The 57,671-nt window shown below is 55.0% G+C and carries 49 protein-coding genes; 39 read left to right on the top strand and 10 right to left on the bottom strand.

What is annotated here, in order from left to right; translation table 11 throughout:
* The first annotated feature begins 214 nt into the window (after positions 1-214).
* From gyrA to TX23_RS20755, 25 genes are all read left to right on the top strand, one after another.
* Entirely contained in the window at positions 215-2,869 is a 2,655-nt protein-coding gene (gene gyrA / locus TX23_RS20875; protein WP_032892792.1) for a DNA gyrase subunit A, read from the top strand.
* Between the two features lie 183 nt (positions 2,870-3,052).
* Entirely contained in the window at positions 3,053-4,138 is a 1,086-nt protein-coding gene (gene serC / locus TX23_RS20870; protein ID WP_057703828.1) for a 3-phosphoserine/phosphohydroxythreonine transaminase, read from the top strand.
* Positions 4,138-5,232, top strand: coding sequence for a prephenate dehydratase (gene pheA / locus TX23_RS20865; protein ID WP_003172650.1), 1,095 nt, complete (start codon positions 4,138-4,140; stop codon positions 5,230-5,232). The genes serC and pheA overlap by 1 nt, the downstream gene beginning before the upstream one ends.
* 9 nt (positions 5,233-5,241) lie before the next feature.
* Positions 5,242-6,354, top strand: a complete 1,113-nt coding sequence (gene hisC, locus TX23_RS20860; RefSeq protein WP_057703827.1) for a histidinol-phosphate transaminase — start codon at positions 5,242-5,244, stop codon at positions 6,352-6,354.
* Positions 6,355-6,382: 28 nt separating this feature from the next.
* Positions 6,383-8,593 (top strand): bifunctional prephenate dehydrogenase/3-phosphoshikimate 1-carboxyvinyltransferase, encoded by a 2,211-nt coding sequence (locus tag TX23_RS20855; RefSeq protein WP_057703853.1) that lies wholly within the window; start codon positions 6,383-6,385, stop codon positions 8,591-8,593.
* A complete protein-coding gene (gene cmk, locus TX23_RS20850) occupies positions 8,590-9,279 on the top strand; it encodes a (d)CMP kinase (protein WP_005786302.1) in 690 nt (229 codons plus the stop codon). Before TX23_RS20855 ends, cmk begins: the two co-directional genes overlap by 4 nt.
* Before the next feature lie 120 nt (positions 9,280-9,399).
* Positions 9,400-11,085 carry a 30S ribosomal protein S1 gene (gene rpsA, locus TX23_RS20845; RefSeq protein WP_005786304.1) on the top strand — a complete coding sequence of 562 codons (1,686 nt, stop codon included), beginning with the start codon at positions 9,400-9,402 and terminating at the stop codon, positions 11,083-11,085.
* A gap of 160 nt (positions 11,086-11,245) precedes the next feature.
* On the top strand, positions 11,246-11,530 hold the full coding sequence (locus TX23_RS20840) for a hypothetical protein (protein ID WP_005786306.1): 285 nt from the start codon (positions 11,246-11,248) through the stop codon (positions 11,528-11,530).
* Between the two features lie 130 nt (positions 11,531-11,660).
* Positions 11,661-11,957: an integration host factor subunit beta gene (ihfB, locus tag TX23_RS20835; RefSeq protein ID WP_003189779.1), complete on the top strand. Its 297-nt coding sequence runs from the start codon at positions 11,661-11,663 to the stop codon at positions 11,955-11,957.
* A gap of 24 nt (positions 11,958-11,981) precedes the next feature.
* The gene (locus tag TX23_RS20830) at positions 11,982-12,212 is read left to right on the top strand and encodes a lipopolysaccharide assembly protein LapA domain-containing protein (protein WP_057703826.1); all 231 of its coding nucleotides are present in this window, start codon (positions 11,982-11,984) and stop codon (positions 12,210-12,212) included.
* A 337-nt stretch (positions 12,213-12,549) separates the two neighbouring features.
* The gene (locus TX23_RS20825) at positions 12,550-13,923 is read left to right on the top strand and encodes a Wzz/FepE/Etk N-terminal domain-containing protein (RefSeq protein WP_082629668.1); all 1,374 of its coding nucleotides are present in this window, start codon (positions 12,550-12,552) and stop codon (positions 13,921-13,923) included.
* Positions 13,924-14,554: 631 nt separating this feature from the next.
* Positions 14,555-15,094 carry a transcription/translation regulatory transformer protein RfaH gene (gene rfaH / locus TX23_RS27445; protein WP_082629670.1) on the top strand — a complete coding sequence of 180 codons (540 nt, stop codon included), beginning with the start codon at positions 14,555-14,557 and terminating at the stop codon, positions 15,092-15,094.
* Positions 15,095-15,358: 264 nt separating this feature from the next.
* Positions 15,359-16,636: a Vi polysaccharide biosynthesis UDP-N-acetylglucosamine C-6 dehydrogenase TviB gene (tviB, locus tag TX23_RS20815; protein ID WP_057703824.1), complete on the top strand. Its 1,278-nt coding sequence runs from the start codon at positions 15,359-15,361 to the stop codon at positions 16,634-16,636.
* Between the two features lie 69 nt (positions 16,637-16,705).
* The gene (locus TX23_RS20810; protein ID WP_057703823.1) at positions 16,706-17,731 is read left to right on the top strand and encodes an NAD-dependent epimerase/dehydratase family protein; all 1,026 of its coding nucleotides are present in this window, start codon (positions 16,706-16,708) and stop codon (positions 17,729-17,731) included.
* 43 nt (positions 17,732-17,774) lie between these two features.
* On the top strand, positions 17,775-18,197 hold the full coding sequence (locus tag TX23_RS27440) for a sugar 3,4-ketoisomerase (RefSeq protein ID WP_082629667.1): 423 nt from the start codon (positions 17,775-17,777) through the stop codon (positions 18,195-18,197).
* A gap of 159 nt (positions 18,198-18,356) precedes the next feature.
* Positions 18,357-19,487 (top strand): DegT/DnrJ/EryC1/StrS family aminotransferase, encoded by a 1,131-nt coding sequence (locus tag TX23_RS20800; RefSeq protein WP_057703821.1) that lies wholly within the window; start codon positions 18,357-18,359, stop codon positions 19,485-19,487.
* Positions 19,484-20,737 (top strand): O-antigen translocase, encoded by a 1,254-nt coding sequence (locus tag TX23_RS20795; RefSeq protein WP_057703820.1) that lies wholly within the window; start codon positions 19,484-19,486, stop codon positions 20,735-20,737. The genes TX23_RS20800 and TX23_RS20795 overlap by 4 nt, the downstream gene beginning before the upstream one ends.
* A 21-nt stretch (positions 20,738-20,758) precedes the next feature.
* Positions 20,759-21,670 (top strand): glycosyltransferase family 2 protein, encoded by a 912-nt coding sequence (locus TX23_RS20790; protein WP_057703819.1) that lies wholly within the window; start codon positions 20,759-20,761, stop codon positions 21,668-21,670.
* A gap of 95 nt (positions 21,671-21,765) precedes the next feature.
* On the top strand, positions 21,766-22,851 hold the full coding sequence (locus TX23_RS20785) for an O-antigen polymerase (RefSeq protein WP_057703818.1): 1,086 nt from the start codon (positions 21,766-21,768) through the stop codon (positions 22,849-22,851).
* A gap of 83 nt (positions 22,852-22,934) precedes the next feature.
* Positions 22,935-24,014, top strand: a complete 1,080-nt coding sequence (locus TX23_RS20780) for a glycosyltransferase family 4 protein (RefSeq protein WP_057703817.1) — start codon at positions 22,935-22,937, stop codon at positions 24,012-24,014.
* A 105-nt stretch (positions 24,015-24,119) separates the two neighbouring features.
* A complete protein-coding gene (asnB, locus tag TX23_RS20775) occupies positions 24,120-26,072 on the top strand; it encodes an asparagine synthase (glutamine-hydrolyzing) (RefSeq protein WP_057703816.1) in 1,953 nt (650 codons plus the stop codon).
* A gap of 3 nt (positions 26,073-26,075) precedes the next feature.
* Positions 26,076-27,203, top strand: a complete 1,128-nt coding sequence (locus TX23_RS20770; RefSeq protein WP_057703815.1) for a glycosyltransferase family 4 protein — start codon at positions 26,076-26,078, stop codon at positions 27,201-27,203.
* Between the two features lie 101 nt (positions 27,204-27,304).
* Complete coding sequence (locus tag TX23_RS20765) at positions 27,305-27,898, top strand: sugar transferase (protein ID WP_057703814.1); 594 nt, start codon at positions 27,305-27,307, stop codon at positions 27,896-27,898.
* 89 nt (positions 27,899-27,987) lie between these two features.
* Positions 27,988-29,166: a DegT/DnrJ/EryC1/StrS family aminotransferase gene (locus tag TX23_RS20760; protein ID WP_057703813.1), complete on the top strand. Its 1,179-nt coding sequence runs from the start codon at positions 27,988-27,990 to the stop codon at positions 29,164-29,166.
* A gap of 75 nt (positions 29,167-29,241) precedes the next feature.
* A complete protein-coding gene (locus TX23_RS20755) occupies positions 29,242-31,236 on the top strand; it encodes a polysaccharide biosynthesis protein (RefSeq protein ID WP_057703852.1) in 1,995 nt (664 codons plus the stop codon).
* A gap of 69 nt (positions 31,237-31,305) precedes the next feature.
* Here TX23_RS20755 and TX23_RS20750 read toward each other — a convergent pair whose 3' ends face one another.
* The 3 genes from TX23_RS20750 to TX23_RS27435 all read right to left on the bottom strand — a co-directional run bounded on the left by TX23_RS20750 (position 31,306) and on the right by TX23_RS27435 (position 33,947).
* Entirely contained in the window at positions 31,306-32,160 is an 855-nt protein-coding gene (locus tag TX23_RS20750) for a 3-hydroxyacyl-CoA dehydrogenase family protein (RefSeq protein ID WP_057703812.1), read from the bottom strand.
* Positions 32,161-32,181: 21 nt separating this feature from the next.
* Positions 32,182-32,832 (bottom strand): acetyltransferase, encoded by a 651-nt coding sequence (locus tag TX23_RS20745; RefSeq protein WP_057703811.1) that lies wholly within the window; start codon positions 32,830-32,832, stop codon positions 32,182-32,184.
* A 368-nt stretch (positions 32,833-33,200) separates the two neighbouring features.
* The gene (locus TX23_RS27435) at positions 33,201-33,947 is read right to left on the bottom strand and encodes an N-acetyltransferase (protein WP_082629665.1); all 747 of its coding nucleotides are present in this window, start codon (positions 33,945-33,947) and stop codon (positions 33,201-33,203) included.
* A gap of 435 nt (positions 33,948-34,382) precedes the next feature.
* On the opposite strand from TX23_RS27435, the gene TX23_RS20740 reads away from it, so the two are divergent.
* The 4 genes from TX23_RS20740 to TX23_RS20725 all read left to right on the top strand — a co-directional run bounded on the left by TX23_RS20740 (position 34,383) and on the right by TX23_RS20725 (position 38,646).
* Positions 34,383-36,530: an acyltransferase family protein gene (locus TX23_RS20740; RefSeq protein ID WP_082629664.1), complete on the top strand. Its 2,148-nt coding sequence runs from the start codon at positions 34,383-34,385 to the stop codon at positions 36,528-36,530.
* Between the two features lie 135 nt (positions 36,531-36,665).
* Positions 36,666-36,998 (top strand): ComEA family DNA-binding protein, encoded by a 333-nt coding sequence (locus tag TX23_RS20735; protein WP_057703809.1) that lies wholly within the window; start codon positions 36,666-36,668, stop codon positions 36,996-36,998.
* A gap of 140 nt (positions 36,999-37,138) precedes the next feature.
* A complete protein-coding gene (locus TX23_RS20730; RefSeq protein ID WP_057703808.1) occupies positions 37,139-37,783 on the top strand; it encodes a GntR family transcriptional regulator in 645 nt (214 codons plus the stop codon).
* Positions 37,784-37,797: 14 nt separating this feature from the next.
* Positions 37,798-38,646 (top strand): urea carboxylase-associated family protein, encoded by an 849-nt coding sequence (locus TX23_RS20725; RefSeq protein ID WP_057703807.1) that lies wholly within the window; start codon positions 37,798-37,800, stop codon positions 38,644-38,646.
* Between the two features lie 56 nt (positions 38,647-38,702).
* On the opposite strand, the gene TX23_RS27430 is transcribed toward TX23_RS20725, so the two are convergent.
* Positions 38,703-38,870, bottom strand: coding sequence for a DUF2897 family protein (locus TX23_RS27430; protein ID WP_003172675.1), 168 nt, complete (start codon positions 38,868-38,870; stop codon positions 38,703-38,705).
* A 111-nt stretch (positions 38,871-38,981) separates the two neighbouring features.
* Positions 38,982-40,346 carry an ethanolamine permease gene (gene eat, locus TX23_RS20720; RefSeq protein ID WP_057703806.1) on the bottom strand — a complete coding sequence of 455 codons (1,365 nt, stop codon included), beginning with the start codon at positions 40,344-40,346 and terminating at the stop codon, positions 38,982-38,984.
* Between the two features lie 413 nt (positions 40,347-40,759).
* Here eat and kdpF point away from each other — a divergent pair, with 413 nt between their 5' ends.
* The 6 genes from kdpF (at position 40,760) to TX23_RS20690 (ending at position 48,795) form a co-directional block, all read left to right on the top strand.
* Positions 40,760-40,849, top strand: a complete 90-nt coding sequence (gene kdpF / locus TX23_RS20715) for a K(+)-transporting ATPase subunit F (RefSeq protein ID WP_057703805.1) — start codon at positions 40,760-40,762, stop codon at positions 40,847-40,849.
* An 8-nt stretch (positions 40,850-40,857) separates the two neighbouring features.
* Positions 40,858-42,552, top strand: coding sequence for a potassium-transporting ATPase subunit KdpA (gene kdpA / locus TX23_RS20710; RefSeq protein WP_057703804.1), 1,695 nt, complete (start codon positions 40,858-40,860; stop codon positions 42,550-42,552).
* Positions 42,553-42,567: 15 nt separating this feature from the next.
* The gene (gene kdpB, locus TX23_RS20705) at positions 42,568-44,625 is read left to right on the top strand and encodes a potassium-transporting ATPase subunit KdpB (RefSeq protein WP_205886236.1); all 2,058 of its coding nucleotides are present in this window, start codon (positions 42,568-42,570) and stop codon (positions 44,623-44,625) included.
* 27 nt (positions 44,626-44,652) lie between these two features.
* Complete coding sequence (gene kdpC, locus TX23_RS20700; protein WP_057703802.1) at positions 44,653-45,198, top strand: potassium-transporting ATPase subunit KdpC; 546 nt, start codon at positions 44,653-44,655, stop codon at positions 45,196-45,198.
* 127 nt (positions 45,199-45,325) lie between these two features.
* Positions 45,326-47,968: a sensor histidine kinase gene (locus TX23_RS20695; RefSeq protein WP_057703801.1), complete on the top strand. Its 2,643-nt coding sequence runs from the start codon at positions 45,326-45,328 to the stop codon at positions 47,966-47,968.
* A gap of 137 nt (positions 47,969-48,105) precedes the next feature.
* Complete coding sequence (locus TX23_RS20690) at positions 48,106-48,795, top strand: response regulator (protein WP_057703800.1); 690 nt, start codon at positions 48,106-48,108, stop codon at positions 48,793-48,795.
* A 555-nt stretch (positions 48,796-49,350) separates the two neighbouring features.
* Here TX23_RS20690 and TX23_RS20685 read toward each other — a convergent pair.
* The gene (locus tag TX23_RS20685; protein WP_057703799.1) at positions 49,351-50,388 is read right to left on the bottom strand and encodes a patatin-like phospholipase family protein; all 1,038 of its coding nucleotides are present in this window, start codon (positions 50,386-50,388) and stop codon (positions 49,351-49,353) included.
* A gap of 216 nt (positions 50,389-50,604) precedes the next feature.
* Between TX23_RS20685 and TX23_RS20680 the strand changes: the two genes are divergently transcribed.
* The 3 genes from TX23_RS20680 (at position 50,605) to TX23_RS20670 (ending at position 52,576) form a co-directional block, all read left to right on the top strand.
* Complete coding sequence (locus tag TX23_RS20680) at positions 50,605-50,883, top strand: hypothetical protein (protein WP_005786355.1); 279 nt, start codon at positions 50,605-50,607, stop codon at positions 50,881-50,883.
* Between the two features lie 44 nt (positions 50,884-50,927).
* Positions 50,928-51,689, top strand: a complete 762-nt coding sequence (locus TX23_RS20675; protein WP_057703798.1) for a CHAD domain-containing protein — start codon at positions 50,928-50,930, stop codon at positions 51,687-51,689.
* 89 nt (positions 51,690-51,778) lie between these two features.
* Positions 51,779-52,576: an acyl-CoA thioesterase gene (locus TX23_RS20670; protein ID WP_057703797.1), complete on the top strand. Its 798-nt coding sequence runs from the start codon at positions 51,779-51,781 to the stop codon at positions 52,574-52,576.
* A 6-nt stretch (positions 52,577-52,582) separates the two neighbouring features.
* Here the strand turns inward: TX23_RS20670 and TX23_RS20665 are convergent, their stop codons facing one another.
* From TX23_RS20665 to TX23_RS20650, 4 genes are all read right to left on the bottom strand, one after another.
* Positions 52,583-52,945 carry a DUF962 domain-containing protein gene (locus TX23_RS20665; protein WP_057703796.1) on the bottom strand — a complete coding sequence of 121 codons (363 nt, stop codon included), beginning with the start codon at positions 52,943-52,945 and terminating at the stop codon, positions 52,583-52,585.
* A gap of 245 nt (positions 52,946-53,190) precedes the next feature.
* Positions 53,191-53,364 (bottom strand): hypothetical protein, encoded by a 174-nt coding sequence (locus TX23_RS28510; RefSeq protein ID WP_244885971.1) that lies wholly within the window; start codon positions 53,362-53,364, stop codon positions 53,191-53,193.
* 224 nt (positions 53,365-53,588) lie between these two features.
* Complete coding sequence (locus TX23_RS20655) at positions 53,589-55,070, bottom strand: methyl-accepting chemotaxis protein (RefSeq protein ID WP_057703795.1); 1,482 nt, start codon at positions 55,068-55,070, stop codon at positions 53,589-53,591.
* A 96-nt stretch (positions 55,071-55,166) separates the two neighbouring features.
* Positions 55,167-55,973, bottom strand: coding sequence for a TatD family hydrolase (locus TX23_RS20650; RefSeq protein WP_057703794.1), 807 nt, complete (start codon positions 55,971-55,973; stop codon positions 55,167-55,169).
* Positions 55,974-56,209: 236 nt separating this feature from the next.
* Here TX23_RS20650 and TX23_RS20645 point away from each other — a divergent pair, with 236 nt between their 5' ends.
* Positions 56,210-57,631 (top strand): MltF family protein, encoded by a 1,422-nt coding sequence (locus TX23_RS20645; RefSeq protein WP_057703793.1) that lies wholly within the window; start codon positions 56,210-56,212, stop codon positions 57,629-57,631.
* Positions 57,632-57,671: the final 40 nt, after the last annotated feature.

The raw sequence follows: 57,671 nt of genomic DNA, 5'->3' as shown, positions 1-57,671 counted from the left end.
ATGCGCATCAGGGGGATAGGTGCGTGGCGGCGATTGTGATAACATCCGGCGGTTTCCAGGGCTGCCCCGAGGGGTTGCCTATAACGCGCAGATCCGTGTCATAACTCGTTGATTTGTCGTAAGTCGTTGTCAGGCACCGTGCCGGCAGCGGCGAGCTTCGTTCGTCCCGAATGGATGTGACGAGGTTTCACCCGAAAAAGGAATCAGGCTTCTCATGGGCGAACTGGCCAAAGAAATCCTCCCGGTCAATATCGAAGACGAGCTGAAACAGTCCTACCTCGACTACGCGATGAGCGTAATTGTCGGTCGGGCACTGCCTGATGCGCGCGATGGCTTGAAGCCCGTGCACCGGCGTGTGCTGTTCGCGATGAGCGAGCTGGGTAACGACTGGAACAAGCCGTACAAGAAATCTGCCCGTGTTGTCGGTGACGTGATCGGTAAGTATCACCCTCACGGCGACACTGCGGTGTACGACACCATCGTTCGGATGGCGCAGCCGTTTTCCCTGCGCTACCTGCTGGTAGACGGCCAGGGCAACTTCGGTTCGGTCGACGGCGACAACGCCGCGGCCATGCGATACACCGAAGTGCGCATGACCAAGCTGGCGCACGAGCTGCTGGCCGACCTGCACAAAGAAACCGTGGACTGGGTGCCGAACTACGACGGCACTGAAATGATCCCGGCCGTCATGCCCACCAAGATCCCCAACCTGCTGGTCAACGGTTCCAGCGGTATCGCCGTGGGCATGGCCACCAACATTCCGCCGCACAACCTCGGTGAAGTCATCGACGGTTGCCTGGCGCTTATCGACAACCCCGAGCTGACCGTCGATGAGCTGATGCAGTACATCCCCGGCCCGGACTTCCCGACCGCCGCGATCATCAACGGTCGCGCCGGCATCATCGAAGCCTACCGCACCGGTCGCGGACGCATTTACATGCGTGCCCGCTCGATGATCGAAGACATCGACAAGGTCGGTGGCCGCCAGCAGATCGTCATCACCGAACTCCCGTACCAGCTGAACAAGGCACGTCTGATCGAGAAGATCGCCGAGCTGGTTAAAGAGAAGAAGCTGGAAGGCATCACCGAGCTGCGCGACGAGTCCGACAAAGACGGTATGCGCGTAGTAATCGAGCTGCGTCGTGGCGAAGTGCCTGAGGTGATCCTCAACAACCTCTACGCCCAGACCCAGCTGCAAAGCGTGTTTGGTATCAACGTGGTTGCCCTGATCGACGGCCGTCCGCGCATCCTGAACCTCAAGGACCTGCTGGAAGCCTTCGTGCGTCACCGTCGCGAAGTGGTGACCCGCCGTACCGTGTTCGAACTGCGCAAGGCCCGCGAGCGCGGCCATATCCTGGAAGGCCAGGCGGTTGCGTTGTCGAACATCGACCCGGTGATCGCCCTGATCAAGGCCTCGCCAACCCCGTCGGAAGCCAAGGAAGCGTTGATCAGCACGCCTTGGGAATCCAGCGCCGTGGTGGCCATGGTTGAACGTGCCGGTGCCGACTCGTGCCGTCCGGAGACCCTGGACCCGCAATACGGCCTGCGTGAAGGCAAGTACTTCCTGTCGCCGGAGCAGGCCCAGGCCATTCTGGAACTGCGCCTGCACCGCCTGACCGGTCTTGAGCACGAGAAGCTGCTGGCCGAGTACCAGGAGATCCTCAACCAGATCGGCGAGTTGATCCGCATCCTCAGCAGCGCCGTGCGCCTGATGGAAGTGATCCGCGAAGAACTGGAAGTGATCCGTGCCGAATACGGCGACGTGCGCCGCACCGAAATCCTCGATGCACGCCTGGACCTGACCCTGGGTGACATGATCCCGGAAGAAGAGCGCGTGGTGACCATCTCCCACGGTGGCTATGCCAAGACCCAGCCATTGGCTGCGTACCAGGCCCAGCGTCGTGGCGGTAAAGGTAAATCGGCTACCGGCGTGAAGGATGAGGACTACATCGCTCACCTGCTGGTCGCCAACAGCCACACCACGCTGTTGCTGTTCTCCAGCAAGGGCAAGGTGTATTGGCTCAAAACCTACGAGATCCCGGAAGCCTCCCGTGCCGCCCGTGGCCGTCCGTTGGTCAACCTGCTGCCGCTGGACAGTGATGAATACATCACCACCATGCTGCCGGTCGAGGAATACACCGAAGGTCATTTCATCTTCATGGCCACCGCCAAGGGCACCGTGAAGAAGACCCCGCTGGAATCCTTCAGCCGTCAACGCAGCGTGGGCCTGATCGCCCTGGAGCTGGACGAAGGTGACGTACTGATTTCCGCGGCCATTACCGATGGTGAGCGCGAAGTCATGCTGTTCTCCGATGGCGGCAAGGTTACGCGCTTCAAGGAATCCGACGTGCGCGCCATGGGCCGTACCGCCCGCGGTGTGCGCGGTATGCGCCTGCCGGAAGGGCAGAAGCTGATTTCGATGCTGATCCCGGAAGAAGGCAGCCAGATCCTCACCGCTTCCGAGCGTGGCTATGGCAAGCGTACTGCCATCAGCGAGTTCCCGGAGTACAAGCGTGGCGGCCAGGGCGTGATCGCCATGGTCAGCAACGACCGCAACGGCCGTCTGGTCGGCGCGGTGCAGGTGCTCGATGGCGAGGAGATCATGCTGATCTCCGACCAGGGCACCCTGGTGCGTACCCGTGTGGCTGAAGTGTCGAGCCTGGGCCGTAACACCCAGGGCGTGACCCTGATCAAGCTGGCCAAGGACGAGAAGCTGGTTGGTCTGGAGCGTGTGCAGGAGCCATCGGAAGTCGAAGGCGAAGAGCTCGAAGGTGAGGAATTTGAAGGCGAGGTGATCGCAGCTGGCGATGACAACGTTGACGAGCCAACCCTCGACGCTGCCGCAGACGAAGAAGAACCGCAGGAATAAGCGGACACACAGGGGGCGGATGAAGATTCGCCCCCTTGTTGTTTGTCCCGTATGAAACACAGCGCCCTTTGCCTGGACGCGGTCCATGTGGGAGCAGGCAAGCCAGCTCCCACAGATGCCCGCTCCAGAATGAGGGCGTTGCTGACATGATTGCAGCCCCACCAGATCAGAGTGAGATTGGATGTGAGCAAGAGAGCCTATAACTTCTGTGCCGGTCCCGCGGCGCTTCCTGAAGCAGTCCTGCAGCGTGCGCAGGGTGAACTCCTCGACTGGCATGGAAAAGGCCTCTCCGTGATGGAAATGAGCCATCGCAGCGATGAGTTTGTGTCCATCGCCACCAAGGCCGAGCAGGATCTGCGCGACTTGCTGGACATCCCCTCCGACTACAAAGTGTTGTTCCTGCAAGGTGGGGCGAGCCAGCAGTTCGCCCAGATCCCGCTGAACCTGTTGCCTGAAGACGGCACTGCCGACTATATCGACACCGGTATCTGGGGGCAGAAAGCCATTGAAGAAGCTTCGCGCTACGGCCACGTTAATGTGGCGGGTACCGCAAAGCCCTACGATTACTTCGCCATTCCAGGTCAAAACGAGTGGAAACTGACAAAGGACGCGGCCTACGTTCACTACGTCGCGAACGAAACCATTGGTGGCCTGGAGTTTGATTGGGTGCCTGAAGTTGGTGACGTTCCGCTGGTGTGCGACATGTCCTCGGACATCCTCTCGCGCCCGATCGATGTGTCCAAATACGGCATGATCTACGCCGGCGCGCAAAAGAACATCGGCCCGAGCGGCATCCTGGTCAATATCATCCGCGAAGACCTGCTGGGTCGCGCCCGTTCACTGTGCCCGACCATGCTCAACTACAAGGTCGCGGCCGATAACGGCTCGATGTACAACACCCCGCCGGCGTTCGCCTGGTACCTCTCGGGCCTGGTGTTTGAGTGGCTCAAGGAGCAGGGTGGTGTGGCGGCCATGGGCAAGTTGAACGAAGAGAAGAAGCGCACCCTGTACGACTTCATCGACGCCAGCGGCCTGTACAGCAACCCGATCAACCTCACCGATCGCTCGTGGATGAACGTGCCGTTCCGCCTGGCCGATGACCGCCTGGACAAGCCGTTCCTGGCCGGTGCCGACGAGCGCGGCCTGCTGAACCTCAAGGGCCACCGCTCGGTAGGCGGTATGCGCGCCTCCATTTATAACGCTGTCGACATCCACGCCATCAACGCGCTGGTTGCCTACATGGCAGAGTTCGAAAAGGAACACGGCTAATGTCTGAGCAAGAACTCAAAGCCCTGCGCGTACGCATTGACAGCCTGGACGAGAAAGTCCTGGAGCTGATCAGTGAGCGCGCGCGCTGCGCCCAGGAAGTGGCTCGGGTGAAAATGGCGTCCCTGGCCGAAGGCGAAGTGCCGGTGTTCTACCGGCCCGAGCGCGAAGCCCAGGTGCTCAAGCGCGTGATGGAGCGCAACAAGGGCCCGTTGGGCAACGAAGAGATGGCGCGGTTGTTCCGTGAAATCATGTCTTCGTGCCTGGCGCTGGAGCAGCCGCTGAAAGTGGCCTACCTCGGCCCTGAAGGCACCTTCACCCAGGCGGCGGCCATGAAGCACTTCGGCCACGCGGTGATCAGCAAGCCGATGGCTGCTATCGACGAAGTGTTCCGCGAAGTGGCAGCCGGTGCGGTGAATTTTGGCGTGGTGCCGGTGGAAAACTCCACTGAAGGCGCGGTCAACCACACGCTGGACAGCTTTCTTGAGCATGACATGGTGATCTGCGGTGAAGTCGAGCTGCGCATCCACCACCACCTGCTGGTGGGTGAAAACACCAAGACCGATAGCATCAGCCGTATCTACTCCCACGCTCAGTCCCTGGCCCAGTGCCGTAAGTGGCTGGACGCCCATTACCCGAATGTCGAGCGCGTGGCGGTGTCCAGCAACGCCGAAGCGGCCAAGCGGGTCAAGGGCGAGTGGAACTCGGCGGCAATTGCTGGCGATATGGCCGCGGGCCTGTACGGCCTGACGCGCCTGGCCGAGAAAATCGAAGACCGCCCGGACAACTCCACGCGCTTTTTGATGATCGGCAGCCAGGAAGTGCCGCCCACCGGCGACGACAAGACTTCAATTATCGTTTCCATGAGCAACAAACCCGGCGCGCTGCATGAGTTGCTGGTGCCATTTCACGATAACGGGATTGACCTGACGCGCATCGAGACTCGTCCTTCGCGCAGCGGTAAATGGACCTACGTGTTCTTTATCGACTTCATCGGCCATCACCGCGACCCGCTGGTCAAGGGCGTGCTGGAAAAGATCAGTCAGGAAGCCGTGGCACTCAAGGTGCTGGGCTCTTACCCGAAAGCGGTTTTGTGAGGCTTTGACATGAGTGGCAACTTCCTCGCCCTGGCGCAGCCGGGCGTGCAACAACTCTCGCCTTACGTTCCAGGCAAGCCTGTGGACGAGCTGGCCCGTGAGTTGAATCTGGACCCGTCCAAAATCGTTAAGCTGGCGAGTAACGAAAACCCGCTGGGCCCGAGCCCCAAAGTGTTGGCGGCGATTCGTGAAGAGCTTGCCGAGCTTACCCGTTATCCCGACGGCAACGGTTTTGCGCTCAAGTCGCTGCTGGCGGAGAAGTGCCGGGTCGAGCTGAACCAAGTGACCCTGGGCAATGGCTCCAACGACATCCTTGAACTGGTCGGCCGTGCCTACCTGGCGCCTGGTTTGAATGCCGTGTTCAGTGAGCACGCATTTGCGGTCTACCCGATCGTGACTCAGGCTGTGGGGGCTGATGCGCGAGTCATTCCCGCCAAGGATTGGGGGCACGACCTCCCGGCAATGCTGGCGGCGATCGATGCGCACACCCGCGTGGTGTTTATCGCCAACCCGAACAACCCGACCGGCACCTGGTTCGATGAGCAGGCCCTGAACGAATTCCTGCAGGATGTGCCGGAGCATGTGCTGGTTGTGCTGGACGAGGCCTATATCGAGTATGCCGAAGGCAGCGACCTGCCTGATGGTCTGGATTTCCTCGCGGCCTACCCGAACCTGCTGGTGTCGCGTACGTTCTCCAAGGCTTACGGCCTGGCGTCGTTGCGGGTCGGTTATGGCTTGTCCACCCCAGTGGTGGCCGATGTGCTGAACCGCGTGCGCCAACCGTTCAACGTCAACAGCCTGGCCCTGGCGGCCGCCTGTGCGGCGGTGAAGGATGCTCAGTACCTGGAAGAGGGTCGTCGCCTCAACGAAAGCGGCATGTTGCAGTTGCAGGACGGCTTTCGCGAGTTGGGCCTGGGATGGATTCCGTCCAAGGGCAACTTCATCTGCGTCGACCTCGGCCAAGAGGCTGCGCCGGTGTTTCAGGGCTTGCTGCGCGAAGGCGTGATCGTGCGTCCGGTGGCCAACTACGGTATGCCGAACCACCTGCGTATCACCATCGGTTTGCCGGCCGAGAACAGCCGCTTCCTGGAGGCTCTGGCCAAGGTTCTGGCCCGTGGTTGATGTCACTGCATTGCAACCTGCTGTGCCTATGATCGGTCGCCTGGTGGTGGTCGGTCTGGGATTGATCGGTGGTTCCTTCGCCAAGGGCCTGCGTGAAAGCGGGCTGTGTGGCGAAGTGGTGGGTGTCGACCTTGACCCGCAATCGCGCAAGCTGGCGGTGGAATTGGGTGTGGTGGATCGCTGTGAGGCGGACCTGGCAGTCGCTTGTCGGGGCGCGGATGTGATCCAGCTTGCGGTGCCGATCCTGGCCATGGAGAAATTGCTCGCCGTATTGGCCGGCATGGACCTGGGGCAAGCGATCCTCACGGACGTCGGCAGTGCCAAAGGCAACGTGGTGCGCGCGGCGCAATTGGCGTTTGGCGTCATGCCGCCGCGCTTTGTGCCGGGCCATCCGATTGCCGGTTCCGAGCAGAGCGGGGTGGAAGCATCCAATGCGCAGTTGTTCCGTCGGCACAAGGTGATCCTGGCGCCGCTGGCGCAGACTGATCCGGCGGCGTTGGCTGTGGTGGATCGGCTCTGGCGCGAGCTGGGCGCGGATGTGGAGCATATGCAGGTCGAGCGCCACGATGAAGTGTTGGCGGCGACCAGTCATCTTCCCCATCTGCTGGCATTCGGCCTGGTGGATTCGTTGGCCAAACGCAACGAGAACCTTGAGATTTTCCGCTACGCCGCCGGTGGTTTTCGCGACTTTACGCGGATCGCCGGCAGCGATCCGGTTATGTGGCATGACATCTTTCTCGCCAATCGCGAAGCGGTGTTGCGCACCCTCGACACGTTCCGCAGTGACCTCGACGCCTTGCGTGACGCGGTGGATGCGGGTGATGGTCATCAGTTACTGGGTGTGTTCACTCGGGCGCGGGTGGCGCGTGAGCATTTCAGCAAGATCCTGGCGCGCCGGGCCTATATGGAAACCGCAGTGAATGCCGATGAGCTGACTTTTATCGCCAACCCGGGTGGCCGCTTGAGCGGATGCATTCGGGTGCCGGGTGACAAGTCGATCTCCCATCGATCCATCATGTTGGGTTCATTGGCTGATGGCGTCACCGAGGTGGAAGGTTTCCTTGAGGGCGAAGATGCCCTGGCGACCTTGCAGGCGTTTCGCGATATGGGCGTGGTGATTGAAGGCCCACACCATGGGCGAGTGACCATTCATGGGGTTGGCCTGCACGGCTTGAAGGCAGCGCCGGGGCCGATCTACCTGGGGAACTCCGGTACATCGATGCGCCTGTTGGCGGGTTTGCTGGCGGCGCAAAGCTTCGATAGCGTCCTGACCGGCGATACATCGCTGTCCAGGCGCCCCATGAGTCGTGTGGCCAAGCCGCTGCAGGAAATGGGTGCGGTAATCGAGACCGGTCCTGAAGGGCGTCCGCCGCTGACCATTCGTGGCGGGCAGGCGCTCAAGGGCCTGACTTACGCGTTGCCGATGGCCAGCGCGCAGGTTAAATCCTGCCTGTTGCTGGCTGGCTTGTATGCGCAAGGTAAAACCGCAGTCACCGAACCTGCCCCGACCCGCGATCATACCGAGCGCATGTTGCGTGGCTTTGGTTATCCGGTGGCGGTGGAGGGCGCGACGGCATCGGTGGAGTCGGGCCATCGGCTGACGGCTGCTCACATTGAAGTGCCTGGGGATATATCGTCTGCGGCGTTTTTCCTGGTGGCGGCGTCGATTGCCCAAGGCTCGGAGCTGCTGCTTGAGCATGTCGGCGTCAATCCTACCCGCACCGGTGTGATCGATATTCTGCGGCTGATGGGGGCTGATATCACCCTTGAAAACCCGCGCGAGGTAGGCGGCGAGCCTGTTGCCGACCTGCGTGTTCGGGCCGCCGCCTTGAAGGGCATCGAGATTCCCGCGGCGTTGGTGCCGTTGGCGATCGATGAGTTTCCCGTATTGTTTGTTGCTGCTGCCTGCGCCGAGGGGCGCACCGTGTTACGCGGTGCCGAGGAGCTGCGGCTCAAGGAATCGGACCGTATCCAGGTTATGGCCGACGGTCTGCTGGCCCTGGGTGTGAAGTGCCAACCCACGTCTGATGGGATTATCATTGACGGTGGCCCGATGGGCGGCGGTGAAGTGCACGCCCATGGCGATCATCGCATTGCCATGGCGTTCAGCGTGGCCTCCTTGCGGGCGGCGGCGCCGATTCGTATTCGTGACTGTGCCAATGTTGCTACGTCTTTTCCGAACTTTCTTACACTGTGTGCCCACGTTGGCATCCGTGTTGCCCAAGAGGCTCAATTGTGAATATCAAAGCACCGGTGATTACCATCGACGGGCCAAGCGGCTCGGGCAAAGGCACCATCGCCGGCATCCTGGCCAAGCGCCTGGGCTGGTGCCTGCTCGACTCCGGCGCGCTGTACCGCCTGCTGGCATTCGCGGCGCGCAACCATGGCGTCGACCTGACCAACGAAGAGTTGCTGACGAAAATTGCCGCCCATCTGGATGTGCAGTTCATCGCGGCGACCGACGGTCAATTGCAACGCATCATCCTGGAAGGCGATGAAGTCAGTGATGTGATCCGTACCGAGAGCATCGGTGCCGGCGCCTCCCAAGTGGCCGCTTTACCGGCGGTTCGTGAGGCTTTGCTACAGCGCCAACGCGCATTTCAGGAGCCGCCGGGCCTGGTGGCCGACGGTCGCGACATGGGCACGGTAGTGTTTCCCGAGGCGCCGTTGAAGATTTTCCTCACTGCCAGTGCCGAGGAGCGAGCGCGCCGCCGCTACTTGCAGTTGAAGGGCAAAGTCGATGGTGTTAGTCTGTCGAGTCTGCTAGATGAGATCCGTGCACGCGATGAGCGTGATACCCAGCGTGCGGTAGCCCCGCTCAAGCCGGCGGCTGACGCCATACAGCTGGATTCCACGGAGCTGTCCATCGAGCAGGTGCTGGAACGCATCATGAGTGAAATCGCCATTCGCGATATCGCCGGGTGATCAAGAAGGCCGCAGGGGACCAGTCATAGTCCTGCGGTGGCTTCTTTTAACTGAAACTGACCCACACCGTCTGGGGTGTGGAGATGGGCGTATTCTTCGCCCTTATCAACAGGAATTAAAATGAGCGAAAGCTTTGCGGAACTCTTTGAAGAAAGCCTAAAAACCCTGAACCTTCAGGCAGGCTCCATCATCACCGGTGTTATCGTTGATATCGATTACCAAGCTCGCTGGGTAACCGTTCACGCTGGTCTGAAGTCTGAAGCTCTGATCCCGCTGGAACAGTTCTACAACGATGCTGGTGACCTGACTATCAATGTCGGTGACGAAGTTCACGTTGCTCTGGACTCGGTTGAAGACGGTTTCGGTGAAACCAAGCTGTCCCGTGAAAAAGCCAAGCGCGCTGAATGCTGGATTGTTCTCGAAGCAGCCTTCGCAGCTGAAGAAGTGGTCAAGGGCGTTATCAACGGTAAGGTTAAAGGCGGCTTCACTGTCGACGTTAACGGCATCCGTGCGTTCCTGCCAGGTTCTTTGGTCGACGTTCGTCCAGTGCGCGACACCACGCACCTGGAAGGCAAAGAACTCGAATTCAAAGTCATCAAGCTCGACCAGAAGCGCAACAACGTTGTCGTTTCCCGTCGCAGCGTGCTGGAAGCAGAGAACTCCGCCGAGCGTGAAGCTCTGCTGGAATCCCTGCAGGAAGGCCAACAAGTCAAAGGTATCGTCAAGAACCTCACCGATTACGGCGCATTCGTCGATCTGGGTGGCGTCGATGGCCTGCTGCACATTACCGACATGGCTTGGAAGCGTATCAAGCATCCTTCTGAAATCGTCAACGTTGGCGACGAGATCGATGTCAAGGTTCTGAAATACGATCGCGAACGCAACCGTGTTTCCCTGGGCCTGAAGCAACTGGGTGAAGATCCATGGGTCGCTATCAAAGCCCGTTACCCAGAAAGCACCCGCGTGACCGCGCGTGTTACCAACCTGACCGACTACGGCTGCTTCGCTGAGCTGGAAGAAGGCGTTGAAGGCCTGGTACACGTTTCCGAAATGGACTGGACCAACAAGAACATCCACCCTTCGAAAGTCGTACAAGTCGGCGACGAAGTGGAAGTTATGGTTCTGGACATCGACGAAGAGCGTCGTCGTATCTCCCTGGGCATCAAGCAGTGCAAATCTAACCCATGGGAAGATTTCTCTGGCCAGTTCAACAAGGGCGATAAAATCTCCGGCACCATCAAGTCGATCACCGATTTCGGTATCTTCATTGGTCTGGACGGCGGCATCGACGGCCTGGTTCACCTGTCCGACATCTCCTGGAACGAAGTTGGCGAAGAAGCTGTTCGTCGTTTCAAGAAGGGCGACGAGCTGGACACCGTTATCCTGTCGGTTGACCCAGAGCGCGAGCGCATCTCCCTGGGTATCAAGCAGCTGGAAAGCGATCCGTTCTCCGAGTACGTTCAAGAGAACGACAAAGGCGCAATCGTTAAGGGCACTGTGAAAGAAGTTGACGCTAAAGGCGCCATCATCACTCTGGCCGACGATATCGAAGCGACTCTGAAAGCCTCCGAAATCAGCCGTGACCGCGTTGAAGACGCGCGCAACGTTCTGAAAGAAGGCCAGGAAGTAGAAGCCAAGATCATCAGCGTTGATCGCAAGAGCCGCGTGATCCAACTCTCCATCAAGTCGAAAGACGAAGTGGAAGAGAAAGAAGCTATCCAGAGCTTGAAAGAAGCTGCTCCGGAAGCTGCTGCTGACACCACCATGGCGGCACTGCTGCGCCAGGCAATGGCCAAGCAGAACTAAGTTCTGTAAAGCTGTTGAAAAAGGGCGACTTCGGTCGCCCTTTTTTGTGCCTGAAATTTGATGAAGCAACTGCACCGAACGAAGGCGTTCAGCCCACTGTCAGAACTGACTATAGTTTTAAAAACGGCTATTTCGCGTTGCTGACTCAATAAGGGTTTGAATGAACAGGATTATCGTAATACTTGCATTGGTGGTGCTTGCCGGTTGCTCCTCCACTAGCGCCAAGACCCACGCCAAGCGCGGCGTCAGCGGCATAGAGATCGACTGCTCTGGCTTGGGCAACAAATGGGAGAAGTGCGAGAAGCGTGCCGCCCGTGAGTGCAAGATGCAGGGCTACAAAGTCATCACCCGCTCCAGTGACGCCGAGGACGAAGAGGGCGACTACCTGTTCGGCTGGAACCCGGCTGGCGCGGTGACGCGGACGATGTTGGTGATCTGTAAGTAGGGGGTTGGCTGCGCGCTGAGCGTGTTTATTTAGCCTCAGATAAGTTGACATATGGGCTGTTCAAATTCATCAACTCATGCTAAAACCTTCGGAGCGCTTTTCCTAGCTGCTTGAAAAAGAAGGGAAAAATATGACGAAGTCGGAGTTGATCGAACGAATTGTCACCCATCAAGGGCTGCTCTCATCCAAGGATGTGGAGCTGGCTATCAAGACCATGCTTGAGCAAATGTCCCAATGCCTGGCCACCGGAGATCGCATCGAAATCCGCGGCTTCGGCAGCTTTTCACTGCACTACCGCGCACCGCGCGTAGGCCGCAACCCAAAAACCGGCCAATCCGTCAGCCTTGATGGCAAATTCGTACCCCACTTCAAACCGGGCAAGGAATTGCGCGATCGGGTGAACGAAGAAGAGGAAGAAGGCGTCTGAGTGTCTTTGGGGAAGGAGAAGGGTATGCGTGGGGTTAAGCGCGTTGTTGCGGTATTGAGTGCAGTGCTGGCGGCTTTGGTGATTTTGGCGTTTGTGCTGGAGAACCAGCAGGGCGTGGCGCTGTCGTTCCTGGGCTGGAGTACTGCGCAGATGCCGGTGGCGGTGTTTGTGGTGGTGGCTTTGATCGTAGGGATGTTGATTGGCCCGGTGTTGGGGGTGGTTGTGCGTAGGCGTCGGGGTAAGGCGGTGGTTTAGGGGGGTAGTCTTAGCTGGCATTGTGATGGAGATGGGCGGTGTTTGAGACCGTTTGTCAGAAATCTAGGCATGTCGAGCGCTTTGAGTTGCCTCGCTACCTATTCCCGCTGGTTGCGACAGTTCTCTTGGGGAATTCAGAAACGTCCGACAGACATGTCAAGACTTGTAATATGCTAAAGAGATGGCAGAATGGAATCTGTTCTCGATAACAGGCATTTTGTGCGCTCAAAATTTGGCAGAGACGCTGGGTTTTGGCGGTCATCCAATTAGAATAAAAAATACGCAATTTTGTCTGCATAACGAGCCCGCAGTTTCTCTTTGAAGGCAGGTTTTTGTTGTGAGTAGTAGCTTCCGCGCCCCCCCCGCCCCTCCCACTTCCCCGTCGAGGGAGATTGACGTTGTCGAGCTTTCCCAAGCTATTTGGAAAGAGAGAAAACTGATTTTAGCTGTTGCTATATTTGCAATCTTGTTGGCTGCCGCATACGCGTTTATTGCCACGCCTGAGTATCGGGTGACAACTGTTTTGCGCCCTTCTGCTATCAATGCGCTCGATGCCCTGAATCGCTCGGAAATTTATAGGCTCCCGCCAGACGAAGCTCTGACGAAGGTGGGGGCTTCTCTGGAGTCGTATGAGACTCGTCTTGGTTTTTTTCGAGAACATCAGAAGCTATTTAAGTCATTTGAACAGCCTGGCCGCACCCTGGAACAGTCTTTTGAGGCATTTAATCGTAATTCAGTCAGGCTTCTATCGAGCGATGCAAAAAAAGCGGACTCGTTGAATGCCTATATTCAAATGGAAATGAACTACCCGAAAGGGGTGGATGGTGTTGCTATCCTCAACGGCCTTGTAGATTACGCTATCACGAGAGAGCGAAATCAGATTGCTGCAGACCTTGATGTGATTGTAAAAAACCGACTGAATGAGATTAAAGGCAAGCTGGATGCCGCCCGCTCAGGTTACAACGCTGAAAAAGAAGCGAGGATCGCTCTTTTGACGGAGGCTGACGCGCTGAGACGGGCGCAGTTGCAAGACGAGCTTAAGGCTCTCAGGATACAGTTGAAAACGCGCCGTACGGATCGAATGGCGCAGCTCAGCGAGGCAATAGGAATTGCAAAGTCTTTGGGTATTAGGAAACCATCTACCCCGTCATCGCTGGGAGAGAGTGAACGAGGTGAGGCAGTCAGCATGATGCGCACTGAGATTAACAATCAGCAGGTCCCGTTGTATTTTATGGGTGTTGACGCGTTAGAGGCTGAAAGGGCGGCATTATTGCAGCGCAAGTCAGATGATTTTACAGAGCAGCGTATTGCGCAGATCGCCAACGAACTTCAATTGCTTCAGTCTAATAGGCAGATCGAGGTATTAAATCAGAGGAAGAACGAGGATCTATTTCTTAAAGGTGTAGAGCCTATGCGTGCAGAAATTGCTCGATTGCACAATTTGAATATGGATATGGGGAACTTACAACTGGTCGCTATCGATAAGCAGGCAGTTGAGCCCACGAGTCCAATTAAGCCCAATAAGCTTCTAATTGTCATTTTGGGAGCCTTCCTCGGGGTGTTGCTGGGGATCTTTAGTGCTGTATGCCGCTATTTTTTAAATTTGAGAAGTTGTCAGGATAGGCGAGCAGATGGATTCAGCCTTCCCGCTGTGGAAAGCACCTTGAGCCATGGCAGTGCCCAGCCTGCGCTTTTCGACGCTACGCGTTAGTCGGCGGGTTAGTGGGGGCGGCGTTTGATTCGTATGGTAGTGTCAAGGGACTGCTTGAATGACTTTATATATCTTCGTTCTGGTTGCTAGTTGATATCATTATGATGTCATTTTTGGTGCTGCTCATCAGACTTGCTTTTTTTAGATGATTTTTAAACCAGTGAGCAATCCCTGGAACCAAATATGGCTTAAATGCCTCAAATCTGGGACAGGGCCAGAGGGGGGGGGCGTGATCTTGGTGAGCGACCGAATGCTTTGAGTTTTTCGGGGCGACATGGGAGCGACTGACGGCCTTGTGTAGCCCCGGGAACGTCGTTTCACTGGATTTTTTGCAAGAATATTTCATAGGACAGCCTGTCCCGTCGCTTCTGGGGGGGCAGATGCAATCTCAAGCTGCATCAGCACCGGTATCTTGGGAGTGTCAAAGCAGGCTCTGGTTGAATTGGGTGTTCAGGGTAGTATTATCTGCGTACGAATTTATGATCTTCCGCAGTAGGTCGAGTTGACGGGCGTGAGAGCAAGTCCTATTTCAAAGACATGGCCGGTATCAGATGTCAATATGGTCTGACAAATACACTTGGCGATGCAAATGTAATAGCATGCCATGGAAAACGACATTCGTGAAAACGCTATGGATGTAGATACCCACTCAATCATTCTGCAGCCTAATACCTCGTTGCGTTACGATTGGTACCTGGTGCAATGCAAGCCTAAGCAAGACGGGCGTGCTCAGGAGAATCTCGAGCGGCAAGGCTATGTATGCTCTCGCCCACTTCTCAGGCGCGAAAGGGTCAGTCGTGGTCGTCGACAGTGCATTACAGAGTCACTTTTTCCCGGGTATTTATTTGTACACCTCCCGGAAGGTGCCAATTGGGCCCCGCTACGGTCGACAAAGGGGGTCAGTCGTATGGTTGCTTTTGGCGGCTCCCCGCTGGGGGTAGCGTCTGGCCTTGTTCATGCGCTGCAGGAGCGGGGAAATTTGGGTGTTGTTCCTACGTATCATGCGGGTGATAAGGTAGTTATCCTCGATGGCGATTTCTCCGGCTTTGAGTCCATTTTCATGGCGATGGACGGTGAGGAGAGAGCCATTTTGTTGATCAACATGTTAAGCCGTCAGCGACAGATTGTTGTCCCTTTGAGCTGTCTAGGTGAGGTTGGCAGCGAGGCGTGACTGGCGTATAGCAGCAGGCGAGTCTTCAGGGGGATGACTAAAAACCTTGGGGCGGTAGCGTGGGATTATTTTATTTTCCTCGCTCTCTGGTGCACAAATAATCTGTGTCAGAATTCAGGTAAGGCTAAAATCTTCGGCTGCACCGCCCGGTGACATTTTTCGCGAGGCACGTTCCCTAGCCAACACGAGTGTAATCGACTATTCGATTTAAATTTATCAGTGCGAAGCTGAAATGGAATCGCGCTTTTCTTATGGAACTAACACATGTTGTTATTAGAAAACATAAAACTTGCTATTGTTGGTTTGGGGTATGTTGGCCTGCCGTTGGCTGTTGAATTCGGAAAGCACCGCTCTGTCGTTGGGTTTGACATCAATAAATCTCGCATTGAGTCGCTTCGAGGGGGGCATGATTCGACGCTGGAAGTGAGTGATGATGAACTGCTTTCTGCAAAATCTCTCAGTTTTAGCTCAGATTTAAATGAACTTGAAAAATGTAACGTCTTTGTCGTGACTGTTCCCACGCCAATTGATGAATACAATCAGCCGGATTTGACTCCTTTAATCAAGGCTTCGGAAAGCATCGGGAAGGTATTGAAGAAAGGCAATATCGTTATTTACGAGTCGACCGTCTACCCAGGTGCTACTGAAGAAGACTGTGTTCCCGTTTTGGAGAAGTTTTCGGGACTTAAATTTAATGTTGATTTTTTTGCAGGTTATAGTCCAGAACGAATTAACCCAGGTGACAAGGAGCACCGCGTTACTACTATTAAAAAGGTGACCGCGGGTTCTACTCCAGAAGTGGCTGATCTCGTGGACTCGCTGTATCGCGAAATTATTGTAGCTGGCACGCATAAAGCAAGTAGCATTCGTGTCGCGGAAGCCGCTAAAGTTATCGAAAATACGCAGCGCGATTTAAATATTGCGCTGATTAACGAGCTGGCTATTATTTTTAATAAAATGGGTATTGATACGGAGGCTGTGCTCGAGGCTGCCGGTACCAAGTGGAACTTCTTGCCTTTCCGTCCTGGATTGGTAGGGGGGCACTGTATTGGCGTCGATCCATATTATTTGACCCATAAAGCTCAGTCCATTGGTTATCACCCAGAAATTATCCTAGCAGGGCGCCGTTTGAATGACAGCATGGGGGCATATGTCGTTTCGCAGTTGGTAAAAGCGATGCTCAAGCAGCGTATTCATGTCGACGGTGCCAAGGTGCTAATTATGGGCTTGGCATTCAAGGAAAACTGTCCCGATCTGCGTAACACGAGAATTGTCGATATCGTACGGGAGTTGGCTGAATACAATATCGCTGTGGACGTGTATGACCCTTGGGTAAGTGGCGCTGAGGCAGAACACGAATATGGCATAATGCCTATCGATAGCCCGGTTGAAAACACGTATGACGCAGTGGTAGTTGCGGTGGCTCATAATGAGTTTCGATCTATGGGGGCTGCTGAAATCCGCGCGCTCGGTAAAGACAAACACGTACTTTATGACCTGAAATACCTTTTGGAACGTGGTCAGTCTGATATTCGTTTGTGATTGTATTTTAGATGCCTACACAATAGTAGTGGGCAATTTTAAACTCTCTTTCTCTACGAAGTGGACCCTATGACGCGTTACGAAATGCTCTTGAAGAACCTTCCAAATGAGCCAAAAGTTTGGCTTGTTACCGGAGTCGCTGGTTTTATCGGTTCGAACTTGCTTGAGACGCTTTTGAAGTTGGATCAGCACGTGGTCGGCCTTGATAGTTTTGTTACAGGACACCAGCGGAATCTTGATGAGGTAAAGCAGAGCGTCGATGATAAACAGTGGCTCAGGTTCAAATTTGTTAACGGTGATATCCGAAATTTGGATGTCTGCCGCGAGGTTTGTTCTGGCATCGATTATGTACTTCACCAAGCTGCTCTAGGTTCCGTGCCTCGCTCTCTAAATGATCCGATAACTACAAGCCAAACTAATATTGACGGCTTTCTGAATATGTTGGTGGCTGCACGGGATGCTAAGGTCAAAAGTTTTACCTACGCCGCTAGCAGTTCTACTTACGGTGATCACCCAGGGTTGCCGAAAGTTGAAGATGTGATCGGTAGCCCGTTGTCGCCTTATGCGGTGACAAAATACGTCAACGAATTATATGCTGACGTGTTCGCGCGCTGCTATGACTTTAATACCATTGGCCTGCGTTACTTTAATGTGTTCGGGAAGCGGCAGGATCCAGACGGTGCCTATGCGGCTGTTATCCCGAAATGGGCGGCCTCCATGATTAAAGGCGAAACTATCTTTATAAATGGCGATGGTGAAACAAGTCGCGATTTTTGCTTTATTGAGAATACTGTTCAAGCCAATTTGTTGGCGGCTACTGCGGTTGACCAAGCTGTTCGCAACCAGATTTATAATGTTGCTGTCAGTGGTCGCACGACACTTAACACGCTATTTTACGCTCTAAAAAAAGAGCTTGCGGCAAATGGTGTTGATTATCTGAAAGATCCGATATATAGAGATTTTCGCGCTGGTGACGTGAGGCACTCTCAAGCTGACATTGGAAAAATAAAAACCAGTCTTGGTTATTCACCGGCCTATTTGATAGAGCACGGTGTGGCAAAGGCGATGCCGTGGTATGTCACTTTTCTAAAGTGATGTCGAAGGATATATAGCCTGCTAACGGTTACGAGAGGGTGTGATGAGTCTTATTAAATGGATAGATTTCCAGACGTTAGGTGATGAGCGAGGCAGTCTGGTTTCAATCGAGCAAGGTAAGGTCGTTCCGTTTGAGATAAAACGTGTTTACTATATTTATCGGACGGCTGAAGGCGTAAGTCGCGGCTACCATGCCCATCGGAACTTGCAACAAGTCGCTATATGCCTTGTCGGCAAGTGCCGTATGGTATTGGATGATGGTGTGACGCGAGAAGATGTTTGGCTGGATTGCGCAACAAAAGGGATTTTGATTGAAGGTGGCATGTGGCGTGAAATGCATGACTTCAGTGAGCAGTGTGTACTGCTTGTCTTGGCAAGCGCACCTTATGATGAAGCAGATTATATTCGAAACTATGAAGAGTTTTTAGCTATTACACGCCAGTCTAGAATATCAACCTCTTCGTAGTGTTAAGTTGCCTTGTCATTGTTCAAACTTGTGAGTTTATGCACGATATTGATATGGTGATGTGCAAGTTGTTATAAGTTTATACAGTGTGTTGTATTATGTCAGCGGTTGTATGCTTGCCTTGTCTGCCGCCTTAGAAACTAATCAGGTTATATAAAGATGGTAAATTTTCTCGATTTGAAAGGCATTAACGCCGCGCTGCGTTCGGAGTTAATTGACGCATGTACTCGGGTTATTGATTCTGGTTGGTATATATCGGGCCGAGAAGTAGCGGCGTTCGAGGCTGAGTTTGCAGCGTATTGTGGTGTAAAGCATTGTATTGGTGTGGCAAATGGGTTGGACGCTCTGACATTGACCATACGAGCTTGGAAAGTGCTTGGGCGATTGAAGGAAGGTGATGAAGTCATCGTTCCGGCTAATACCTACATTGCGAGTATTCTATCGATTACGGAGAACGGTTTGGTTCCGGTGTTAGTAGAACCTGACGACACTACCTTCAACTTGTGTCCTACGAAATTAGAAGGCGCTCTCACCGATCGCACGAGGTTGATATTGCCCGTACATCTTTATGGGCAAATTTGCGATATGCCTGCTATTAGTGAAATCGCACAAAAGTATGGTCTGTTGTTACTTGAGGACTCCGCGCAAGCACACGGCGCAAGCGTGAAAGGTAAAAAGACAGGTAGCTGGGGAAGCGCTTCAGCATTCAGCTTTTATCCGGGTAAAAATCTTGGTGCCTTAGGAGATGCGGGTGCTGTAACCACAGATGATGATGAGGTCGCTGAAACTATTCGAGCCTTAGGGAATTATGGGTCGAAATCAAAATATAATAATATCTACAAAGGCGTGAACAGTCGCCTGGATGAGCTGCAAGCCGCAATGTTACGTGTGAAGCTGGGCCACTTGGAAAAAGATATGAGTGTGCGTCGTAGTATTGCAGCTGCCTACATGGCTGGTATAGAAAACCAAGCGTTGAAGTTGCCGCTTGAAAAGTCTATTGATGCCACCTCCTTCTTGGAGCATGTTTGGCATCTGTTTGTTGTTCGTTGTCAGAACCGAACTGCTTTTCAAGATCATTTACGTGCTAAGGGCGTGGAGACGCTAATTCATTATCCTATTCCTCCCCACAAACAGAAGGCTTATGCCGAATGGGATGAATTGAATTTTGATATCACCGAGCGTATGCACGCCGAGGTCATTAGTCTCCCGATTGGACCGACGATGAGTATGGACGACGTTTCCGTCGTTATCGACGCATGTAATAGTTTTAACGGCGCCACGGTAGAATGACGTTTCTTAAAACCAGTTTGTTGAATGGTATAGCAGTCGTTGTACGCATGGCCACACTATTATGTATAAACAAAATTCTTGCGGTATACGTCGGACCTGTAGGCTATGCTGCGCTTGGCCAGTTTCAAAATGCCGTGCAGATGATCACTACGTTTGCAAGTGGCGCAATTAACGCAGGAGTCACTAAATACACCGCTGAGTATCATGAAGATGAAGAGCGGCAGCGCACGGTGTGGCGCACGGCCGGCAGTATTTCAGTGATCGGAGCGCTGGTGACCGGCGTGCTCGTGATCGTTTTCAATGAAAATTTATCTTTGGCTTTTTTGAAAGATCGTGCGTTTGGCGGTGTATTTGTTTGGTTTTCAGCAACCTTAGTGTTGTTTGTTCTTAATACTTTATTGCTTGCAGTACTAAACGGTAAGAAAGAAATTCCTAGGTATGTTATATCAAATATTGCGGGGAGCCTTTTTGCTCTGGCCGTTACAGCGTATATGGCGATTATGTGGGGGCTGTATGGCGCGCTGGTAGCATTGGCGGTTTATCAGTCGTTGAGTTTTTTTGTTACAGTTTTCCTTTGCTATACAGCTCCTTGGTTCAAGATCCGATATTTTATCGGACGAATTGATTTCGGTGTAGCTCGAAATTTGGCTAAGTATACGGCGATGTCACTCACCTCTGTGGCGTGTGTACCCATTAGTCAGATTCTGGTTCGAAATCACTTGGGCGAGAGCTTCGGGTGGGAGGCCGCCGGTTATTGGGAGGCGTTGACGCGGCTAAGTGGCGCTTATCTCATGCTGATCACCACCACGCTCAGTGTTTATTATTTACCTAAGTTCTCCGAGTTAAAAAAATCGGAAGATATTAGGGCCGAGATTATGAGTGGGTATAAAATAATATTGCCTCTCACTGCGGCGGGTGCTCTGATAATCTATCTTTTTCGCGACATGATCGTGAAGCTGCTTTTTACTCCTGAATTCTTGCCGATGACTGATCTATTTGCCTGGCAGATGCTAGGCGATACATTGAAGATCGGAAGTTGGGTTATGGCCTACTTGATGCTTGGGAAAGCAATGTTCAAGCTTTTTATGATCACAGAAGTAATTTTTTCTTCTTCTTTCGTATTGTTGTCTTGGCTGTTTACTAGTGAACTAGGGTTGCAGGGTGTAACAGTAGCCTACGCAATCAATTACGCGGTGTACTGGGTTGTTATGGGTGTTTGCATGTCACGCAAATTGAAGGCAGTTCAATAAATATTTGAAAATGAGCTAAGCATGATTACGCTTGTGATACCTTCGTATAATCATATTAATTATGTGTTAGGTTGTATTAAGGCCGCTCTGGCAGTCGATTTGCCAGGGCGGAAAGTTGTGGTAATTGACGATGGCTCTACAGATGGGTCTGGCGAAGCCATTGAATCCTTTATTTCAAGCTTATCCGATAGTACTGTCGAGTTTATATCCAAGCCAAACGGGGGGCTTGTTTCATCACTGAACCTGGGATTGGCGATGGCAGATATGGAGTTTATTTACCTAGTTGCTTCTGATGACATCCCGGAGCCGGCCGGGATAAAAAAATGTGTCGATAAGTTAATCGCAAGTCCGAACGCAAAATTCTGTATCGGTGGCGGTTATGCTTTCTTTGATGAATTACCTGAAAATAGAGCACCCATATACGGGGTTGCTCAGGATGATTTCTTCAGTCTGAGCCCTGATGCAATGAGTCGCAGTGTTTTCTTAAATTACCCCTCTCCCATACTATTGCAATCTACCGTTTTTAAAACTGAAGCTTTGAGAGCAATTGGTGGCTGGGATCCGAAGTTAATGTTGGACGATTATCCTACTTTTATAAAGTTGTTAACGCATTTCCCTATTCGCGATCTGGATTTTCTTTTTGCACCTGAGGTGAATGTTGTTGGGTATCGGCAACACGAATCTAATAGTTATAAAAATGTAAAGAGGCAGTATTTTATGGTGCGTGAGTTGATGGAGGAACTTGCTCCGGATCATATTCAGCGCAAAGCGATTGGCCGTATCCTGGCTTCTTATGTCATTTCGGCTTTGAAGAACGGTGACTTCGCCACAGCACTCGTAATGCTCCGATCGTCGAAATTTATGCACATTGTTGCGGCCATACCGGCTGCGATAAGTTTGGTGGGAAAGAGAGTAGCAAGAAAGTCTAATTGATAGCTGGGCTCGGTAATGAGCTTGCCTACACCTTTGGTTTCACTAGTAGTTGTTGGGCGGTGGTTTAATTGAGATTATTTTTTAAGAATGCCTTAGTGTCACCTGTCTTCGTCTTATTGTTCATTACTCTGCTAATGTATTGCGCTAACTTGTTGGCTCTTGAGCAGCCTTGGGAGTGGGGGCATAGTGTTTATTTGTTGGGCGTTCTGTCTTTTGTAATCGTTTACATGCTTGTATATGTATCGTTGAAGTTAGGCGGTATCCCGCATCCCAAGTCCGAACTGATCTCACCCTATAGAATAGTTATCCAACTCTATTGGCTTTGTGCTTTTATTGGTTTATTGCTGTCTCTTTACAAGATTTATGCGTTCGGCTATAACGGAAATTATGGTAGCGTTTTGTTAGCGTTGAGAATCGCGAATACTTGGGAGCACCAGCCCTCTTATGGGGCTCAGCACTTTGCTTTGTTTGCACTGTGTTTGTCGCTTTACTACGCACAGCAAAAACGAGCTTTACCTTGCCTAGTAGCAGCGCTTATTTATTTGACGTCGGCTTTCAGTATGGCGGAGAGAACAAGTATGATGTTTATATTTGTCGCTGTGGGTTATACCGCCATTAACGAGGGGTGGATAAGGCTGAAGGGACTACTGCTGTCCTTAGCCGTATTAATAGGTTTGTTCATCATCGTTGCCGTCGGAACCGGGAAAACTGGCGGAGATAAGGGGTATGACTTTATTCTGTTGTACCTGGGGTATGCTGTGACAGCCTTTTCGCAATGGACAGAGGGTAAGGACTATTTAGGCTGCGCTGATCTGGTGTTTGGGAAATTTATTGATCTGATGTCGTTGGGATTATACTCTTGTCCGCCTCTTGATCTTGGTCTAACTGATAAAGACTTCAATGTTCTTACCTACGCAGCGTCTCCATACTTATTCGGTGGGCTACCGGCTGTCATAATATGTATGGCGATTGTCGGTGCTTTTTTTGCGATTCTTCGAGTTTTTGCAGTTAAGAGAAAAGGATATTACTTGGCAATTCTTAGCTGTTTTATGTATGCGTTGATCATGATGTTTTATGCATGGCAATTTTCATTGACTACCTATTTATATTTAATGGCAATACTTTTTCCCCTCTTTGCGGGGAGGTTCGTTCACCCGAGCGGGCAGAAAATATTCCCGTGATCAATGCATCCCGTGAGTGAGCTCCAGGCGCTATTGGCTACGTAACGGATAACCGTGAAATTATTTGAGCTGTTGAGATCGAAATGAAAATTTTATTACTTCCAAAATATTCTCGTATGGGAGCCAGTACGCGTCTTCGAACGCTTCAGTTTTTGCCTTTTTTGGAGGCTGAAGGGTTGCAAGTTGATATTCAGACGTTGTTTGATGATAAGTATCTTGAAAACCTTTATCGGGGAAACGGCAGATCGTTTCTTTTAACGTTTAAGCAATATATTTTGCGTTTCGCTCTGCTGTTCAAGGCGGCGCGCTATGACGTTGTGTGGATCGAAAAGGAGATATTTCCGTTCTGCCCTGCCTTCGCTGAAAGATTGTTAAAGTTGTTCGGTATTCCATATATCGTTGATTACGATGACGCGGTTTTTCACACGTATGATCTTTCTTCGAATGCTTTGGTCCGGTTTTTTTTAGGCTCCAAGATTGACACAGTGATGCGTCATGCAGAATGTGTAGTTGTAGGCAACGCCTATCTCGCTGAACGCGCGATAAAAGCGGGAGCGGCTAATGTTGAGGTGATACCGACTGTGGTCGATCATTCTCGCTACGCGAGCACACTTACACTCCCCAATAAGAAATTAGTAATAGGCTGGATTGGTTCCCCGTCAACTGAAAAATATGTCGTCCAAATTCGAGATGCTCTCAGGTTAGCATGTGAAACTTATGGTGCTCGCGTAGTTTTGATGGGGGCTAGTGAAGGCGTTACCAACGAACTTGAGGGTATTGACGTGGAGGTCCAAGCGTGGAGCGAATATGCGGAGACAGGGTTTGTTCAGGCACTCGATATCGGAATCATGCCACTGATTGATGGACTTTGGGAGAAGGGAAAGTGTGGGTATAAGCTAATTCAATATATGGCTTGCGGAGTGCCGGTTATTGCGTCACCCGTGGGTGTGAATGTTGATATTGTTGAAAACAACCAGTGTGGAATGTTAGCAACAGACATGTCGGATTGGCATCGCTGTCTTCATACATTCCTGGGCGATCGGGATTTACGTATTTTTTATGGCAGAAAAGGGCGGCATGCAGTAGAAAATATCTTTTCGGTGCAAGTTCAAGCTCCGCGAATCAGAGATATACTCGCCGTGGCGGCCAGTCGGGCAGGTTAGTGTAATAAGTTCTCGGGTACTGTTGCCGACGGTCTTGTTATATCAGTTTAATTATCAAGGCTTCTCGCGCGCTTACCTTCGTGGCCTTAATCGGGATTAATTAAAATGTGTGGATTAACCGGTCTTTTCGATCCGTCCAAGCGCGCTGAGCTTCACGATGTTATCTCCAAAATGAACGATGCCATAGCGTATCGCGGGCCTGATGATTCGGGTATTTGGATTGATGACATTGGACTTGCGTTGGGACACAGACGACTTGCGATTGTTGACCTCACCAGCGCGGGCCACCAGCCGATGCATTCCCACGACCAGCGCTATGTCTTGGCTTTCAATGGGGAGATCTATAATCATCTCGCGTTGCGCAATCAACTTGATGCAGAAGGTAGTAGTACTCCGTGGGCGAGCCATTCCGATACCGAAGTCTTGTTGGCATGTCTTGCTCGTTGGGGCATCGAGAACGCGCTGAAGTCGCTGGTCGGCATGTTCGCATTTGCGCTTTGGGATAGGCAAGAGCAGGTATTGACGCTGGCTCGTGATCGAGTGGGCGAGAAGCCTCTTTATTGGGGTTGGCAGGATAATACTTTGCTATTTGGATCTGAGTTGAGTGCGGTGAAGGCGTATCCGGAGTTTAAAGCCGAGGTCGACCGTAATTCGCTCTCTCTTATGTTACGCTATAATTGTATTCCCGCGCCTTACAGTATTTATAAGGGCATTTCTAAACTCCGTGCTGGGCACTACGTGTCTTTAAGGCTGAGTGATATTGCCGCTGCAAAGGGTTCCGTATCTCAAGCCTACTGGTCGGTCAACGATGCCGTTACTGCTGGGCTGGCTAATCCTTTTAAGGGTTCGCCGAAGGAAGCGACCGACGCACTGGAGAATCAACTCCGACTGAGTATCGGGCAGCAGATGTTGGCTGATGTTCCACTCGGTGCGTTCTTGAGCGGCGGTGTCGATAGCAGCACAGTTGTTGCGTTGATGCAGGCCCAAAGCAAACAGTCTGTTCGTACCTTTACCATTGGCTTTGACGAAAGTGGTTATGACGAGGCGGTCCATGCGAAGGCCGTGGCAAAGCAATTGGGAACACAGCATACGGAGCTCTACGTGCGCCCCAATGATGCCCTCGCGGTTATCCCTAAGCTTGCATCCATGTACTGCGAGCCGTTTAGTGATAGTTCGCAGATTCCCACATTCTTGGTCAGTCATATGGCCAGGAGAGAGGTTACCGTTGTACTTAGCGGTGATGGCGGTGATGAGCTGTTCGGTGGCTATAACCGGTATCTAACAGCGCGGCAGGTCTGGCAGAAAATGCATCGCTTGCCCGGTTTTGCGCGCAGCGCGACTGCTAAAATGCTGCGTGCTTTATCGCCGAGTGCATGGGATCAATTGTTTCAGTTGAGTAAGCCTATGCTGCCCAAACGCTTGCACCTAGCGACCCCCGGAGATAAAGCGCATAAACTGGCCTCGGTACTCGGTATTGCTAGTGGTGAAGACTTTTATCATCAACTGAACAGCCATTGGGAGGACCCTGCTAGTGTTGTAATCGGAGCGCATGAGCCGGAAACGCTATTCACCGACAAGGTCACATGGCCTGTAACCGATAGCTTTGAGCATTGGATGATGGCGATGGACATGCAGACCTATATGACCGACGATATTCTGGTCAAAGTAGACCGCGCATCAATGGCCGTCAGTCTGGAGTCGCGCGTACCAATGCTTGATCATCGAGTTATTGAGCTAGCTTGGCGCATGCCCCTGGACCTAAAAATTCGGGATAATCAGGGCAAATGGTTACTGCGGGAGGTTTTATATCGCTATGTGCCTAAAGAGCTTATTGAGCGCCCTAAGCAGGGCTTCGGTATCCCACTGGACAGTTGGCTCAGAGGGCCTTTGAGAGAATGGGCGGAGAATCTTCTCGATGAAGGACGCTTGCGTCGAGAGGGGTACTTTCATCCTGAGCCCATCCGGAAAAAGTGGGCGGAACACTTGAGCGGACGTAGAAATTGGCAGCATCACTTGTGGGATATTCTTATGTTTCAAGCTTGGCTGGCAGAGCAATAAAATATGAATTTTCTATTAATCGCCAGCTATCCTGATTCTTTGATCAACTTTCGCGGGCCGTTATTGGACGCGTTGCTTGCGAGAGGCCTGACCGTGCATGTCGCGGCGCCGGATCTTTCTTCGGATAGCTCTGTGAGGATGCGTCTGGAAGAGAAAGGCGTGGTCGTGCACGAAATTCCGCTGCGCAGAGTCGGCATGAACCCTTTTGCCGACTTTTTCACCCTCATTTCGCTTTGTAAGTTGATAGCGCGTGTGAAACCAGATGTCGTCTTGGCTTATACGGTGAAGCCGGTTATCTATGGTTTGCTCGCGGCTCGATTGATGAAAGTTCGCCGGCGTTTTGCGCTGATAACCGGTCTAGGTTATGCATTTCAAGGATCGAGTAATGGGGAAGGGGAGCGCCGTGGTTTGCTTCGTGCCTTAGTGCAACGTTTGTATGCTTTATCCCTGCGATCTGCGACCCGAGTTTTCTTTCAGAACCCGGATGACCAAGCGTTATTCCAACAACTCAGACTGATCGGATCTGAAACGCCTTCTACTGTAGTGAACGGTTCGGGTGTTGATTTGGGCGACTTTAATGTCGTCCCCCTACCTGGAAAAATCAGCTTTCTCTTGATTGCCCGACTCCTCGGCGACAAAGGCGTGCGTGAGTTTGTCGGTGCCGCGAGGGCCATAAAGGCTGAGTATGAACATGTCGTGTTCAAGGTCGTTGGGTGGATCGATGAAAATCCTGATGCGATTCTGCAAGAAGAACTGGATGCCTGGGTCGGTGATGGTACATTGGAGTTCCTAGGTCGCTTGCAGGATGTCAGGCCGGCAATTGCAGACTCGTCTGTTTATGTATTGCCATCTTATAGAGAGGGAACGCCTCGCACCGTTCTTGAGGCCATGGCAATGGGCAGACCTGTTATCACCACGGACGCTCCTGGTTGTCGCGAAACAGTGGCTGATGGGGGAAATGGTTTTTTGGTACCGGTTAAGGATGTCGAAAGGCTCACCGCTGCGATGTTAAAATTTATTAACTCGTCAGAGCTTATTTCGAGTATGGGCAAAAAATCCCGGACGTTGGCGGAGCTTAAGTATGACGTTAAAAAAGTTAACGCTGCAATGTTGCAGGGAATGGGCATTTAACAGTATTTGAAATGCTAATTCGTTTGTCGACTTACACTGAAGGCCTCAGCGAAAGGTGCTGCAATAGCGTTGAAGCCTGACTATAATTTGTTGAGATAAAAATGCTTAAACGTTCATTTGATATTTTTGCTTCCGTGTGTGGCCTCATTTTATTAGGCCCCGTCATGATCATAGTCGCATGGCTGGTCAAACGAAAGCTCGGTTCTCCAGTATTGTTTAGTCAAATAAGACCCGGTTTAAATGCCAAACCTTTCAAAATGATGAAGTTCCGGACGATGCTTGACGCGGTCGACCAGCATGGCAATCCGTTGCCTGACGCGCAGCGTATGACACCCTTTGGAAGCTTCTTGCGCTCCAGTAGTTTGGACGAGTTGCCAGGTTTGCTGAATGTTCTGAAAGGAGACATGAGCTTAGTTGGACCCAGGCCTCTTCTTATGGAGTATTTGCCGCTGTACAGCGCCGAACAGTACCGCCGTCATTGCGTAAGGCCCGGGGTAACCGGCTGGGCTCAAGTCAACGGTAGAAACTCGGTAAGCTGGGAAGAGAAATTCAAGCTGGATGTTTGGTATGTGGATAATAATTCGCTATGGCTTGACCTGAAAATTATTATACTGACGATCAAAAAGGTTATCGTCAGGGATGGAATCAACGCTGATGGCGAAGCTACCATGAGTAAGTTTACGGGATCCAAATAAATAAGTGGGGGAGCTTGGGTGGAAGGGGTGTTCTGACCAAGCGTTTGAGTTTCTTAACTTTGCTTTGATAAAAATTTAAGGTGTTATTTATGTTGGGAACATCATTTTCCCCCTGGCCCTCGTTCACCGAAGAAGAGGCCAACGCCGTTCGTGATGTCATACTGTCGAACAAGGTCAACTATTGGACTGGGCAGGAAACTCGCCAGTTTGAGCGCGAGTTTGCCTCTTGGTCAGGCACCGATTACGCGATTGCACTTGCCAACGGCACCGTTGCGCTGGACCTGGCCCTCATCGCGTTGGGCATAGGTGAGGGCGATGAAGTCATCGTGACGTCGCGAACGTTTCTGGCCTCGGTTTCTAGCATCGTTAATGCAGGGGCCACGCCGATTTTTGCCGATGTAGATCGTGACTCGCAAAACTTTACGGCGCAATCCATTGAAGCGGTGTTAACGCCTCGCACCCGTGCAGTTATTTGTGTGCATCTCGCGGGCTGGCCGTGCGATATGGACCCAATCATCGACCTTGCCGCTCAGCATGATTTAATGGTCATTGAGGATTGCGCGCAGGCTCATGGTGCTTACTACAAAGGTCGTCCGGTCGGTTCTATCGGGCATGTCGGTGCTTGGTCATTCTGTCAGGATAAAATCATGACCACGGGTGGCGAGGGGGGGATGGTGACCACTAACGACCGTAAGCTCTGGGCTGACATGTGGGCTTATAAAGATCATGGCAAGAGTTGGGAAGCTGTCTATGAGCGTCAACACGCCCCCGGTTTTCGCTGGCTGCACGAAAGTTTTGGTACCAACTGGCGGATGTTGGAGGTCCAAGCTGTCATTGGCAGAATTCAGTTGCGTAGAATGAAGGCGTGGCAAGCTCTGCGCGAGCAGAACGCCACCCGTATATGGGACGCTGCTCGTGAACTACCAGCATTAAGGGTTCCGCTGTTTTCTGAGGATAGTGTTCACGCAGCTTATAAATGCTACGTGTTTGTACGGCCAGAGCAGTTGAAGGACGGTTGGTCTCGGGATCGAATACTGAGCGAAATCGCAGCACGTGGTGTCCCCGCTTTTTCAGGCTCTTGTTCCGAGGTTTACCTAGAAAAAGCATTCGATAATACAGGGTTGCGACCTGCTCAGCGTCTGGCAAATGCAAAGGAATTGGGTGAGACGAGTATGATGTTCCTGGTGCACCCAACGTTGACCCGCGCCGAAATGGACCTCACATGCCAAGTAATAATCGATGTCATTACAGAGGCTTCGATTGGATAGCACTTATGGATGTGTCACTGCGTATGTGTATGAATGAACGGTTTGGTTGGTACCGGAGAGGTGTTTAAGGTATATATGGATAGCTTACGAACGTATTTGTTGAGTCTTCCACGACGGCAGAAGCGTATTTTGCAAGTGGCTACAGATGTTGTTCTGGTCTGGGCCGCGCTGTGGTTGGCGTTTGTCGTTCGGCTGGGAATGGATGAGATGAGCAATCCGGTCAAGCTTCATTTGTGGTTGTTCATATGCGCTCCCGTCGTTGCTGTCCCATTGTTCATTCGCTTCGGCATGTATCGGGCCGTAATGCGCTACTTCGGCAATGATGCCCTTATCGCGATCGTCAAAGCCGTCAGCCTTTCATCATTAGTTCTAGGGTTTGTTGTTTATTGGTACGGCAACCATCAGAGCGTTGTGCCGCGTTCAATTATTTTCAACTATTGGTGGCTCAGTCTGATCATGGTGGGCGGTTTGCGCCTGGCAATGCGCCAGTATTTCTTAGGTGACTGGTTTGCTGCGGTCCAGCATGTACCATTCACAAGCCGTGAAGATGGTCTGCCTCGCGTGGCCATATATGGCGCAGGTGCTGCGGGCAATCAGTTGGTAGCTGCTTTGCGCATGGGGCGTGTTATGCGACCTGTCGCATTTATTGACGACGACACTAGTATTTCTGATCGGGTAATCTCGGGACTGCAGGTCTATAAACCTAAACATATTCAGCGAATGATTGATGCCACTGGCGCTCAGGAAATTCTCCTGGCGATTCCTTCGTCAAATCGAGCTCGTCGTCGGGAAATTTTGGGGTTTCTCGAGTGTTTTCCGCTGCACGTGCGAAGTGTGCCAGGGTTTATGGACTTGGCCAGTGGGCGGGTTAAGGTGGATGATATCCAAGAGGTGGATATCGCTGACTTGCTGGGGCGAGATGCTGTACCCGCACAGGATGAGTTGCTGGAGCACTGCATCAAAGAGCAGTGTGTGCTGGTTACCGGGGCGGGTGGGTCAATCGGTTCGGAGCTATGCAGGCAGATTTTGTCGCTTCGTCCTACCACGTTGTTATTGTTTGAGCATAGTGAATTTAATCTCTACAGTATCTTGTCAGAGCTCGAGCAGCGTATTACCCGTGAATCGCTTTCTGTACGTCTGTTGCCAATATTGGGTTCTGTTCGCAATGAGGGCAAGTTGCTGGACATCATGAAAACTTGGCGTGTTGACACGGTTTATCATGCTGCCGCCTATAAGCATGTGCCGATGGTCGAACACAACATTGCCGAAGGTGTGATGAATAATGTGATCGGTACGTTGAATACTGCCCAAGCAGCGCTGCAGGCCGGTGTTTCAAACTTTGTATTGATTTCAACCGACAAGGCTGTGCGACCGACCAATGTGATGGGTAGTACCAAGCGCCTGGCCGAGTTGACATTACAAGCTCTCAGCCGTGAGCTGGCACCTGTCTTGTTTGGGGACACGGCAAAGATCCTGCGGGTTAATAAAACGCGCTTTACCATGGTTCGTTTTGGCAATGTGCTTGGATCGTCTGGCTCCGTGATTCCACTCTTTCACAAGCAAATTAAATCTGGTGGCCCGCTCACCGTTACACATCCGAAAATCACCCGTTATTTCATGACTATTCCTGAAGCCGCCCAGTTGGTAATTCAGGCTGGATCAATGGGGCAGGGCGGAGATGTGTTTGTATTGGACATGGGAGAACCGGTTAGAATCGTCGAGCTGGCCGAAAAAATGATTCACTTGTCAGGGTTGAGTTTGCGCACTGAAAAGAATCCCCACGGCGATATCGCGATTGAGTTCACCGGTCTGCGGCCAGGAGAAAAACTCTACGAGGAGCTGCTGATAGGCAATAACGTCGTTGCCACACAGCACCCTATGATTATGAGTGCCAATGAGGATCACATTGCTTGGGACGTTCTTAAGATCAAGCTGACAGAGCTACTTTCGGCAGTAGATCAGGACGACTACGCTCGTGTTCGCCAGTTGCTGCGAGATACAGTCAGTGGCTACACACCTGATGGTGAAATTGTTGATTGGATTTATCAGCAGCGCCGCTTGGAACCTTAATGCATAGACCATAAATACGTGACGGCGCGAGGATACGAATAACCGGACTATCATCATAGTCCGGTTTTTTTAGTATTCGTAAAACCCAGAGTTGGTCTTTCGCCCCAGCTTGTTTGCCCTGACCATCTTCCTCAGTAAAGGGTGGGCTCTGTATTTTGGATCGCCTGTCTCGTTGTGCAGGGTCTCCATAATCGAAAGGTTAACATCATTTCCGATCAAGTCCGCCAAGGCAAGAGGGCCAATGGGATGGTTTGCGCCAAGCTTCATGGCCTTGTCTATCTCCTCGGCACTGGCGACGCCTTCTGCGAGTATTCCGATAGCTTCGTTGATCATCGGAATCAACATTCTGTTGACAATGAATCCGGGCGCTTCGTTAACCAATACCGGCTCTTTCCCCAAGCTTTTGGCGAAATTGAACGCCCAAGTTTCGGTTTCTTTAGAGGTAGAGAGGCCGACAATTACTTCGACAAGCTTCATGACTGGAGCGGGGTTAAAAAAATGCAGGCCTATGACATTTTCCGGTTTTGTTGTAAGGCTTGCTAACTCGGTAATTGATAGTGAGGAGGTGTTTGAGGCTATTATTGATGTGGTGTCCGCATATTGTGCGATTTCACGGAATATCCCGTGTTTTATGGACATGTCCTCGGAAACAGCTTCAATAATCAAGTCACAATTTTTTAATGCTTCATAGTGGTGAGCTGTCTGGATTTTCTGAGAGAATCTCGAAACGTCTTCTGCTGCTAATCTTTTTTTATTAATCATGCGCTCCCACAGAGCGTTCAGGTTTTCAAAAGCTTCTTCACTGCTTGCTTGAGAGCGGCCTATCCAGACTATAGACGCAGTCGCATCAGATTGCGCGAGTACTTGGACGATTCCCTTTCCCATCGTGCCTGAGCCGATGACGGCAACCTTGACTTCTTTCATATTAAATATATTCCTTTACTCTTAGGAAGACCGCAATGGTTTTGCAGGGTTTCCAAATACGGTAGTGTATGGGGCGACACTTTTGGTCACTACTGAACCCATGCCAACGACAGCACCTTCACCGATCACGATTGGCCTATCCGGTGTGCCCTGTCGAATCATCGCGCCAGTGCCAATATAGGCATGGTTTTCGATTACGACGCTTCCATTGCATTGCACATTGGGGGCAAACGTCACGTAGTCACCGATTACACAGTCATGCGCAATGTATGAGTAAAGGTTAGCGTGAAAAAATTTACCAATGGTTGCGTTTGAAGTAACAGTAGTAAAAGGGCAAAAAACAGCACCCTCGCCAATAATGTTGTGACTCAGATTAATTGAGTTCGATGCTGAGATTGAGAATGGCCTTGCACCCAGTTCTATGAGCCGCTCGGCAATAGACTGTCTGGTTTTGCTGTTGGCGATCGTAATGTTGAAGAACTTATCGCCATCCATTTTCATAAAAGTTTCGGTATCGACCACGGCATAACCGTTGATGGCCTTGTCTTGAAAATGGTCATCCACGAATAAAATTTCGAAATTTTCGTGGGATGATATTTCAGTCATTTGAGTGACTAGGGGGGCGACCTCTCTGCCAAACCCTCCGGCCCCTACGATTGCATAAATTTTCATCTTTAGCTGGTCCTTAAGCTTAATCAGGATTGACCTTGGCTCAAGCGATTCTACAGGTGAATAGTGTCAGTGTCAGTGTCAGGAGTAGGGTTTTACAGCTTGTCTGAGGCACTCAGGCTGGTTTCTCGATCGCTCGTTATACGCCTTTTCGGCATGATGGCTGAATAGTGGCATGTTCTATTGGGCCTCTGCCCTGGCACGTGCCACCCGGCTGGCCAAAAAACTGATAAGAAACGCGATCTGTTAAAGTGACCTATAACACTGCTTAAGTTCAGGTATGTTTCCAATTGTCGATCGTTAGGAGGGCGTGCTTTCGGAATGCCGAGGGCTCAGCCGGGCGCACGCCCTATCAGTAGACGAGAAAGGGTTTATTGCTCAGAAAACTCTTCAATCCATTTGGACACGATATCTTTCGGATAGCCGCGATGGAAGTGCCTGCGCCAAGGGTATGCGCTTTCTCCTGAACCATCCTTCAGCTTAATTTTGCTAGTATTGCAAATCAGTTTTGCGGGAGACCCAGCGACTACCGTATCTTGAGCTACATCTCGGCTCACGGAGCTGTGCGCACCGACTAATGCTCCTCTTTTAACCGTAACGCCTGGCAGGATGACGGACATTGTTGCAATCACCGAAAACTCTTCGATCTTAACGCCAGACATTATTTCGCTCGGCGGGTGAGGATCGTTGGTTAATACAACATAGGGGAATATCCATACATAGTTTTCTATTGTTGAATGTTGTCCTATGTGGACGTTGCTATGGCATTTTACGTAATTTCCAATTTCGCAGTGTCCTTGTATGTCGCCAAGTGTTCCTATCTGAAAGCCCGCGCCGGCGGTAGTCAGTTCTCTGATTGTAACTCTGTGCCCTGTCGTGAGGTTGTCACCAAACGAAGACCCTTCGTAAAAAACACAATGTGAACGAATAATGGACGCTTTTCCAATAATCAACGGACGTCCATTTGCCAGTTTCGTTGGTAAGCCAATTTCGCAGTAGGCACCAATTTCTGTATCATCGCCGATGGTTACGTTTTTATGGACGATACTATAGGGGCCAATTTTTACGTTGCTGCCAATTTTTGCATCGGGGTCAATAATTGCGGTTGCATGTATCATAAATTTTTCCGCTGATAGATAAGATATGAGGGGCGCCTTTGTAGCAGCATCAATGTGTGGCTAAGCTGACGTCTAACGGAAAATCATAGTATCTAATTAGTCGGGAGAGATGAAGCGCTGCGCCGTAATCCGTGAAGGGCTGTGAGTCGCTCCTGCCGTTTCCTTCGGCATAAGTGGCCGTTTGAGTGCTACCCGCTTGCTGTCCTTCGATTTTTACACCCGGGGCGGGCGGTGACTGTGAGACCGTCACATCATGCGAGATCGGATGTCGGTGGTTCGTCCAGACTAGTGCGACAGCGGACATTGAAGGTGTGCACCAGTGCCGCTTGAGATGAGAGCGCAGAGATTTCACAAAAGGCCGTAATAGCCATTGAGTCATTCTTTATCAGTACGTAAAATACGCCGATTTTTGATGCCCTACGTGAACCATCGGCAATGGTTAAGCATGTGGTTGAAAATCCTATAAAATTTTTAAAAATAACCATAATTAATACGGCGCACCCATCTATGCGAGAGCGGTTCTCATATCATCACAATCAGCATATTGACTACCGTCCAGATGTTGACGGGCTCCGCGCTTTTGCGGTTCTGGCGGTTGTTATTTTTCATGCGTTTCCATTGGCGCTAAAGGGTGGTTTCATAGGCGTAGATATTTTTTTTGTTATTTCAGGTTACTTGATTTCCAATATAATTTTCAAGAGTTTAGATAAGGGGCATTTTAGCTTTGTTGAGTTCTATATTCGTCGAGTTAGACGGATATTCCCAGCGCTGATCCTTATGATGCTTGCCTGCTTTGCAGCTGGTTGGTTCTTCTTGATGGCGGTGGAGTTCAAGTTTGTTGGGAAGCACATCGCGGCCGGGATTGCATTCGTTCAAAATATTATATTGTTCCAAGAGTCAGGGTATTTTGATACCGCTTCCGAATTAAAACCGCTGTTGCACTTGTGGTCGCTGGGGATAGAGGAACAATTTTATTTGCTTTTCCCGCTCTTGGCATTGTGCTTATGGAAGGTTAGACGCCTCGCCCTCTACGTATTGATTATATGCGTATTGTTGTCCTTTGGTATCAATATCAGCGATGTCAAAAGCGAACCCTCGGCTGCTTTCTATTTGCCGGTAGGGCGTGCATGGGAGCTGCTGGTTGGTAGCTTGCTCGCATATGAGAGTCTATACAATAGATGCACGCTGACTGGGGCATTGGCGTCATGTGGCGTCAGGAATGAGTTGACTGAGCGTCTGGCGCCGTTGGTTCGTAATGCGATTGCTGTTGCTGGTTTTTTACTGCTGGTCGTCGCGCTCTGCACTATTCATAAGGGGCTGCCTTTTCCGGGAGGCATAGCCGTTGCGCCTGTTTTGGGCGCTGCGCTGATCATCCTCGCGGGCCCTCACGCATGGTTAAATCGCAGCCTGTTCTCGCTTCGGCCAATTGTCTGGTTGGGTTTGATCAGTTATCCCCTCTATCTGTGGCATTGGCCGATTCTAACCTTTCTGAAAATCATTAATGTTGATATACCTACGATTGGAATGGTTTTGGCGGCGGTTTTATTAAGTATTGTTCTTGCGGCCGCAACCTATCTATTTTTAGAAAAGCCGTTTCGATCGATCGCTCCCTCCAAGAAAAACAGTGCCATCCTATTACTGCTCGGTGTAATTATGGGCTTGGCAGGGGGTGCTGTTTTTATAAAAAATGGTCTTCCTGAACGAATGCCTGAACGCGAAGCCTTTGCTCAGTACTTTGAGAATTCATGGCCTGAACAGGCTTATGTTGCCAAGCGTGGTCTTGCAAAAACGTACCGCTTGGAGTGCGACTTTTTTGACTTCGATAGCTATCGTGAAGGTCATCCTACCAACGATCCTATCGAGCGTATCGCTGAGTCGTGTTATACGCCACAGACTAATACCTCCGTCATGATTTGGGGCGATTCTCATGCCCAACAACTTTATCATGGGCTTCGTGAAGAAATTCCAAGTGACGTTTCGATCTTACAAGTTGCAACGTCTGGCTGCATGGCTTATTTGCCAAACGCTGATTATCCAAGAGCGAAAAATTGTGAAAAGTCTAATGCACTTGCTTTGAGCGTGATAAAGGAAAAAAGACCAGCGGTGGTGATTGTTGCCCAGTTTTCTGGACTGGATAAGTCGAATGACTTAAAGGCGCTGGCGAGTCAGCTAAAAAGTTATGGCGTGGGCGATTTAATTGTCGTGGGGCCTGTGCCTCGCTATAATCGACCGCTCTACCAGCTGATCGTTCGTAAGTATTGGCCAGATCCGCCACGTAAGATGACCACTCATTTTATTTCGGAAGTTCAAGAGGCTGATGAGTCTCTTAAACAGCTCTATAGCAGCGGGCAGGGTGGGTTTGATTATCTTTCTGCTCGAGACGTGTTCTGTGACAGTGAAGGATGTTTGGCTTATTTAGGCGCAGATCCTAAGGAGGGGCTAGTAACGTTTGATTACGGCCACTTAACGGCTGTCGCCTCAGTATTCTTATCTAGAAGTACACTTGCGCCATTGGTGATGAGCAAGTTGCATCGGGCGTTTGATAGTCAAAAAATTGATCCTCTGAAAATGAGTTATGAGTGACAGTATGTGTATGCTGAATAGAAGTAATCACACTCTGTAACGTAGCCACTTTTGACTCTCGCTCAACATCATCTAGGTTTGAGAAGCAGCTTCGGAAAAGCTGCTTTCCCTCACCGATGTCATGGAGCGTCACCAATGCAAAACCTCTACATTTCCTCCCTAATCTTCGCCTTCCTCACCAGCCTCTCCGTCGCCACCACCGCTGCGCCGTCCATCAAGCCAGAGCCCCCAACCCCGATCTCCACCCAGATGACCAAGCCCGAGCAATCCTCCAAGGTCAACCTCAACGCCGCCGACGCCGAAACCCTGCGCCGTGATCTGTTTGGTATAGGCGCTTCCAAGGCGAAGGCAATCGTTGCGTATCGCGAAAGCAACGGTCCGTTCACCGCGGTGGATGAGTTACTGGAAGTGAAAGGCATCGGCAAAGCACTGCTGGAGAAGAATCGCGACAGGTTGGTTATCAACTGAGGATGTGAATATCGCCCAGAAGGCCGGTCATTGACCGGCCTTTCCTTTATCGGGTTTGCGTCTATTTCTTTTCAATCATGCATTGGCATGAAACGTGATTACATCCCTCTCAACGATTGTTCAACAATCTTGAGGTAACCATGACACTCAGCTTGTCGTTAGCCGACCAAATAGCCCTGGAACTACGCGCCGACATCATCGGCGGGCGTTTGCTGCCGGGTGTTTCGCTCGTCGAGGCGGAGTTAGTCAAGGCGTACAACGCCTCACGCAATACCATCCGTGAGGCGCTGCATCGCCTGGGCCAAGAAGGCCTTACCCGCTATGTCCGCAACAAGGGCGTAATGGTTCGGCGCCTGGAGCGAGCAGAGGTGCGTGATCTCTTCGTAGTCCGCCGCACCCTGGAGTTGCGGGCAATAGCCCAATGTGGCCCGCTGACGGACGCTCAATCAGGGCGTATGCATAACGCCATCGACGCCACCACCCTGGCCCGGGAGCGCGAGGATTGGCGAGCGGTGGCCACCCACAGTCTTGTGTTCCACCAACAGATCGTCGCGTTGATGGGCAGCCCGTTGTTCGACGAGTTCTTCGCCCAGGTGATTGCCCAGTTGCGTCTGGTGTTTTGCGCTGCGCCGGATGAGCAGCGTTTCCAGTCGCCCTGGCTGGAGCGCGACCTAGAGATATACACGTTGTTAACCAGCAACCAAACCCAGGCTGCCAGTGAGGCGATGAGTCTGTACCTGGACGATTCAGAACACCTTTCCCTTGTTTTGTTTGATCACCCTTGATGGAGGATTGCCCCATGTACAAAGACTATCCCGCCGCGTACCAGGTCAGCAAAGGTTCGGCGTTGCAGGTGGATACGGCGTTCTATGAGCGTATTCGTGATCAGAAAGGCCAGCGTACGTTGATCGAACAGTTTGAGGTGCCGATCCGAACGGGGAAGGCGTGGAAGGTGCCCGCCGGGCATGTGTTTCGTGTGACCACGCCGGTGGGCCCGCAGGTGGGGGACTTCAACGTCTGGAATGCCAATGACCCACGCGAACGCTTGTGGGCCGCGCGCACTCGGCAGCTTCAGGGCGCTCATGTCAGTACCCATGACCGGTTGTGGTCGAACCTGCCGTTTCTAAGGCCGCTGGTGACTATTACTGACGACAGCCTCGCCAGCTACGGCATCGATGAGCACGGCGGGCGCCTGCACGACCTGCTTGGCACGCGTTGCGACCCCTATGTGAACCGTATGCTGACCGGGCAGGACTTTCATCACCATTGCCACTCGAATCTAACTCGCGCGGTATTGCCCCACGGCCTGACGGAATTCGACGTGCATGACGTGTTGAATATTTTTCAGTGCACGGGCCTGAATCACGATGACATGTACTTTATGAAAGCCTGTCCGGCGCAGAAGGGCGATTACCTTGAGTTCTTTGCCGAGATTGATTTGCTGTGTGCGTTGTCGACGTGCCCGGGTGGGGATTTGTCGTTGCCAATGTGGGGGCCGGAGGCGCAGGACCCGCTGACGGTGTGTCGTCCGTTGGGGGTTGAGATCTATAGGCTGGAGGATGAGTTGCTCAGTGGCTGGAGCCAGCCTGAGCGTGCGGCCTATAAGGGGCAACATGGGTTGCATATTGCCAAGGCGCAATGGGAGTAGGGGGCTGCTTCGCAGCCCAGCGGGAGCAAGCTCCCTCGCCACGGGGGAATAAGCGTTTATCGGTCTTGCGCATCCTTGGCATCCGCCTGCGCATTGCGCTCGGCTACGCGTTTGCGTTGTTCGTCGGTGAGTTCCACCTTGTTGGCGCTGTCACGCAGCATCATCAGGCCACCGACGATCGACCCGATCGCTACTACCATAATCAACCATGCATACCACGGCATAAGACGCTCCTTGAGGCAGAGGTTCGTGGGAGAATTTTCCCACGGTAATCACTGCTTTGAGTGACGGGCTTTCTGAGTAGTTCAGTGTAGGCCCGTTCTGCCTCATAGGCGCTATTGTCCGGTCAACATTGCATCCGCCGGCGCATCGATGCGGTCTTGTGCGGTCATCTGGAAGTAGATGAAGCCCACCGCCATAAAGCCCAGGAAGATCAGCCCGATCAGGGCATTGAACCAGGCCATCGCTACCAGGCACACCACGGCGAGTACCAGCGCAATACCCGGCACGATGGGGTAGCCCGGCGCACGGAAGGTGCGTTCCAGCAGTGGCTCGGTCTTACGCAGTTTGAACAGGCTGATCATGCTCATGATGTACATGACGATGGCGCCGAACACCGCCATGGTGATCATCGCGGCGGTCAGGGTCATGCCGCCCAGGTTGATCAGGCCGTCGCTGTAGATGGCGGCGATACCCACCACGCCGCCGGCGATGATGGCGCGGTGGGGCGTCTGGAAGCGTGAGAGTTTGGCCAGGAAGGGCGGCAAGTAACCGGCTCGGGCCAGGGCGAAGAACTGACGCGAGTAGCCGAGGATGATGCCGTGGAAGCTCGCCACCAGACCGAACAGGCCAATCCACACCAGCATGTGCAGCCAGCCGGAGCTGTCGCCCACTACGGTTTTCATCGCCTGGGGCAGTGGGTCGTTGATGTTCGACAGGGTACGCCAGTCACCCACGCCACCGGCGAAGAACATTACGCCCATGGCCAGGATCACCAGGGTGAGGATGCCGCTGATGTAGGCCTTTGGAATGGTGCGCTTGGGATCTTTGGCTTCTTCGGCGGCCATGGCCGCGCCTTCGATGGCGAGGAAGAACCAGATGGCGAAGGGGATCGCGGCAAACATACCGGCAATCGCCGGGGCACCGAAGGTGTCGGAACCGGCCCAGCCGTTGAGGGCGAAGTGGCTGAAGCTGAACGCCGGGGCAACCACACCCATAAATACCAGCAGTTCGGCGACGGCGAGTACGCACACCACCAGCTCAAAGGTGGCGGCAAGTTTGACTCCGAGGATGTTCAGGCCCATGAACACGATATAAGCGCCGACGGCGGCGTGCTTGGGGTCGAGTGCCGGGAACTGCACGTTCAGGTAGGCGCCGATGGCCAGGGCAATTGCGGGCGGAGCGAAGACGAATTCGATCAGGGTAGCCAGCCCCGCAATCAAGCCGCCTTTTTCACCAAAGGCGCGACGGCTGTAGGCAAAGGGGCCTCCGGCATGGGGAATCGCGGTGGTCAGCTCGGTGAAGCTGAAGATAAAGCAGGTGTACATCGCGGCGACCATCAATGAGGTCACTAGAAAGCCCAGGGTACCGGCGACGCCCCAGCCATAGCTCCAGCCGAAATATTCGCCGGAGATCACCAGCCCCACGGCGATGCCCCATAGGTGCAAGGTGCCCAAGGTGGGTTTGAGTTGTGTGTTCATTGTGCTGCGCTCCCTGAACCGTTTGGAATGATTCAAGGTGTTGCAGTGGCTATGCCAAGCCTCAGAACTATGTCGTAAAGCAGTGCCTATGTCGCCGGGGGGACGGTTTGGCGTTTGAATGTGGCATGAGTTGCACCACATAAGTGCGGTGGTGACTTGGCGGGCGCTTTCGCGGGCAATCCCGCTCACACATTTGACCGAGTGTTAACTGAAAGAACGCAGTCGAATGTGGGAGCCGGGCTTGCCCGCGATGAGGCCCTCCCAGCCACTGCATATCTTCCTGTAAACCCCGCATAAACCCACTCTTTACGCCATCTTTACGCCCCACCCAACACCTCGCCCTCGTTCCTTTACGCCCCTCCTGCGGACAATGCCACCACACGCGGCAATCGCCGCAAGACGGAGAAACTCCCATGAGCGTTCTGGACGCGGTGTCACTGCTATTGGCCGTGGCGCTGTTCATTTATCTGCTGGTTGCGCTGTTACGCGCGGATCGGAACTAGGAGCGGCTATGCACAGTTATGACTATTGGCTGATCATCGCCTTCTTTGCCGTGGTACTGGTGCCGGCTCCGTTCCTGGGGCGGTTCTACTACAAGGTGATGGAGGGCCAGCGCACCTGGCTCAGCCCGGTGCTGGGGCCGGTGGAAAACGCCTGTTATCGCCTGTCGGGTGTGGACGCACAGCAGGAACAAAGCTGGCAGAAGTACATGCTGGCCTTGCTCGCATTCAACCTCGCCGGCTTCCTGCTGCTGTTCTCTATTCTGTTATTTCAAGGCTCCCTCCCGCTGAACCCGCAAAACCTGCCGGGCCAGGAATGGACCTTGGCGTTTAATACCGCCGTCAGTTTCATGACCAATACCAACTGGCAGAACTACAGCGGTGAGGCGTCCCTAAGTTATCTAAGTCAGATGGCCGGCCTCACGGTGCAGAACTTCGTCAGTGCGGCGACCGGTCTCGCCGTCCTGGTCGCCTTGTGCCGTGGGATCGGGCGCAAATCTGCCCAGACCCTGGGTAACTTCTGGGTCGACATGACCCGCGCTACCCTCTACGGCCTGCTGCCGTTGTGCCTGGTGCTCGCACTGTTTCTGGTATGGCAGGGCGTGCCGCAAACCTTCGCCCACTATGTTGATGCCGTCACAATGCAGGGCGTGGACCAAGTGATTCCCTTGGGCCCGGCCGCCAGCCAGATTGCAATCAAGCAATTGGGCACCAACGGCGGTGGCTTCTTTGGCGTGAACTCGGCGCATCCGTTCGAAGACCCGACGGCCTGGGCCAATCTGTTTGAAGTGGCCTCGATCATTCTGATCCCGGTGGCACTGGTGTTTACCTTCGGCCACTACGTCAAGGATCTGCGTCAGAGCAGGGCGATCCTCGCGTGCATGCTGGCGCTGTTCTTGATCGGCGGCGCGACGTCGCTGTGGTCCGAATACCAGCCCAACCCAACCCTGAACAACCCGGCCGTAGAGCAAACCGCCCCGCTGGAGGGCAAGGAAACACGCTTCGGCACCACCGGTACCGTGCTGTGGTCGGTGACCACTACCGCGGCGTCCAACGGCTCGGTCAATGGTATGCAAGACAGCCTCAGCCCTCTGAGTGGGATGGTGGCGCTGGTCAACATGATGGTCGGCGAAGTGATCTTCGGCGGTGTCGGTGCCGGTATGTACGGCATGTTGCTTAACGTGTTGATCGCGGTGTTCCTCGCCGGCTTGATGATCGGCCGCACCCCGGAATACCTGGGCAAGAAACTCCAGGCCAGGGAAGTGCAATTGTTGGTGGTGACCCTGCTGGTGATGCCGGTTGGTGTGCTGGTGCTGAGTTCTATCGCTGCCAGCCTCCCGGGCCCGGCGGGCGCTATCAGTAACCCTGGCCCACACGGCTTCAGTCAGTTGCTCTACGCCTACACCTCGGCCAGTGCCAACAACGGTTCGGCGTTTGCCGGCCTCGGCGCCAACACACCATTCCATAACCTGATGCTGGGCCTGGGCATGTTGATCGGCCGCTTCGGCTACATCCTCCCGGTACTGGCCCTGGCCGGCAGCCTGGCGATGAAGAAAGCCGCACCGATTGGCCAGAACAGCTTCCCCACCCATGGTGCGCTGTTCGTGACTTTGTTGACCGTGACCATTTTGTTGGTGGGCGGCCTGACTTTCCTGCCGACGCTGGCGTTGGGCCCCATCGCTGAACACTTGAGCATGGGCTTCTAGTTAAGGGATATGAAAATGAATATGCCTGCAAAAAACGCGGCCCCGGTCAAACCCCAGGAGCCTGCCAAAACCGCCATCTCGGCGCTGTGGCGCCCGGCGCTGGTCCAGGCGTTCGTCAAGCTGGACCCACGCCAACTGCAACGCTCGCCAGTGATGCTGGTGGTCGAGCTGACCGCCATCCTCACCACTGTGTTGTGCTTCGTGCCCGACACCACCGTGCCCACTTTTGTAGCGGTGCAAATCGCCGTGTGGCTGTGGTTTACCGTGCTGTTCGCCAACTTCGCCGAAGCCCTGGCCGAAGGCCGCGGCAAGGCCCGCGCCGACAGCCTCAAGGCTGGCAGCGAAGGCTTGAGCGCCCGACGTCAGGAAGCCGATGGCAGCTTCAAGGTGGTGCCGGCCACCAGCCTGCGCAAGGGCGATGTGGTACGTGTTGCCGCCGGGGAAATGATCCCCGGTGACGGCGAGGTCGTCGAAGGGATTGCGGCGGTCAACGAAGCGGCGATTACCGGCGAATCCGCCCCGGTGATCCGCGAGTCCGGCGGCGACCGTTCGGCCGTCACCGGCAACACGCGGCTGGTGTCGGACTGGCTGCTCATCCGCATCACCGCCAACCCGGGCGAGTCCACCCTGGACCGCATGATCGCGCTGGTGGAAGGCGCCAAACGCCAGAAAACCCCCAACGAAGTCGCGCTGGATATTCTGCTGATCGGCCTGACCCTGATCTTTCTGCTGGTGGTCGTGACCCTGCAGCCGTTCGCCCACTTTGCCAATGGCAGCTTGCCCCTGGTGTTCCTGGTCGCACTGCTGGTGACGCTGATCCCCACCACCATTGGTGGCCTGTTGTCGGCCATCGGGATTGCCGGCATGGACCGCCTGGTACGCCTCAACGTGATTGCCAAGTCCGGCCGCGCGGTGGAAGCGGCGGGGGACGTGCATGTGTTGCTGCTGGACAAGACTGGCACCATCACCTTTGGTAACCGTCGCTGTTCGGCTGTGGTCGCGGCGCCTGGCGTCAGTGGTCGGGAATTGGCTGAAGGCGCGCTGCTGGCATCCCTGGCCGATGACACGGCGGAAGGCAAGTCCATCGTTGAATACCTGCGTGCCTTGCACCCGCAGGCCGAGCCGAGCCTGGATGAGTTGACCGCCGTACCCTTCAGCGCCGAGACCCGCTTGTCGGGTGTCGACTACCAGGGCCGCGTGTTCCGCAAAGGTGCGGTGGATTCGCTGCTGGCGTTTATCGGCCAGCAACGCAGCGAGCTGTTACCTGCGCTGTCCCGGGAAATCGACAAGATCGCCCAAAGCGGCGGTACTCCCTTGCTGGTGTGCGCTGACGGAAAATTGTTGGGTGCGATCCACCTCAAGGACGTGGTCAAGCCCGGCATCCGCGAGCGTTTTGCCGAGCTGCGCAAGCTTGGGATTCGTACCGTGATGGTCACCGGCGACAACCCGCTGACCGCCGCCGCGATTGCCGCTGAGGCGGGTGTGGATGATGTGCTGGCCGAAGCCACGCCTGAGAAGAAACTTGCACGTATTCGCCATGAGCAGAACGATGGTCGCCTGGTTGCCATGTGTGGCGACGGCGCCAACGACGCCCCGGCGCTGGCCCAGGCTGACGTCGGCATGGCCATGAACGACGGCACTCAGGCCGCACGCGAGGCGGCCAACATGGTCGACCTCGACAGCGACCCGACCAAGCTGCTTGACGTGGTACAGATCGGCAAAGAATTGCTGGTCACCCGTGGCGCGCTGACGACCTTTTCCATCGCCAACGACGTGGCCAAATACTTCGCGATCCTGCCGGCGTTGTTCGCCTCGATCTACCCGCAACTGGGCGTGCTCAACATCATGCACTTGCAGAGCCCGCAGAGCGCGATCCTTTCGGCCATTGTGTTCAACGCCTTGATTATCGTCGTGCTGATTCCCCTGGCGCTGCGCGGCGTGCGGGTGCAGGCGGCGAGTGCGGCGGCGCTGTTGCGGCGCAATCTGCTGATCTATGGGCTGGGCGGGCTGTTGGTGCCGTTCGTGGGGATCAAGGCCATCGACATGCTGCTGACCGCGCTGCACCTGGTTTGACCTGTCTGATTTATTGAGGATTTGACTATGACAAACATCATTCGCCCGGCCCTGAGTCTGCTGGTGCTCATGACTCTGATCACCGGCGTCGCCTACCCGCTGGTGGTCACTGGCGTGGCACAGGTCGCGTTCCCCGACCAAGCCAATGGCAGCCTGGTGCGCGACGCCAGCGGCAAGGTGCGCGGCTCCAGCCTGATCGCCCAGGACTTTACCGGCGACAGTTGGTTTCACCCACGTCCATCAGCAGGGGCCTTTGCGACGGTGTCCAGCAGTGCCAGTAACCTGGGCCCCAGCAATCCTGCCCTGGCGACCCGCATAATCGAGGATGCCGGCAAACAGTCAGTGCCTGGCCAGGGCCCGGTGCCATTGGCCTCCCTCACGACCTCGGGCAGCGGCCTTGATCCACACTTGCCACCGCAGGCGATTGCCTATCAACTGGCGCGAGTGGCGGCGGCGCGAAATGTGCCAGTGTCGACCTTGCAGCGGTTGCTGGATGAGCACATCCAAAGCCCTCTGGTAGGCCCGCCTGTAGTAAACGTATTGGCCTTGAACATGGCTTTGGAAGCGTTGTAAGCAAGACGATTGCCATCGCGGGCAAGCCCGGCTCCCACATTTGGAATGTATTCCACTGTGGGAGCCGGGCTTGCCCGCGATGGCGGCCTTGAAGACTCTCTATCAATACCTGAAGGAACCCCCGAGCATGAGCGACGCCGGCCGCGCCGATGCCCTGTTAGCCGATCTGCCCCGGGCGGGCCGTGGTCGGCTCAAAGTCTTCCTCGGCGCTGCGCCTGGCGTGGGCAAAACCTACGCCATGCTCCAGGCGGCCCACACCCAATTGCGCCAGGGCGTGCGCCTGATCGCCGGGGTGGTCGAAACCCATGGCCGCGCCGAGACCGAAGCCTTGCTCAGCGGCCTGCCGCAACAACCGCTGTTGCGCAGCGAATACCGTGGCGTGATGCTCGAAGAAATGGACCTCGACGGCCTGCTCGCCGCCAAGCCAAAACTGGTGCTGGTCGATGAACTGGCCCACAGCAACGCCCCTGGCAGCCGTCATGAAAAACGCTGGCAAGACATCCAGGAGCTGCTCGCCGCCGGCATCAACGTATTCACCACGGTCAACGTCCAGCACCTGGAAAGCCTCAATGACCAAGTGCGTGGCATCACTGGCGTGCAAGTGCGCGAAACCTTGCCGGACTGGGTGCTGCAAGAGGCCGACGAACTGCTGCTGATCGACTTGCCGTCCCGCGAGCTGCTTGAGCGTCTGCGTGACGGCAAGGTGTATGTGCCGGAGCAGGCCCGTGCGGCCATTGATGCGTTTTTCACCCAGACCAACCTCATGGCCCTGCGCGAGCTGGCGATGCAAACCGCCGCCGCCCACGTCGACGACGACCTGGCCCAGGGCTATCGCCAACTCGGCCAGGCCGCGCCGGCGGTTCGCGGGCGTTTGCTGGTGGGCGTGGATGGCGATGCGCAAGCCGAACGCCTGGTGCGTCATGCCAGCCGTGTGGCCCAGCGTCGGCATTTGCCCTGGAGCCTGGTGCATGTCGATAACGGCCGGGCGCGGGATGAGCAGTCGCGCTTGCGTCTGCAAAATGCCCAGCAACTGGCGGAGCGGTTGGGCGGCGAAGTGGTGTTGCTGCGTGCGGGGGAAGTCGCCAAGACCCTGATCCAGCACGCCGCCGAGCGCCGTGCCAGCTTGCTGCTGGTAGGCCAGTCGCGGATGCGCTGGCGGCGGCGCTTGTTCGGTGGCGGCCTGGCAGCGCGGCTGTTGCGCAATGCCCGCGGCCTGGAAATCAACGTCCTCGACAGCGATGACATGCCTGCACCGCCACGCCTGCCGGATGTACGCGGGTTGGTGTGGTTCGATTACGCCTTGGCGGTGGTGGCGACCCTCGCCGCTGCCGCAGTGGCCTGGGCCGTGTCCAGTGCGTTGGCGCTGCCGAACATCTCTTTGGTATTTCTCGCCGCGGTGCTGCTGGTGGCGGTGCGCAGCAGTCTGGGGCCGTCCCTGGTGTGTGCGGCACTGTCGTTTTTGACTTACGATTTTCTGTTTATCCCGCCCAATTTCTCCTTCGCTATCCAGCGTGAAGAAGACGTGCTGACCCTGTTGTTCTTTCTGTTAATGGCGGCGTTGACCGGCAACCTCGCCGCACGTCAGCGCCGCCAGTTGCAGGCGTTGCGCGATACCCAGGAAGAGACCAGCGAGCTGCTCGACCTGTCGCGCAAGCTCACGGCGGCCACCGATCGCCAAGCCGTGATCAGCGCCGCCGCCCACCATCTGCAAGGCTGGAGCGACCTTGACCTGTGCCTCGTCAATCGCGACGGTCAGGGCGGCTGGACGGTCGAAACCGGTGGCCCATTGACCCTCACCGAAGCCGAACGCGCAGCCGCCGATTGGGCCTGGCAGCATGATCAGCCGGCTGGCATGGGCACCGGCACCTTGCCGTTTGGGCGTTGGTGGTGGTGGCCGTTGTCGGGTGAAGAGGGGCCGCTGGGCTTGCTCGGTGTCAGCGCCAAACCGGGCCTGGAGTTGAGCGGGCAACGCCGGCGTTTGCTCACCGCCTTGAGCCAGCCACTGGCCCAGGCGCTGGCGCGGGCGCAGTTGGGGCAAGAGTTGGAGTCGGCGCGCTTGCACGGCGAAACCGAACAACTGCGCAGCGCCTTGCTGGCGTCGGTGTCCCACGATTTGCGCACGCCGCTGACCTCCATGCGCGGCAGCATCGATAGCCTGCTGGCCCTCGGTGAAGCCATCCCCCTGGAGGATCGTCGCGAATTGCTTGAAGGCACCCGCGATGAAGCCGAACGCCTGGACCGCTATATCCAGAACCTGCTGGACATGACGCGCCTGGGCCACGGCGCGCTGAAACTGGCACGCGATTGGGTGTCGCCCGCCGATATTGTTGGCAGCGCTCTCGGGCGTTTGCGTGCGGTGCTGGCGCCGTTGCAAGTGAGCACCGAGGTACCGTCGGAACTGCCCTTGCTGTATGTGCATGCCGCGCTGATCGAACAGGCATTGGTCAATGTGCTGGAAAACGCCGCCCGTTTTTCGCCGCCCCAGGGTCGCTTGCAGTTGAGCGCGGGCGTGCGGGATGAGCAGTTGTTTTTTGCCGTGGCGGATGAAGGGCCGGGGATTCCCGAGGAAGAGCGTGCGAAGATCTTCGATATGTTCTACACCGCTGCCCGCGGTGATCGAGGCGGGCAGGGCACCGGCCTCGGCCTGGCGATCTGCCAGGGCATGGTCGGCGCGCACGGCGGGCATATCAGCGTGGCTGAAGGCATTGAGGGGCGGGGCACCTGCATCACTTTGTTTTTACCACTGCCCACACAACCTGTTCTGGAATAATCCTGTAGGAGCGAGCTTGCTCGCGAAGGTCGTTAACGATAATGATGGCGTCCTGAATTCACGCGGCGCTAGAGGTTTTTCGCGAGCAAGCTCGCTCCTACAGGGGGTGATTTTTTAATGGATTTTGATGAGACACCATGAGCCAGACCGCGACGATTCTCGTCATTGATGACGAACCGCAGATCCGCAAATTCCTGCGCATCAGCCTGGCCTCCCAGGGCTATAAAGTGATCGAGGCCGGCACCGGCAACGAAGGCCTGGCGCAAGCGGCTCTGAACAAGCCGGACCTGCTGGTGCTCGACCTGGGCCTGCCCGACATGGACGGCCAGCAGGTGCTGCGCGAGTTTCGCGAGTGGTCGACGGTGCCGGTGCTGGTGCTGTCCGTGCGGGCCAGCGAAGGCCAAAAGGTCGAGGCCCTCGACGGTGGCGCCAATGACTACGTGACCAAACCTTTCGGCATCCAGGAGTTTCTCGCCCGCGTGCGCGCCTTGTTGCGCCAGGCACCGGCGGGCGAGACCCAGGAAGCCGCCTTGAATTTTGGCCCGCTGACGGTGGACCTGGCGTATCGCCGCGTGCTGCTGGACGGCGCCGAGGTGGCGCTGACCCGCAAGGAGTACGCGGTGCTGGCGCAACTGGCACGGCATCCGGGGCGGGTGATTACCCAGCAGCAATTGCTTAAGGACATCTGGGGCCCGACCCATACCGAAGACAGCCATTACCTGCGAATCGTGGTGGGGCACCTGCGCCAGAAACTGGCGGATGACCCGACCCAGCCTCGGTTTATCGTGACTGAGGCGGGGGTGGGGTATCGGTTGTTGAGTGCTTGAGTTCACTGCTATTAGAACTGGCCTCATCGGTGGCTTGACCAGAACAGCTTGCCCCGATAGCCATGGGTATCTACACAACTTTTGTAGCCACTGCCGACGCTAACCACGATGCGAAGCGAGTCGCTCTTGCTCTTGCTCTGCTTTTGATCTTGATCTTAGGCGCCCCGTCAAACCACGCTGGCCGGAATTCGACAGGGATTTGGGGGGTAAACCGGCAGGGATGCCGGTTTAGCCGCCCCGCGCCATGGATGGCGCGTGGCGGCGGCCCCCCAAATCCATGGCGGATTACGGGCACACCGAGCCTAAGCGAGGTGCCGAGTGGTGGGGCAAGAGCGTTTTGCTTACTTTTGCGCTTTTCAAAAGTGAGCCGCCGTAAGGGCGGAACCAATAGCAGCCGTCACCTAAATAACGGATATGCACTCGATCAACGTCCAGCATCCTGGTCGGCTCTTAGGCCGCCATCGGGGGCAAGCCCCCTCCCACAAGTCCGGCCTCGCACCAGAGAGTTGTGTAGATACCTATGCCCCTATGAGGTCATCAGCAACACCCACACACTCAAGCCTGCTCACTCTCATACCGATCCAACGTATCACTGGCAATCTCCCGCCCCAGGGCGATCAACTCCGGCGCCTTGTAGAACTCGAAAAACCGGCACACCCGCTTCGGCACGTTGATCAGTACATCCGGCGGGTACCCGGCGATTTTGTATTGCGCCAATGAGGTTTGCATCACCTCGAAACTCTGGTTGATCAGGTCCAGCAGCGACGCAGGCCCGACGTTGTCGATGATGAACGAGCCGGTCGCCGACTTCGGTGCGCCGGCTTTCTCCGGCGCCGCGGCAGGTTGCTGGGCCTCGGGTTCAGCCGACTCCAGCCACGGGTTGATCTCTGCTGCCTGGGCCTGCAAGGCTTCCTGTTCGAGTTTCATCAACTGCTCGGCCTGCTTGCGGCGAAACGGCAGGTGCGAGCCCAGGGACTTGGCCAGGCTGTTGAAGCGGCTCTTGAACGCCGGCGGACGCTGGATCACCGGCAGCCGATAGTGTTTCTGGTTGGTGGCATTGAGGTTGACCGCGATGATCAAATCACAGTGGCTCGACACCACCGGCACAATGGGCAGTGGGTTGAGCAGCCCGCCGTCCACCAGCATTCGGTTGCCCTGCATCACCGGCGTGAACAGGCTCGGGATCGCCGCCGATGCGCGCATGGCCTGGTGCAGGCAGCCTTCCTGAAACCAGATCTCCTGTTGGTTGGTAAGGTCGGTAGCCACGGCGGTGTAGGGGATGCGCAGCTCTTCAATATTGATGTCGCCGACGATCTTGCGGATCTGCCCGAAGACTTTTTCGCCGCGAATCGCACCCAGGCGAAAGCTCACATCCACCAGGCGCAACACGTCGAGGTAGTCCAGGCTTTCTATCCAGTTTCGATACTCGTCCAGCTTGCCGGCGGCATAGATGCCGCCGACCACCGCGCCCATCGAACAGCCGGCGATACAGGCGATGTCATAACCGCGGCGTTCGATTTCTTCGATCACCCCGATATGGGCGTAGCCCCTGGCTCCCCCGGAGCCCAGCACTAAGGCAACACGTTTTTTCATGACCCAGTCCTTCGCAAAACAGGTGCCCACAATGCACCCATCAGGGGGGCGGCTTCAATCATCTGCTGGGCCCGCGATATTTTTCGAGGATAACCTTTGCGCTCGGGTATGCTCTGGCAATAGGTACGACCGATATCAGGCTAAGGACAAGGCACTTTTCCCTGTGGGCAACGTCTACAGGCTACGAATGATTTTGCTTATTTTGAGGTGTCATCAATGAAAGCCTGGATGTGTGTGCCTGTGATCGTGCTGGCCTTGGCCGGCTGTGCCGGCAAGACGGCCTACCGCGACAGCTGCGGTTCCCAATTGGATGCCGCCTGGAAAGAACTCGATCTGGCCAAGGCAGAAGGTTTTGCTGGCACCGTGAGTTACTCCAAGGCTCTGTCGCTATTGACTGGCGCCAAGACCCAGCAGCAGTTTGAAGCGTTTGAAGGGTGCTCCAACAAAGCCCAGAAGGCGCGGTTCTATATTCGTGAGTCTCGCGCCGGGCGTTGACCTGTAGCGGCGAGTAGGATTATTCATCAGAAAGTGAGGGCAGGATGTCAGCGTTGGTCAATCAGTTAGTCGCTCAGGTCATTGGCCTGGAAGTAGGGTTACTGAGCTGCCAGGCTCGCCTCGCCGCCGTCACTGACGATGAAGCCCTGCATGATTTGCGCACCACCGTACGGCGCTTGCGCAGCCTGTTGCGCCCTCTGCGCGGGCTGCCCGGTGTGGAGCAACTTGAATTGGCCGCCAGCACGGTGGGCCAACTGACCACGCCGCTGCGTGACCGCGAGGTTCTGGCGGCTTATTTGCACCAGCACGGTTATCACGACGCGGCTGATCGGCGCCTGCGCCTGCAGCCCGAGGCCTATCGCCATGTGGCGCAAAGCCCGGAACTGGCGCACCTGTTGCTGATTCTGGATGCATTCCCTCGTTTTATTCGCGCCTCCCAGCACCAGAAACTGCTCAAGGGGCTGCGCCCGCGCATCGAGAAACGCTTGGCCAAACAATGGCAAACACTCGACCACGCTCTGAAGGATCCCGAGCATGATCGCCACCGTTTGCGCTTGCTGATCAAGCGTGTGCGCTACGCCGCCGAGGCTTACCCCGAACTGGATAAGCTACCCGCCAACGCCATGCCGCGATTGAAGAAAGCCCAAAGCGCCCTGGGCGACTGGCATGACTGCTGGCAGTGGTTGGCCCAGGCCGGGCAGCAGGCCGATCTGCAACCTTGCGTCGCCACTTGGCAGCGCACCATGCTCAAGGCCCAAGGGCAGGCTGACCGTGTACTGGACAAACTCAGCGCCGATTGTTTTTGACACGGTCCGGCTTTTGGCCGGAATGGGCGCTGTGCCGGTCCGTCTCGGTGGTTAAAATTGCCCATCGATTGTCTTGATGTGAGGTCGCCATGCGCTTTAGTGATTTGCTCGACGCTGCTCGAAGCAACCCGTTGGATGTCACCATTCCCGCCGAATGGGCCCAGGGCCGTGCCAGCTTTGGTGGCCTGGTCGCCGCTTTGCAATACGAGGCGTTGCGTGCCCAGGTGTCGGCGGATCGCCCTCTACGCTCCCTGGCCATCACTTTTGTGGGCCCGGTGGCGCCGGACGTGCCTGCCAGCTATCAAGTCGAAGTGCTGCGTGAGGGCAAGGCCGTCAGCCAACTGCTTGGGCGCGTGGTCCAGAACGGTGAAGTAGCGACCCTGGTGCAGGCCAGTTTTGGCGCGTCTCGAACCTCGGAAATCGACGTGGCGAGCGAACCGGCGCCGGTGTTCAAGCATTGGGATGAATGTCAGGAGTTGCCCTACATCAAGGGCGTTACCCCTGAGTTCATGCGCCATTTGGCGATGCGTTGGGCCGTGGGTGGCCTGCCGTTTACCGGCAATAAATCCCGCGACATGGGCGGTTGGGTGCGGTTGCGCGGGGATGTGAAAGAAGAACAACTGACCGAAGCGCATATCCTCGCCCTGGTCGACGCCTGGCCGCCGGCTTTGCTGCCGCACCTGAAAAAGCCTGCGCCAGGCAGCACCCTGACCTGGACCATCGAGTTCATCCAGCCACTGCAAAACCTGACCACCCTCGACTGGTGCCAGTACCATGTCAACATCGAGCACGCCCGCGACGGCTACGGCCACGCTGCCGCTGCGCTGTGGAGCCCGACCGGCGAGTTGATCGCCCTCAGCCGCCAGACCGTGGTGGTATTCGCCTAGGCCCCCTCAGTGGTGGTGACGCTGCCGCCAGGCACGCCACCAGCCACCGCTCAGCACAAAGCGCGGGAAGGTCACAAACTGCTCGACCACCAGGCGTTGCACCGCATCTTTACGATCGCTGAATGGCTCACTGGCCTGGGCTTCCAGGCTGTGGCCGTGACGCTGCAACGCCAGGCCCGCCACGATGCCGACCACACCGATAGCCAAGCTGGCCAGGCTCAGGCTGAACACCCCTGAAACGATCAGCAGGAAGCCGACGATAAACAGCGGCACGGCAATCATATGCAACGCCAGGTTGGTCGGATGCTGATGGTTTTGTGGGTAGTGACGCCATTGCCAGGCGGGGAGATTGGGGTGACGTTTGCCCATGATCGTGAGTCCTCTGTCCGTTGGAACAACTTGGACAGAGTTTAGGTGCGCACGGGCGGGGTAGCGAATCAAGGCTGGCTATTAGGGCTATAGAGAACAGTTTGGCGGAGTGATCCTCATGCCCAAATGACGCAGTCATGATCATCCATATGCACCAAAAACGTTATTTCGCTATCGGTTATCCAAAATGGATAGCCGGTGGTTTCGCCTAGAACAGATGCTAGAACTCGAGAGTTATCAATTTTTCAGGCGGTATATGCTGAGTCAAATACCACCAGAATTAGATCCCTCTCGCTGATGCGATACGGTATTTCCTTCCAAAAGTCAGGGTTGTACTCCGTGCTTTTTTCGTTCAGTTCTCCAGCGCCAATGTTCAAGGTATTAAAGGCTGCCTCTATTTCGTCTTCCAAAAAACTCATCAGGGGACACCTATTCTTGACCGGCTGACAGGAACCAGTTGAAGCAGGATATGGCCTCTTTTTGCTCCTGCAATCCCTCGCACTGTTTGATCAGGCGAGGGACTTTGCAGAGGTTCTTGGGTAAAAGAAGTCGGTGTTATTCACGGGGATGGCGAGGAAGTTTCGCCTTAACTTCAGGTAAACCGAAACTTGGCGGTAGGAATCGGATTACAGGTGGAGCAGTCTTACAGCTTCAACTGCCCAATCGCTTTGCTCAACTCCCCGGCCAACGTCGCCAGTTCGTTACTGGTGGTTGCCGACGACACGGTCTGCTGGACGGTGTTTTCGGTGACATCGCGAATACTCACCACGGCGCGGTTCATTTCTTCGGCCACATGGCTTTGCTGTTCGGCGGCGACGGCGATCTGGGTGTTGCTCTCGCGCATTTGTGCCACCGCACCGGTGATTTGCGCCAGTGCGGCACCGGCTTCCTGGGCTTGTTGCACGCAGTCGTCGGCCTTGAATGAGCTTTCCTGCATGAAGTCCACCGCATCGCGAGTACCGGCTTGCAGCGCCGAGACCATGCGGGTGATTTCGTCGGTGGAGCTTTGCACGCGCTTGGCCAGGTTACGCACTTCGTCGGCAACCACCGCGAAACCTCGGCCCATTTCACCGGCGCGGGCGGCTTCGATCGCGGCGTTGAGCGCCAGCAGGTTGGTCTGTTCGGCGATGCTGTGGATCACCCCGACCACGCCGTTGATCTGTTGGCTGTCCTGGGCCAGTTTCTGGATCATTTCGGCGGTTTGTTGCACGCCGTTGGACAGCCCGGCAATTGAATGCTGTACCCGGGTGACCACCGCCTGGCCGCTGCCGGCGAGGGTGTCGGCGGTCTGGGAGAGGTCGCGGGTGGCACCGGCGTGCTGGGCGATATGGTGGACGGTGGCGGTCATCTCATTGATGGCGGTGGCGGCCTGGTCGGTTTCGCTCTGTTGGCCGAGCATACCGTGCTGCACCTCGTTCATGCTGCTGGCCAGGCGTGCGGCGCCGTCATCCAGTTGCCGGGCGGTGCGTGCCACGGTGTTGACCACGCGCTGGTAGCCAGCCTGCATGGCATTGAACGCACTGGCCATTTGGCCGACTTCGTCCTTGCAGGCCAAGGGCACGCGCGCCGACAGGTCGCCGGTTTTCTCGACGTGCAGCATCACGTCCTTGAGGGTGTTGAGTTGGCTGAGCAGGAAGCGAATCAACAGCTGTGAGGCGCCGAGCATGGCCAACATGAGGATCGCCACGGCGACGGCGTAGTTGGCGAAGCGTTCGCTGAATACTTGACCAAGGCTGGGAGCGTAGGCGAGCACGGCGACGTGTTGACCGTCAGCGCGCTTGATCACCTCGGCGCCTATGAGTGGGTTGTTGCCCAGCAGCGGCATGTGATTGAGTTCGACCCAACCGCTGGCAATGCTCAAGGCTGCAAGAGCCTGGTCGCCCAGTTGTGGGATTTGCCCCTGGGCATAGGTCAGCCATTGCTCGCCGGTGGGCAGGGCTTTGTCGGCTGGCCAGGCGCTGAGCAAGCGCCCCTGCGCCTGGGCCGAAGCCTGGGATGCCTGGCTGCGTGCCTGTTGCTCAAGCTGTACCGCGTACAGCACCAGCAGCAGGGTGGTAATGAAGGCGACCGCATTTACGGCCCAGAATTTGTACTTGAGCGAGATATTGCTAAGCCAGGCACCCATGGAAGGTTTTCTCTGATAGCGGAAACAGCATTGGCAAGGTGCCATTATTGTGCCGCTACGCAGAAACGCGTTTTTGACCTGGGTCAATGGGTGGCATCAATCCACATCAGGCAAGCCGAAAAAGCGGCGGGCACAGGCGGTGCTGTGGGTCGCCAGGTCTTCGAGCGTTTCGTGACGGTGCAAGGCCACTTCGCGCAGTACTTCGGGCAAGTACGCCGGTTCATTGCGACCGTTCTTCGGCTTGGGGCGCAGGGTGCGCGGCAGCAGGTACGGCGCATCGCTTTCCAGCATCAGGCGGCCCCGGGGAATTTCCCTGACCAGCGGATGCAGGTGCGTCCCTCGGCGTTCGTCGCAGATCCAGCCGGTGATACCGATGTGCAAGTCCAGGTCCAGGTAGCTGAACAGCGCGGCTTGTTCACCAGTGAAGCAGTGCACCACCGCGGCGGGCAGGTGGTCGCGGTAGTCTTTGAGAATCTCCAGCAGGCGCTGGTTGGCGTCGCGCTCGTGGAGAAACACCGGCAGTTTCAGCTCGACGGCCAGGGCCAGGTGGTGTTCGAGGACTTTTTCCTGCTGCGGGCGAGGGGAGAAGTCGCGGTTGAAGTCCAGCCCGCATTCACCCACGGCACGTACCCGACTGTCTCCCAACAGGCTACGCAGGCGCTGCGCGCTGTCGCCATTCCAGTCGCTGGCAGAGTGAGGGTGGATACCCGCGGTACTGAACAAACGCTGGCCGCTTTCATCCAGTTTTACACACAGCTCCAGGGCCTGTTCGCTGCCCTCGATGCTGGTGCCGGTGAGCACCAATTGCTGCACGCCGGCGGCGTAGGCACGTTCGAGGACGGCCTGGTGCCTCTCGTCGAAACTGGGGTTGGTCAGGTTGACGCCGATATCAATGAGTTGCATGGTGCTATCTCCGCCTGCGGCCGGAAAGCATATCAGAGCTGTAGATTTATAAGAAAAACCAGGAACTACAACGCGTTATCGCTGTCTTTGAACGTCGCAAGCGACATTGTGGTTGGCCGGTTGCCTGTCACGGTGTTGCCGTTGCGCGCCTTGCCAGCGCATAGAGCGCTCTGTTTCTGACCTCCAGCACTTTGTTATTGGCAAAGGCGCTGGCCAGTATTCTTTCCGGAGAGCGGATGATCCGACCCTCGGCGTTGCTTGTGTTGTGCCTGACGTTGCTGCTGCCCATGGCCGCGGTCGCACGTCTGGACGGGCCGCTGGAAGTCACCAAGCCCGGCAAGGTGCGTGACCTGGCGCAGATTCGTTCCAGTCGCACCTTGCGCGTACTGGTCAACCAGAGCCGCAACAGTTCCGGTGAAGTTCAGGGCCAGGCCATCGGCGTCGAATACCATCGGTTGCGCGCCTTCGAGCAGTACCTCAACGGTCATGCCCGCGATGGCCAGGCAATCAACCTCAAGATTATCCCCAAGGCCAAGGACCAGTTACTCGGCGCGTTGGCCCGTGGCGAAGGCGACCTGGTAGCGCCCGGCGAGTTGCTGGATGTGAAGGCCGTACACAAAATCAGCGCCAGCGAGCCGATTGTCAGCGATGTGCCGTTATGGCTGGTCGGCGTCAAGGGAGAGCGAAGGTTTACCAAGTTGGAGCAACTGTCTGGTCGCACACTGACGCTGACTACCGGCAGTGCGGCGGCGGATGCCATCAGTCAGGTCAATCAGAAACTGGCGCTGCACAAGCGAGCGCCGGTGAAGGTGGAGTGGGTTGACCCGAGCCTGGCGGTAGAGGATGTACTGGAGATGGTGCAGGCCGGGATTTTTCACCTGACGATCGTTGAAAAACCGATTGCCGAGCGCTGGTCGAAAATCCTGCCCAAGCTGCGCTTTGACAAGCAGGTGGTGATCAGCGAGCCGGGTGACGAGTTCTGGTTCGTGCGCCAGGACGCTTCGATGCTGCGCGCCAGCATTGACCGATTTCTCAAGACCTATCGAACCCCCGCCGATCAGGACGTGGCGTTCCAGCGCATCTACCGACGTCTCTACCAGGTGCGCAACCCGCTGGCGCGCGCCGACCGCCAGCGTTTGGAAAAACTGCGCCCGGTCCTGCAAAAACATGCACGCGAGCAAGGGATGGACTGGCTGAACCTGGCGGCCTTGGCGTTCAAGGAGTCCTCCCTGGACCCTGGCGCACGCAATAGCGGTGGCCCGACCGGCCTGATGCAAATCACGCCTTCGGCTGCGCAGCGGGTGGGGGTCAACAATATCGAGAGTCTCGACAGCAATGTGCAAGCCGGCGCACGTTACCTGGCGATGATCCGGCGTAAATTTTTCTCCAGCCCCAAGCTCAACGAGCGCGAGCGCATGGCTTTTGTGCTGGCGGCCTACAACATGGGCCCGGAGCGGGTGCAGGGGATGCGCACCGAGGCCAGACGTCGCGGGCTGAACCCCAATCAATGGTTCTTCCAGGTTGAACGCATCGCCATGGAGCAGGTGGGAATGGGCGGCGTCAGCTATGTTAATAGCGTCAACAAGTATTACTTGGCGTTCGACCGGGAGCGAGAGTCCCTGGAGCCGCCGGCAGCTAAAATTGCCTCACGCAAATAATCAATTTTATCGATATTAACTAGGCAATATTTGCGCTTTT

Source organism: Pseudomonas paralactis (genome assembly GCF_001439735.1).
Classification (GTDB): domain Bacteria; phylum Pseudomonadota; class Gammaproteobacteria; order Pseudomonadales; family Pseudomonadaceae; genus Aquipseudomonas; species Aquipseudomonas paralactis.
Note: the sequence above shows the minus strand (reverse complement) of the source record. Positions and strands in the feature narration are given on the sequence as shown.

Coding starts and splice junctions, on each gene's coding strand:
- TX23_RS20780 (WP_057703817.1), top strand. CDS start 22,935: ATGAAAATTTTATTACTTCCAAAATATTCTCGTATGGGAGCCAGTACG.
- TX23_RS20735 (WP_057703809.1), top strand. CDS start 36,666: ATGCAAAACCTCTACATTTCCTCCCTAATCTTCGCCTTCCTCACCAGC.
- TX23_RS20790 (WP_057703819.1), top strand. CDS start 20,759: ATGATTACGCTTGTGATACCTTCGTATAATCATATTAATTATGTGTTA.
- kdpF (WP_057703805.1), top strand. CDS start 40,760: ATGAGCGTTCTGGACGCGGTGTCACTGCTATTGGCCGTGGCGCTGTTC.
- TX23_RS20690 (WP_057703800.1), top strand. CDS start 48,106: ATGAGCCAGACCGCGACGATTCTCGTCATTGATGACGAACCGCAGATC.
- TX23_RS20680 (WP_005786355.1), top strand. CDS start 50,605: ATGAAAGCCTGGATGTGTGTGCCTGTGATCGTGCTGGCCTTGGCCGGC.
- TX23_RS20725 (WP_057703807.1), top strand. CDS start 37,798: ATGTACAAAGACTATCCCGCCGCGTACCAGGTCAGCAAAGGTTCGGCG.
- TX23_RS20810 (WP_057703823.1), top strand. CDS start 16,706: ATGACGCGTTACGAAATGCTCTTGAAGAACCTTCCAAATGAGCCAAAA.
- TX23_RS20750 (WP_057703812.1), bottom strand. CDS start 32,160: ATGAAAGAAGTCAAGGTTGCCGTCATCGGCTCAGGCACGATGGGAAAG.
- TX23_RS20730 (WP_057703808.1), top strand. CDS start 37,139: ATGACACTCAGCTTGTCGTTAGCCGACCAAATAGCCCTGGAACTACGC.
- TX23_RS27430 (WP_003172675.1), bottom strand. CDS start 38,870: ATGCCGTGGTATGCATGGTTGATTATGGTAGTAGCGATCGGGTCGATC.
- TX23_RS27440 (WP_082629667.1), top strand. CDS start 17,775: ATGAGTCTTATTAAATGGATAGATTTCCAGACGTTAGGTGATGAGCGA.
- TX23_RS20645 (WP_057703793.1), top strand. CDS start 56,210: ATGATCCGACCCTCGGCGTTGCTTGTGTTGTGCCTGACGTTGCTGCTG.
- TX23_RS20765 (WP_057703814.1), top strand. CDS start 27,305: ATGCTTAAACGTTCATTTGATATTTTTGCTTCCGTGTGTGGCCTCATT.
- TX23_RS20795 (WP_057703820.1), top strand. CDS start 19,484: ATGACGTTTCTTAAAACCAGTTTGTTGAATGGTATAGCAGTCGTTGTA.
- TX23_RS20650 (WP_057703794.1), bottom strand. CDS start 55,973: ATGCAACTCATTGATATCGGCGTCAACCTGACCAACCCCAGTTTCGAC.
- TX23_RS20830 (WP_057703826.1), top strand. CDS start 11,982: ATGCGTGGGGTTAAGCGCGTTGTTGCGGTATTGAGTGCAGTGCTGGCG.
- TX23_RS20840 (WP_005786306.1), top strand. CDS start 11,246: ATGAACAGGATTATCGTAATACTTGCATTGGTGGTGCTTGCCGGTTGC.
- TX23_RS20670 (WP_057703797.1), top strand. CDS start 51,779: ATGCGCTTTAGTGATTTGCTCGACGCTGCTCGAAGCAACCCGTTGGAT.
- TX23_RS20740 (WP_082629664.1), top strand. CDS start 34,383: ATGGTTAAGCATGTGGTTGAAAATCCTATAAAATTTTTAAAAATAACC.
- TX23_RS20760 (WP_057703813.1), top strand. CDS start 27,988: ATGTTGGGAACATCATTTTCCCCCTGGCCCTCGTTCACCGAAGAAGAG.
- TX23_RS20745 (WP_057703811.1), bottom strand. CDS start 32,832: ATGAAAATTTATGCAATCGTAGGGGCCGGAGGGTTTGGCAGAGAGGTC.
- TX23_RS20675 (WP_057703798.1), top strand. CDS start 50,928: ATGTCAGCGTTGGTCAATCAGTTAGTCGCTCAGGTCATTGGCCTGGAA.
- asnB (WP_057703816.1), top strand. CDS start 24,120: ATGTGTGGATTAACCGGTCTTTTCGATCCGTCCAAGCGCGCTGAGCTT.
- TX23_RS20755 (WP_057703852.1), top strand. CDS start 29,242: ATGGATAGCTTACGAACGTATTTGTTGAGTCTTCCACGACGGCAGAAG.
- gyrA (WP_032892792.1), top strand. CDS start 215: ATGGGCGAACTGGCCAAAGAAATCCTCCCGGTCAATATCGAAGACGAG.
- pheA (WP_003172650.1), top strand. CDS start 4,138: ATGTCTGAGCAAGAACTCAAAGCCCTGCGCGTACGCATTGACAGCCTG.
- hisC (WP_057703827.1), top strand. CDS start 5,242: ATGAGTGGCAACTTCCTCGCCCTGGCGCAGCCGGGCGTGCAACAACTC.
- TX23_RS20685 (WP_057703799.1), bottom strand. CDS start 50,388: ATGAAAAAACGTGTTGCCTTAGTGCTGGGCTCCGGGGGAGCCAGGGGC.
- TX23_RS20800 (WP_057703821.1), top strand. CDS start 18,357: ATGGTAAATTTTCTCGATTTGAAAGGCATTAACGCCGCGCTGCGTTCG.
- rfaH (WP_082629670.1), top strand. CDS start 14,555: ATGGATGTAGATACCCACTCAATCATTCTGCAGCCTAATACCTCGTTG.
- rpsA (WP_005786304.1), top strand. CDS start 9,400: ATGAGCGAAAGCTTTGCGGAACTCTTTGAAGAAAGCCTAAAAACCCTG.
- kdpA (WP_057703804.1), top strand. CDS start 40,858: ATGCACAGTTATGACTATTGGCTGATCATCGCCTTCTTTGCCGTGGTA.
- tviB (WP_057703824.1), top strand. CDS start 15,359: ATGTTGTTATTAGAAAACATAAAACTTGCTATTGTTGGTTTGGGGTAT.
- TX23_RS27435 (WP_082629665.1), bottom strand. CDS start 33,947: ATGATACATGCAACCGCAATTATTGACCCCGATGCAAAAATTGGCAGC.
- TX23_RS28510 (WP_244885971.1), bottom strand. CDS start 53,364: ATGAGTTTTTTGGAAGACGAAATAGAGGCAGCCTTTAATACCTTGAAC.
- TX23_RS20665 (WP_057703796.1), bottom strand. CDS start 52,945: ATGGGCAAACGTCACCCCAATCTCCCCGCCTGGCAATGGCGTCACTAC.
- kdpB (WP_205886236.1), top strand. CDS start 42,568: ATGAATATGCCTGCAAAAAACGCGGCCCCGGTCAAACCCCAGGAGCCT.
- TX23_RS20855 (WP_057703853.1), top strand. CDS start 6,383: ATGATCGGTCGCCTGGTGGTGGTCGGTCTGGGATTGATCGGTGGTTCC.
- eat (WP_057703806.1), bottom strand. CDS start 40,346: ATGAACACACAACTCAAACCCACCTTGGGCACCTTGCACCTATGGGGC.
- kdpC (WP_057703802.1), top strand. CDS start 44,653: ATGACAAACATCATTCGCCCGGCCCTGAGTCTGCTGGTGCTCATGACT.
- TX23_RS20655 (WP_057703795.1), bottom strand. CDS start 55,070: ATGGGTGCCTGGCTTAGCAATATCTCGCTCAAGTACAAATTCTGGGCC.
- TX23_RS20695 (WP_057703801.1), top strand. CDS start 45,326: ATGAGCGACGCCGGCCGCGCCGATGCCCTGTTAGCCGATCTGCCCCGG.
- ihfB (WP_003189779.1), top strand. CDS start 11,661: ATGACGAAGTCGGAGTTGATCGAACGAATTGTCACCCATCAAGGGCTG.
- TX23_RS20770 (WP_057703815.1), top strand. CDS start 26,076: ATGAATTTTCTATTAATCGCCAGCTATCCTGATTCTTTGATCAACTTT.